Raw genomic sequence first — 57,671 nt, forward strand, 5'->3', positions numbered from 1 at the left:
ATGGAAGTCATGATGAAAGAGATGGAACAGCTCGCTGACTAGCGGGTCTCCTCATAGGAGATGTTTACGACTTCTTCTGTCTGATTCACAAATTCAATATGAACGAGTAACGCCCACCTGCGATTGCTTTCTTGAAGCAAGAGCTTAAACGTCTCTTCTGACGTGGTGGGTGTTTTTTGTTTTCGTCCGACGTGCAGGTAGTCCACAATTTGAGCGTTTGGATATCGCTTCATCGTTTCCTGCATCGCGAGCCTGCCCCATTTTGCATAGGGAGGCTGGGCATAGGTAGGAAACGTCTGAAATAGAAGCAGGAAAAGTATGGGAAAGAGAAGGGGCATCATGTTCCGATAGCGAAATAGGCGACGAGCGGTTTGCATTTGCTTATCCCTCTCCTTTTCGAAATGATTTGCCATGTATTTTGAAGACTTTTTGGAATATCATTCGTAGAAAATAATGACAATGAAGTGAGGGAGGTTTTCGATGCATTATTTGCTGATTCCCTTATTTGGCGTTCCTGTTTTGGTGGGGGTTCTTGCGGCAATATTCCAAAAGCCTCCTTTCTGGAAAAAATGGGGGCCCACGATTGCTTCAGCCATATTGATTTATGGAGGTTGCTTCGCTGCGAATGTACATTGGCAAATGAAGTATGGCATTCCGGTGTTACCTACGGCGGCCGACTTGGAGCTATTTTTATACTTTTGTATCTTGTTGGTGTTTGTTTGTATCCTCATGTATATTGGCTTCTTGATCACGATGAGAAAACAGTTTTGGAAAATGAACCTCGTTTTTCTATGCACAGCCATTGGCATGTTTAGCTTTTTTGCTGCTGCCTTTTTAGGCATGGGACCCTTTTTGAAAAAAGCGGAGTACGTCACCGTCGTACAAAAAGCAAAAGACAAGTGGAAAGCGGCGAAGATGGACAATGAGAAGCCCATTGATCTCGCCATCGTATACAGCAGACAAGATTGTACCAAAAATTGTGCAGGGTATCCGTATACAAGTCTAATCCTGGTACGGAATCAGTCGGATCAGCCGGTGGAGATTGATTTGAAACTGCGATTGCAAAACAAAAGTGGCGCCGTAGTAAAAGAAATCGAAGCCGTACCACTAAAGCTCTCTTCAGGAGAAATTACGGAGGTATGGACGGGCGATTCCTATGCAAAGGACGACTTCTGGGCGAGAGCCAGTGTCGTTACCGATGAAAGAGTTGCTGATTTGGAGTATCAGTATTCAATTATTGACCAAAGATGAATGTGTGGAATAGACAAGACTGTGTGAAACGAACGTCATACGTTGTGATATAATAAGAATGGCATGCTTGGTTCGGATTCCCATAATCATGCACGACGATGTTAGGAGGAAAGAGTTTGAGCGACGTTAAGATTTTCGCGATGGGCGGCCTCGGCGAGATCGGAAAAAATATGTACTGCGTCGAGTATGAGGACGAAATCATCATCATTGACTGCGGGGTGAAATTCCCTGAGAATGAAATGTTTGGTATTGACCTGGTTATCCCGGATGTTTCCTATTTAGTGGATAACCAGCACAAGATTAAAGCACTTTTGTTAACGCACGGACATGAGGATCACATTGGTGCGATTCCTTATATTTTACGGCAAATCAAGGTGCCGATTTACGGTGGTCGTCTGACCCTGGGCTTGGTCAAGGCGAAGCTGGAAGAGCACCGTTTGCAAAATGAAGTGAAGCTGATTCCGATTTCGGAAGATACGGAAATTCCTTTTGCGAAGCTGAAGGCGACATTCTTCCGGACGAACCACAGTATCCCTGATTCTTTGGGAATTGTGCTCCATACACCAGAGGGAATGGTCATTCACACAGGTGACTTCAAGTTTGACATGACACCAGTCGGACAAACAACAGAGTACGGAAAAATTGCACGCATTGGTGCGAGCGGTGACGTTTTGGCGCTTTTGTCTGATAGTACGAACAGTGAGCGTCCTGGATTTACGATGTCAGAGAGAGCGGTAGGGGAAGGGATTCTCGATGTGGTACGCAAAGCGCGTGGTCGCATCATTCTGGCTACCTTCGCTTCCAACGTACATCGCCTCCAACAGGTGGTAGATGCTGCGGAGCAGTGCAATCGCAAAGTGGCGGTTATTGGCCGCAGTATGGAAAAGGTTTTCTTGATTGGACAAGAACTGGGCTATATCCAGATGCCAGAGGGCATGCTGATTGATATTAAGCACATCGACAACTACGCAGACAACCAAGTGCTGATTATTTGCACAGGTAGCCAAGGTGAGCCGATGGCAGCGTTGACCCGGATTGCAGCTGGTTCGCATCGTACCGTTTCCATTTATCCGGAAGATACGGTGATCATTTCTGCATCTCCGATCCCAGGAAATACGATCAACGTAAGCCGCACGATAGACAAGCTGTTCCGTGCAGGTGCCAACGTAGTATTGAGTCACGAATTTGATATTCACGCATCGGGTCATGGAAGCAGCGAAGAGTTGAAGCTCATGCTCAACTTCATTCGTCCGAAATATTTCATCCCGATCCACGGGGAATACCGGATGCTCAAGACTCACTCCAAGCTGGCCCAACAGGTTGGGATCGAGGAGAGCAACATCTTTATTATGGACAATGGCGAAGTACTGAATTGCAACCGCGAAAAAGCGTGGCTCAGTAAAGTACAAGCAGGGATTGTCCTCATTGATGGCAGTGGTATCGGCGACGTCGGCAATATCGTCCTGCGCGATCGCAAGCATTTGGCTGAGGATGGCTTGATGGTCGTGGTTGTTAGCCTCGATATGAAGAACTTCAAAATTTTGACGGGCCCAGATATCGTGAGCCGTGGCTTCGTATACGTACGCGGTTCGGAATCCTTGATTCAGGAAGCGACACAGCTCGTTCGTGGTCGTCTGCAGGAAGCATTGGATAAGAAAATCAAAGAATGGTCTGAGCTGAAGTCACAGATTAATGAAGTGATCAAGCCGTTCATTTACGAAAAGACAGGCCGTAATCCAATGATTCTTACCATTTTGATGGAAGTGTAGCTCCTGCTTTCTCGGGTAGGTGTGATCGGGTTATAATAATAAGTAAGTTGAACTTCGTGATATAAAGGAGAGGTTGCCCAATGATGTCTTATGAAGCATATATGAGCCAAGTAATTCAACCGATGCGCGATGAGTTGACTCGCAACGGTTTCCAAGAGCTTCGCTCTGCTGAAGAAGTAGAACAAGCATTGCCAAATGCAAAAGGCCTGACACTGGTAGTCGTGAACTCTGTTTGTGGCTGCGCGGCAGGACTCGCTCGTCCAGCAGTTGTACATTCCTTGAATCACGCTACAAAGCCGGATAACATCTTCACTGTATTCGCAGGTCAAGACAAGGAAGCGACTGCAAAAGCACGTGAGTATTTCGAAGGCTATGCACCGTCTTCCCCATCCTTCGCGATCATGAAAGACGGCAAAATCATGACCATGGTTGAGCGTCATCAGATCGAGAACAACGAGCTGGCAACAATCGCTGGACTGTTGACCAACGCTTACGACACTTACAAATAAAAAAGCACGAAGCATCACCAGGCGCTCGGCAACGGGCGTCTTTTTTGTGCGCTGGGATTGATTTCCTTTTGTTATTATACTAAAATGTTTAATAAGTATAATAACGGAGGGGAAGAGAGAATGAGCAAGCTGGTAGTGATTACAGGCGTGACACGTGGTTTAGGCAGGGAAATGGTCGAGCGTTTTCACGAAGCAGGCTGGACGGTTGCAGGCTGCGGTCGTTCGGAAAAAGAGGTGCAAGGACTGCGTCAGCAATTCGGAGAACAGCATCATTTTTCTGTCGTCGACGTTTCGATAATGGAGCAGGTGGAAAAGTGGGCAGAGGAAATCAAAGCCGATGTGGGCGTTCCCGATTTGTTGATTAACAATGCCTCCATTATAAACCGGAATAGCCCTGTCATTGGGCTTGCGGCAAGTGAGTTTTCGAGAGTGATGGACATCAATGTAAATGGTGTTTTCTATGTCATTCGTGCCTTTTTACCGTTTATGGTTCAGCGCGCAAATGGCGGAGTCGTCGTAAATATCAGCTCGTACTGGGGAAGACACGGGGAAGCGTTTTTATCGCCGTACTGCGCATCGAAGTTCGCCATCGAAGGATTGACGCAATCATTGGCAGCTGAATTACCTGAGGGAATGGCAGCAGTGGCGCTTGATCCAGGAGGCAGTATCGATACCTCCATGCTCCAATCATGCTCGCCAGAAGAGGTGGACACTGCACCGAATCCGACAGAGTGGAGCCGTGTAGCGGTACCGTACATTATCGGACTTGGTCCGCAAGATAACGGAAAGTCACTCACTTGCCCACCAGTGAGAAACAACTGAATATCGTTGCCATTGTTTTACCACGCTGCTGAGAATCCCTCGGCAGCTTTTTTGGTATGAAAAAATCTCCCGTCGATGGGAGACTTAATTCATGGAGACTCATTCAATGTAGGCTTTCCAGCTTGAATTAAAACCTTATTTTTCCCTAACAACATAGCCAGTATCAAGATGAATAACCCCGTTACAACCAGAAGCCACTCAATCTTAACAACATCTGCGATCGGTCCAAAAATAAGCATACCTATTGGCATCATCGAAGTAGAAATCATGCCGAACACACCAAATATTCTTCCCAAATAGTTTTCATCCACTTTTTCTTGAACCAAGACCATTGTCGGGGTATTGAAAATGGGCATGGCTACGCCAAATAGAGCCATGAAGACTAGATAAATCCAAAAGTTCGGAATGATACCAAGGGCTAATGTGCAGGCGCCCATGATAAAGCTCGCGAATGTCATGGTGTGCACTCTGTTTGTAAAGCCTCCCCAAGAGGCAATAATTCCGCCGCCAGCCATCATCCCAACTGAAAAAGCAATTTCGATTGCCGTTAACCGCCAAACCTCGTCGCCGAAACTCCGTGTAACCTGCAGTGGGGTCAAAAATGCAGCCGGGGCCATCAAGATAAAGAAGAAGGCGAAGAATAAAAAGAACTTCTTCAGAAAATCATTGTTTTTAATGTAGACTAATCCTTCTTTAAAATCGCTGAAGTAGCTCGTTTTTTGTATTCCGGAAGCTTTTGCGTGTAAAGGAATCTTGAGAAAGACGAGCAGTGTACCAATAGCAAGCATTGCAGTTATGACATCAATAAAGAAGATCATTTCAATGGTGGACATAGTGAGTAAGGCAGCACTCACCATCGGGGATACGAACATAATAACAGCCTGTAAGCTTCCGTTTATGCCATTTATTCTGGTCAGTTGGTCGCTTGGTACGATTTGCGGCAAAATAGCTCCAACAGCAGGGGTTTGAATACCGGCTCCGACTGCACGGATAGCAGCCATGAGAAAGAGTAGCCAGGTCGCATTGTATCCCATTAAAAAGACGACTGCGAGTATAAGCGTTGCAAAGGCGATCATAGCATCTGCATAGATGATCAACAGTTTGCGATTGTAGCGGTCTGCCCAAACTCCGGCAACGGGGGATAAAAGAAAAGTAGGGATGAAACCGCAAATGATATATAACGTCATCATGATACCGGATTGCGTATTCAGCGTTATATACCACATCATCGCATATTGAACGAAAGATGATCCAAAAAGTGAAATCGCCTGACTGCTTAGAAAGAGAATAATGTTCTTTTTCCAATGTGGATTTGGCGCTACATGATCATTCGCTTCCATCACGTATGTTTGCCCTCTCTTTCTCTCGTTCTCGAAAGACATTCCTATAGTAGCATAGGACGTCTGCAGTGATTTCTTCTGGATTGCTATTTAGGCTACCCGACTGCCGCAAATAACTCTTAGGTAATACAAACCTCCACTGCCTCCTTCGACTTTTTACACTTACATAAAGTTTTTCAAAAAAGTTGCGATCTTTTTCCACCATTTCCCGTCGTACAAAAGTGTACAAGCAAAAAGGCGATAGCTGCGCAGCGTACCTTTTTGAACCTGTAGCCCTCGATACAGGTTTTGGATATGGGGAGGAAGACAGATGCAGGACGACAGGCTGATCATTGAGGAGGTCCTCCAAGGGAACAAGGAGGCGTATTCTCAGATCATACAAAAATATAACAAAAGGGTCAGATTGCTCATTCGCAAGATGATCGGGCAGCCGCATCTTGAGCAGGACATGGCTCAGGAGATCTTTATCAAGGTGTATTACCATTTGGGTGACTACAGCAAAAGTTACGAATTTGGTGCCTGGCTCTACAGGATCGCCACCAATTATTGCTTTGATGAACTGCGTAATCGGAAACGATCGATTCCGGTTGCAGAAGTAGAGATTGAACTGGCTACCAGTCATACACCCGAACTCGAATACCTTGCGAAAGAGCAGAAAGTCTTTTTACAAAATCGAATGATGACCCTGGAATCAAAATACCGCGTCGTCCTGGAACTGCGTTACCTCCAATTTTTGAGCTATGAAGAAATTAGCGAGGAGCTGGATGTTCCCATTAGTACGGTGCGAACACGTCTTTCCAGAGGCAGGGCCAAGCTCAAAAATGCTATTACGAATTCGGGGAAAGGAGGGGACCTCTACCTATGACATGCTTGGATAAATTCATGCTGAACGCGTATCTGGAAGACAAACTTTCTTTGCGAGTGAAACAAGAAATACAACGGCATCTGGATACATGCGGTTCGTGTCAGAGCAAGTTTGAACAATATTTGGATGAGTTGGATACATCCGACGATGCTGCGGACGATGTATGGCAGACGGAGGCAACCATCCAAAATGTCATGGACAAGCTCCCCGCCTACCCGATGAACGTACTTAAACTCAAGCCCATACAAAAACAACCAGTTCAAATGAATTGGAAAAAACGGAGTGTAGATGTAATGAAGAAAACAACGATTGCAGTTGCAGGATTAGCTATGGTTGTCACATTCGGAACAGCAGTTTCTCCTACTTTTGCGAACTATATGAATGGAATTTATGCGTCGATCAATCCGAGCGAAATAACGGTAACAAAAGGGCCTTACAACGCGAAACAAGTAGTCAACCTGTTTGATAAAAAGCAGACAGACATTGGCGTGAAGAAAGCGGCAGAAAACGGCTTTGTACAGCCGCTTGACATGAAGGTGACAGACCAAGGTCTGACTATGGAAATCAATGCGGTTGTAGCCGATCCGTTGCGAATCATGGTTCTGGGCTCGGTGAAGGACTCGTCAGGCAAAAAGATTCCTTCGTTCTGGAAGGATCAGTTCACGTTCATTTCAAGCGACAATGTGAATGAATTCAGGGAAGTTCGACTGAAAGATAAAAATGGAAAGGTTATCACGAGATTAGATGACAAAACAAGGGAAACAGTGCCATGGCTGCCGCTACCGAACGGTGAAAACTTCGCCTACGGAGGAAGCATGGATGCATACTTTGACGAAGCGAATCCAATACCGGACGAGCTCATACTGGAAATGCGCGTGAAGCGTCTGACAGATACGAAAGGCACGTGGAGTTTGGATATCCCGATTGATATGCGACCAGGAAAAGCAGCCATGAAAACAGTAGCGGTGAACAAGCAGCTGGACACCCCAACCGGGACGACAGTAGAACTGAAGAAAGCGCGCTTCACCTCCACTGGTACGGAATTAGAGTTCTCAACAAGCAAGCCGGATGAGAAACTAGCTGGTATTCGTTACGAACTGTTAGATGAAACAGGTACGGTAATGGGCAAATGGGATGATCTGACTAGCCCCGATGATATGGACCACAATCTCGTTCTCATCGGACAGAGCAGCGGCGCGGGGCTTGACTTTGAAACAAAAAAACCAGACACGAGTTGGTTTCATACTTACATGCCGTTAGATCCTGCAAAGAACCTGACACTGAAGCTCGATGCAGTCTACACAGTAGAAAAGTCTACGTTCCAGGCAAAGCTGCCACTGGCTGAGATGGAAAAGAAACCGATTACCGTCAAAAGCGACGGAAATGAGTTTGCTTTCAAATCTGTGAAGAAGGAAACCGACGACGAGGGTAACCTGTCTTACCTGATTGAAGTAGAGGGCAAGCTTGCCAATGATATGCTCGGAATTCCAGACTATTGGGATGTGTCCACTGATAAGGATAAGGGTGATGATGTGGAAAGGGGCGTATTCACTTTCGACCAGAAGGTTAAAGAGGGCAGCACACTCAAATTCACAGGCGAGCTAAAGGTTTGGAGTGAAAGTCCAAATGTGAAGGAAATGACCGTTAGTTTCGACTCGATGTCCAAAGAGCATAAGGTTAATTGGGAAGTTCCCATTATTAAGGAAAAGAAATAGTCCCATTAAAAAGCCGCTCGGTCCTGTAAAAGGATCGAGCGGCTTCTTTGCAGATGAAATCAGTATTTAGCTTCAACCTCAGTTCGGTTTTCTCGATGAAAATAAGCATGTAACAGACAGAGCAGGACCGAACCCGCAGAGACAAGCGTTGCCAAGAACAGGGTTGGATTAATTCCACCTTGGTCGTACATGAACCCCATAGCCAAAGGCCCCAGCAGTCTCCCGCCAGTTGTAATCGCCCCTACGACTCCCAAATAAAACGGTGCATTCTCCCCAGTTTTTTCCGATATAAAAGTAGGAATAGTGGGCGAGATGAGCATTTCTCCAAATGTAGTGATAACCATTCCGACAACAAATGCGTAATAACTACCGTGGTAGGCGAGCATACACCCAAAACCGACAGCATACGCGATAGCACTAACGACGAGTTGAGCAGACAAGCTCTGATTCACGAGCCGCTTGATCCAGGACGTGATGGGTTGCCCAGCAAAAATGATGATACCGTTGATGGTCCACAGCCAGCTATATGAAGACAGAGGCATCCCCTGCTCGGTAATATAAGGGGCGACGCCTGTGTTCCATACCGTATTGGAAAAGAAAATGAGTGCTGCGCCTAATGCCATAAACAAGTACAATTGGTAGCGCAATAACAGGGTAAAGTTGTTTTTCTCGCGGTGTTTTTGCTTTTCTTCCTGTTGCTCTCCGACCAGCTCTTGATGAGAAATATTCTTCATAAAAAGGAAGAAGAACAGGGCAAACAATAAGGTGCTCGTACTGTTGAACCAAAAAGTAAGCTGGAAGGATAAAGTGGCAATGACTCCAGCCAACGCGGTACCGATTGCCATCCCTAGATTGTTTCCGACATAGACGATGTTAAACAATTCTCGACGCTGTTCTTTCCAGCGAAAACCGATAAATGCCTGAATGGCAGGAAACGACAGGTTGAACGTAAATCCAAGCCCCATCATGAGTATCAGGTAGACAGGCCAGCTCTGAACGAAAGGAATGGAAAATTGAATAAGTCCTTGAATAATCAATGCGCCCACAATAAGACGCTTGGCACCTAGTCGATGAAACAACGATCCGCCGATAAATTGGCCAAAGATTCCGGCCAGAGATTGGATCATCAAGACGAATCCAGCTTCTGTCATCGAGCGTTGCAAAATGGTATGTACGTATAAGGTAGTAAGTGGCCACATGAAGGCGCTCCCGGAGGAGTTAATGAAGCTGGCGATGAGGAAGAAAATGGCCTCACGTGGATAGCGATTGAGGAAAGCTGATGGTGATATCACGCGAATACACCCCTTACCATTAAGGATAAGAATAGTATAGCGAACATTCTAAACTTTGTAAATTAAAATGTATGTAATGTCACAGGTACCCAAATAAAGGCTGCTCCACTTTTGTCGAATTCGAGTATACTAGACAAAGTGGAGAGATGACATTAACTGAGGATATAGAGAATAAAGGTGGACTTTATGAAAATATGGAAACGAGTGTTGCTTCTTCTGCTTGTCGTGATGGCTACGACAGCTGGATACTACGGATACTCTTTTTATCAATTTGCTCAAAATATTCAAGAGCCTAACATCGCACCGCCTAGTGGTGGGAATCCCACCAAAGCAGCAGAAATACCAGAGTGGGATGGCAAGGAACGTGTTAATATCCTGCTGATGGGAGTAGACCGCAGAGGAATGAAAAATAACGGGCTTCCTCGTTCTGACTCCATGATGCTGGTCAGCATCGATCCTACGGGGAAACGTTATGACATGTTTTCAATCCTGCGTGATACGTATGTAGATATTCCCGGAAGAGGTAGCTCGCGGATCAACTCTGCGATTGTAGAGGGTGGACCTGAGCTGGCAATGGAAACGGTTAGTCAGTTCACTGGAATTCCAGTAGATCGTTATGTGATTACTGACTTTGAAGGCTTTAAGGCTCTGATTGATGCAGTGGGCGGAGTCGAGATCGATGTAGAAAAAAACATGTATTATCATGACCCGACAGACAAAGGTGCGTACGATATTAATCTGAAAAAGGGTCTGCAAAAGCTGGATGGAGACAAAGCCTTGCAATATGTTCGTTTCCGTCATGATGCGACCTCCGATTATACACGGACAGAGCGTCAGCGGAAATTAATGACGGCAGTCGTCGATCAGATGAAGAATGGTACGACGCTGATGCAGCTTCCTACGATTTTGAAGGAAGTAACACCATATGTGCAAACCAATATTAGCTCAATGGACATGCTAAAGCTGTCTTCACTCGGATTAAAATTGAATACGTTAGAGCCAGGCAATTATCAATTACCACCAATGGGGATGTTCCGTGAATCGCATAAAGCAGGCTCCGTTCTGGTTCCGGATGTCGATCAGGTTCAGACGTTTGTCCAAGAAAAAATCGCACCTCCTACAGAAGCAACAGATCAACCTGTGGGAGAAAAGAAAAGCAGCACGCAAAACTAAGCGTGCTGTTTTTTTGTGTTTTTTAGGAAAGACTAACCATGATTTTCTACGTGCTGAGGTGACAGTGTCGATGGATCGGGAGAGTGCACGCAATTGGTTTACACATACAAGCGACTTGGTCACTGAACATATCGATGAGCCTGAAGACCGCGTGCGACTTTTCTATTTATCGACCATGGCGGATGCCAAGGTTGTTTACAGTGAGCTCATCCCGAAGCTACGTGAGATTTGTTTGGAAGAAAGCGGAGTGGAGGAAATTGCTCGGCACCTAGGAGCGTCTAGCAGTAACCGGGTTTTTGATGAAGGGGAAGCCATTGAACGTTTACTAAGCGGTCATATTGTCATTCAAGTGGAGGACTCGTCCTATGGCTTGTCGTTCCCTAGTGATGGCACGGTTGGCAGAAGCATTCAAGCGCCCGAAATCGAAACCGTTGTACTAGGCCCACAGATCGCCTTTGTAGAAGAACTGAACGTGAACATCTGCATCATTCGCAAATATATGTCTACCCCAAGGTTGTTCCATGAACGATTGAGCGTGGGAAAAAGCATACCGATGAATGTATCGATACTGTATTTGAGCGGGACGGCTGATGAGGAAAATGTGAATACGGTGCGTCAACGGATTGATGATCTGGAATTGGACACCAGTCTGGATTCTACCATACTGGCTCAGCATATCGCAGACAATGAGAAATCATTATTTCCTACTCTTCAGCAAACAGAGCGTCCAGACCGTGTCATACACGGTTTGCGCCAAGGACAGATTGCCATACTCGTGGAGGGGAGCCCGTTCGCTTTGCTCGGGCCAACCACCCTCTTGCAATTTTTTCAGTCGCCAGATGACTATTACTTGCGTTGGAGTCTCGCTACCTTCAACAGGCTCATGCGCATCTTTGCCATGATTTTGTCCCTGATGCTGACACCGATTTATGTGGCAGCTCTGACCTATCATTACGAGATGATTCCGGCTGATCTGTTGCTTTCGCTCGCGCAATCGCGCTCTCGGGTACCTTTTCCACCACTGTGGGAGGCCATTTTGATGGAGTTGATCATTGAGCTTTTGCGGGAAGCGGGAGCGAGGCTGCCGACCAAGGTCGGTCAGACGATTGGTATCGTGGGCGGTATTGTTATCGGACAAGCTATCGTACAGGCCGGATTCACCAGCAATATTTTGATTATTATCGTTGCCCTCGGAGCTTTGTCATCTTTTATCGCGCCTAGCTATATGATCGGTTCTACAATCCGGGTGGTTCGTTTTCCGATGATTTTACTGGCGGGGGTGCTGGGTGCATTAGGGATTGTGGTTGGATTTAGCTTTCTAGCTAGCCATTTGCTACGTCAGACTAGCTTGGGGCGTCCGTATATGTACCCGATTTACCCCGTGCGATTTACTGATTGGAAGGATGGCTTTATTCGTGCTCCCTTATCCTCCCTTTCGGAACGCCTCAAGTTTTTTAATCCAAAACGAATATTACGTTTTGACAGAGACAAAGCCAAAGAGAAGAAAGACATTGACGAGTAAGCGAGGCGGCTATGAAGATCAATTTGAATGTAACGAAGAGCAATACGATATCAGCATTTCTTGCCGGGCTTCTGGTGCATGGCACTCAAGTTGGGATGGGTGTCCTGGGCTTTCAACGAATCATTGCCAAGGAAGCAGGGCATGATGCCTGGATTTCGGTCATACTTGCTGGCTTGATTACTCATGTAACGGTCTGGATCATTATCAAGACCTTACAAAAATACCCTTCAGCCGATCTGTACGGGATTCAAGAAGATGTGTTTGGAAGGTGGCTTGGAACAGGCATTAGCCTCCTTTATTTGACTTATTTTTTTATATCGGCGGGAGTTATTCTGCGCAACTACATCGAAGTGGTCCAAACATGGGTGTTTCCGAATTTGCCTACGTGGATTTTGTCTGGAATCATCTTGTTTCTCGTGTATTACACCATTGTGGGGGGGATTAGAGTAGTAGCCGGATATACGTTTTTTTCGATTGCGGTAACGATCTGGCTTTTATGTGATCTTTATTTTCCGCTGCAATACGCGCATTGGGAGTATTTGTTTCCGATCATGGACAGCAGTTTGGAGAACCTTTTCAAAGGAATGCTGGCCATGTCTTTGACCAGTGTTGGCTTTGAGGTGATCTACGTGGTTTACCCCTTTGTAGAAAATAAAGATAGGGTCAACAAAAGTACCCAGTGGGCGGTGCTGGTGACGTATCTGGCGTATTTGCTTATCATGCTCGTGTCCCTGGTCTTCTTTAGTCAGGGTCAGCTTATGCGGACGATCTGGGCGACACTCAATCTGCACAAGATGGTGTACCTCCCCGTTCTGGAAAGGTTCGAGCTGGTTGTCATTTCTTTGTGGCTCATCGTCATCTTGCCCAATATTATGTTGTATTTGTGGTGCTCTGCACGTGGACTCAAACGCCTCTTCGGATTCAACTTGCGAACATCGTTGAATTGGATTATGCCCCTGATCTATATTACTTCATTGACGGTGTTTACAAGGTTGGAGATGAATATGATCAATGATTGGTATGGGAAAACGAGTATGTATGTTGCATTCCTGTACCCCTATTTTTTGTACATCATGGTTCTGCTAAAGCAGCGAACGCAACCGGCGAAATCGACGAGCAAAGGGGAAAGTGCCTGATGCGACATGATCGAAAATACGCGATGCCCTTGTTGAAGCGGTTTTTGGCGCTGTGGTGTTCGGGCATCTTGATTGTAACAGGCTGCTCGGATCGGCAAATTTTCGATGAAACAGGACTTGCAACGGCTGTCGGCTATGATCTGTTAAAAGATGGCAAAATTCGCGGGACGTCTGTCATGCCTTCCATTAATCCAGAGGCAAGGCATAAGATACAGATCTTATCAGCCACAGGGGAAACCAGCAAAGGAATCCGGGATAAGATGAATTTGCAATCAGACAAAAGAGTATTGGGTGGGCAAATTCGTGTTGCCCTCTACAGTGAAAACTTTTCAAAGCAGGGACTTGGCAGCATCATTGACACGTTGTATCGGGATTCGTCCCTTTCTAGCAGGATTTATCTTTGTGTGTTTGCAGGCGAAACATATGATATGCTGACGTATCCTTATTCAGAACAAGGGAATATTGGAATCTACCTGTATCGTTTGATTGAGCAAAATATCCGTGGGGAAAAAATTCCTTCTTCGACCATGCATGAGTTTTTCCGGGCTTACTATGAAAAAGGGATCGACCCGGTCATGCCGTACATAGAAAGAAAGGGAGATGAACTGAAAATCAAAGGCATCGCCTTATTCAAAGGTGATCGTTATGTGTCATGGGTTACACCCAAGGAAGCCTTTCTACTCAAACTTATCCACGGAAAGTTCCGCATCGGCAGCTATGATACTTCTGTTCCTACTGCTATTTTTGGGGAGTCACCCAAAAACCACAACAGCAAAAAAGTCCAGGTGCAGCTCGTTTTCGATACAATTTCCAGCCATGCGAAAATCAAATTAAGCCAAATATCCCCACCAATCTTCGATATTCATGTCAAGTTGCATGCCCGAATTTTGGAGTTAACCATCCCGCTAAAGCTAGAAAATGCCAAGTTGCTGAAAATCATGGAACATGCACTGGAGAAAGAGCTTGAAAAAGAATTGCATAAACTCATAAGCAAACTGAAGAGCCTCGATGTTGACCCAATTGGCTTCGGCTCGATCTATCGTTCAGAGAAAAGAGGAATGGCCAACATGACGCAGGCTGAATGGCGAAAGATGTTTCAGGATGCAACGTTTCGCTTCCACGTAAAGTCAAAAATCATCCGCAACGGCGTCATGGATTAAAAAACTTTTCCTTCTATTACTATTGACGTGATATTTCCGAAAAGGATATAATCCGTTTTGTATCATCATGAAATAGAAAAGACGAACATAATATACGTAGATATCTTTCTTATCAAGAGAGGCGGAGGGACAGGCCCTATGAAGCCCGGCAGCCGGTTCATTTTCGGATGAACGTCGCGGTGCCAATTCCTACAAGATTGTTTGGATCTTGTATAGATGAGAAGGGTGGATGCGAACGTATAACATTGCGTTGCAGCCCCTTTTTCGTTTATGAAAAAAGGGGTTTTCTGATTTTATTTAGATTGTGGTCGGGAGGTGGATGCGTTGATCCAACTGCGTCATTTGCATAAAAGCTATCAAGTACAAGGGAAAACCATCCCAGCGTTAACGGGGATCGACCTTTCCATAGAGCAAGGAGAAATATACGGGATTATCGGACACTCTGGTGCAGGGAAAAGTACGTTGATCCGATGCATCAATTTGCTGGAGCGTCCAACTTCAGGGGAAGTTATTGTGGACGGCGTCGATTTGACAAAGCTGGATGAAGGGAAGCTGCAAGAAAAGCGCCGCTCAATCGGCATGATTTTTCAGCACTTCAACTTGCTGTCTTCTTCGACAGTCGGCGAAAATGTCGCTTTTCCGCTCAAGCTGGCAAAGCGTCCGAAGGCAGAGATTGATAAGAAAGTGAACGAGCTGCTAAAGCTGGTTGGCTTGGAGGCACATAAGGACAAATATCCGTCCCAACTGTCTGGCGGACAGAAGCAGCGTGTAGGGATTGCTCGGGCGCTCGCGAATGATCCAAAAGTGCTGCTCTGTGACGAAGCTACATCGGCTCTCGATCCGCAGACGACGAACTCCATTCTGGCACTCCTCTTGGACATCAACCGTAAGCTGGGCTTGACCATTGTGTTGATTACCCACGAGATGCACGTCATTCGCTCCATTTGTGATCGTGTTGGCGTCATTGATGGAGGAAAGATCGTCGAGTCGGGTAACGTACTGGATGTATTCCTTCGTCCGCAGCATCTAACGACACAAGAATTCGTGGAACAAGTAGCGGATTCTACAGAGCTGCGTGAAGCAGTCGCGCACGAAAAGGCCTCGGGGAACCGCACGATTGCTCGTGTCACCTTCCTCGGAGAAAAAACGTATCAGCCGATCCTGTTCCAGACAATGCAAGAGACTGGTACGGTATTCAGCATTTTGCAGGGAACAATCTCCCGCATGAAGGATACGCCGTATGGTCAGTTGGTGATCGAGCTGGAAGGCGATGTCGCACAGAATCAAAAGACCATTGAGACGCTGCGCCAACGTGGCTTGGAAGTAGAGGTGATATAAATGGACTGGACATTCGAAAATGTGGATTGGGCTGAAATCGGCGTAGGTACGATGGATACGCTCACGATGCTCGGCTTTTCCACCCTGTTTACCGTCCTGATTGGTTTGCCGCTGGGAATCATTCTATTTTTGACCTCACGCGGACAGCTTCTGCAAAACCGCACTTTTTATTCGATCGCATCATTCGTTGTCAACGTATTGCGTTCGGTACCGTTTATCATTTTGATGATTTTGCTGATTCCTGTGACGAAAATGATCGTAGGAACCTCACTCGGCGTACTGGGTGCTATTCCGCCACTCGTATTTGGTGCCGCTCCGTTTTTCGCACGGTTGGTGGAAACCTCTCTGCGTGAGATTGATAAAGGCGTGATTGAGGCCGCACAATCCATGGGGGCTTCCAATTGGCAGATCGTCTGGAATGTCCTTTTGCCAGAATCTAGATCAGGCCTGATCGCGGGTATTACGATCACGACGGTTACGTTGGTATCCTACACTGCAATGTCTGGGGTAATTGGCGGTGGTGGTCTGGGTGACTTGGCGATCCGATACGGTTATCAACGTTTCCAAACCGATGTCATGATTGTGACTGTTGTTATTTTGCTGGTGATGGTACAGATCTTACAATCGCTGGGGGACCGTCTGGTTCTCAAGTTCAGCCGTAAGTAGGATTTTTCCATAAAAGTTATCAAAGAATAAGACAAATACATGCAAGGGGGAAATCATTCATGAAAAAGCTAGTCGTATCTGTACTTTCTACTGTGTTGGCATTTTCTTTGGCAGCTTGCGGAGGCAAAACCGAAACTGCACCTGCTCCAGCTGAAGGTGGCGCACAAGGCGGACAACAGGAAGTAACATTGAAGGTAGGCGCTTCTCCCGTTCCACATGCAGCTATCTTGAAATTCGTTCAACCAAAACTGAAAGAACAAGGCGTGAACCTGGAAATCAAAGAGTTCACCGATTACGTACAACCTAACGTTCAAGTGAACGAGAAACAACTCGACGCAAACTTCTTCCAGCACAAGCCTTACCTGGAAGACTTCAATAAAGGACAAAACATGAACCTGGTGCCAGTAGTGGCTGTACACATCGAGCCATTCGGCGCTTACAGCAAAAAAGTGAAATCAGTGGATGAATTAGCTGATGGCGCAACTATCGCGCTGCCAAACGATCCAACAAACAGTGGTCGCGCACTCGCACTCTTGGAGAAAAACGGCGTGATCAAGCTGAAAGAAGGCGCTGGCATCAGCGGTACAGTGAAAGACGTTGTTGAGAACAAGAAAAACCTGAAGTTCAAAGAAGTAGAAGCAGCGATGTTGCCACGCGTTCTGGAAGAAGTAGATCTGGCGTTGATCAACACCAACTATGCGCTGGAAGCAAAACTTGTTCCAACCAAAGACGCTCTGTTTATTGAAGATAAAGATACTCCATACGCAAACTTCTTGGTAGCTCGTCCTGACAACAAGGATTCCGAAGCAATGCAAAAGCTGGCAAAAGAACTGAACTCACCTGAAGTGAAAAAGTTCATTGAAGATGAATACAAAGGCGCGATTATTCCAGCGTTCTAAATCAACAAATAATTGATCGATCAACGAAACCCAACTGGCCGAAAAGCTGGTTGGGTTTTACTTTTATTTATAATGTAGTGAATTTTCATAAAATTAAATTAAATCTATACGAACCCCGTTTTCAACCCAATTCCCGTCGAGTATATTGTGTTTGAAATGAGAAAATATAGATAAGGGGGAATTTTCTGATGAAAAGAAATCTCAAGTTGTTTCTTGGCGCGATGCTGGTCGCCGGAAGCGTGTTAGCTGGATGCTCCACGAGTACGCAGCCATCAACGACAACCCCTCCAAGTGAGGGAACCGCGGCGCCAGCTGAAAAGTCTGCAAATGCAAAGCCGCAATTATTTCGGGCGAACATTATGAGTGAGCCTGCGACAGCGGACCCTGGTCTTGCGAAGGATGCCACTGCGGGAGCGATCGTTCGTGCTACGTTTGATGGCTTGACTCGCTTTGATGCAAACGCAAAGCCAGTGAATTCAGTAGCATCCGATGTGAAAATCTCGGATGACAAACTGGTGTATACGTTCACGCTCCGCGACTCCAAATGGAGCAATGGTGATCCAGTCACTGCCCATGACTTCGTGTATGCATGGAAGCGTGCACTCGGCAAGACTTTTGGGGCTGAGTATGCTTATCAGCTGTACTACATTAAAAATGCGCAGCTGATTCACAAAGGCCAGGCGAAGCCCGACGAACTCGGTGCGAAGGCAATCGATGACAAAACACTGGAAGTCACACTTGAGAATCCAACGCCTTACTTCCTGGAGCTGACGGCTTTCTACACGTACTACCCGGTTAACCAAAAAGTAGTGGAGGCCAATCCAAAATGGGCAAACGAAGCGGCGACGCACGTAAGCAACGGTCCATTTAAGATGAAAGCGTGGGAGCACAAGAGCAAGATCGTGCTTGAAAAGAACGAGCAATACTGGGATAAAGACGTAGTGAAGCTCGATCGCATCGAGATCGCGATGATCGAGGACGATAATACAGCCCTGTCCATGTTCGAAAACGGTGAGCTGGATTGGGCAGGTCAGCCACTCGGTGGACTTCCCACCGATGCGATCCCGACACTGAGAGACGCGGGCAAACTCGTTGTTCATCCAAAAGCGACGATGTACTGGTACAAGTTGAATACGACAAAAGGGCCGCTCAGCAATGTGAAAATTCGTAAAGCCTTGGCATACTCGGTTGACCGTAAAACCATCGTGGATAACATCACACAAGTGGGCCAAGTGCCAACGATGGGGATGTTGCCGCAATCCATGATTATCAAAAAAGAAGGCTACTTCAAAGATAATGATGTAGAAACGGCCAAAAAGCTGTTGGAAGAAGGTATGAAGGAGCTTAACGTGACAACGCTGCCTCCGATCACCTTGACGTACAACCCAAGCGACAGACATAAGAAAATTGCCGAGGCGCTTCAGGACCAATGGAAACAAAAACTTGGCATTGAAGTAAAGCTCATGGTGAAGGAGGCCACTGTTCACATACAGGATATGCATCAACTTAATTACGAAATAGGCCGTATCGGCTGGAATGCAGACTTTAATGATCCAATGAATTACCTGGAAATGTTCCGGGATGGTAATACAGGCAACAACGACACAGGCTGGGAAGACCCACGCTACCAAGAGCTGCTGAAACGGGCATCAGTAGAAATTGATCCAGAGAAGCGCAAGCAGCTGTTTGGAGAGGCTGAGCAAATCTTCATGGATGCCATGCCTTTGATCCCCATGTTCACGGATGTCGATGTCTGGGTACAAAGCGACAAGGTGAAAGGCGTTCAAGTGGACGGACTCGGATTTATTGACCTGAAGTGGGCAGAAATGACGGAGTAACAAAAAAACAAAAATCCCGAGGCCAACGAAATTGCTGGTTTCGGGATTCTTTTCTATTAGTAGCCAAGATCAAGTGTCTTGCCTGTCTCCGCATACGTCTTGATCGATGAGAGCATCATTGGCCAATTGTTGCTGGCACTTTCGTGGGAGGGGTGGTTTTCTGTCCATTGATCCTGAATCAAAGTCAGCTTGGTGCAGCCGCCAACCGGTTCTAAGGTAATGGTGACACGAGACTGTAATTCCGCATGATTCTTGTAATAGGCAGGACCAGGATGTTCAGTGAAACTGAAAATATGATGAGGTTCGAGCTGCAAGATCTTCCCGTATACATGAACCGTGTCGTCACCGTCTTTCCCCGGACCAACGTAAGCCATCTCATCGCCTACTTGAAAAGTCGACTGAATCGTACAGCCAAAGAAGGTGCTCTTTACGCCTTCATCGGAAGTAAGGACATGCCAGACTTGCTCTGGCGTAGCACCAATGTAGAAATCGAAGCGAAGATCCATCGTTTTACCCCCTGATTTTTTCATTTGGGAATTGTAATCAAGTCTCCCAACTACTACTCTTACTATAAGAAGAATTCGGTAGTGTGTATTGTAAAAACACGACAGGAGGCGCACCTTGGAAAATCAGACTGCCAAGCTCCCAAAGGGTGTACTGCATGCCATGATTGGGCAGAAGAAATTTTCGCTGGACAGATACGAGCCATCTGCCGAAATTAGCTACTTCGTGCAGCACTACTGGATCGTCAGGTGGGATTTGCGTACACAACTTCCTTACTCGCAAACCGTACTGGCTCATCCTAATGTGAATCTCGTGTTTGAAAAAGGAGCAACTGGCATTTTTGGTGTAGCCCGCACGACTTCCTCGCATCTTTTAGCGGGACAAGGCCAAGTGTTTGGAGTGAAATTCAGGCCAGGAGGTTTTTATCCGTTTCTGAATGCCCCGGTATCAAAGTTGAGTGGTACTTCTTCGAGTCTGGAAGCCTTATTTGGTGTTGGTGTTTCAACCGAGCAGCTTGAGAAAGAAGTGCTAAGCCTGCCAGATGATGAGCAAATGATAAAAAGGGTAGAAGCCTTTCTATTCGAATATTTGCCGGAGCCTGACCCGAATGTAGCGCGCATCAGTGAAATTGTCAGGATGATCCAGGCAGATCGATCCGTACTCAAGGTCGAGGATGCGGTACAGTTGACCGGAATGAACATGCGGACGATGCAGCGTTTGTTTGATCGTTATGTAGGTGTCAGTCCGAAGTCGGTCATCCAACGATACAGACTGCATGAGGCAGCAGAGCAGATTGACCAGGGAACAGTCCAAGATTGGCTGGACCTGTCTACCTCTCTTGGCTACTACGATCACTCTCACTTCATTCGAGATTTTCGAGAAATCGTTGGTGTAGCGCCGAACGAGTATCGACGAGCCCAAATTTAATCATAGTGAACCCCTTCGCCTTCTGGTCGGAGGGGTTGTTTCATTCCTGCATAAATTTTTATATACGAGGCATACTTCATCATGATGAAAATACCAAATTTATTTCCTTTAATAGAATTTGATGTTTGAATAAAACATAATTAATTTTACTTAAAATGTCTTCAATATTACTAAAAATGCAGTATATTTGTGGAGTAGCTTTCAATGAAGTTTTACCGATAGAAAAATAGGGGGTCAACACCGTGAAAAAAAGCGTTTTTGCAGCAATGAGTTCTATCCTGGTTCTGAGTGCGGCGCTGGCAGGTTGTGGCGGCGGCGGTGAGAAAGCAGGCGAGCAAGGCAATGCTTCTAAGGAGCAAACAAGCGGTCCTAAAGAATTGAGAATGAACATGATGTCCGAGCCACCAACTGCTGACCCTGCATTGGCTGAGGATTCTACTTCCAGTGCGGTTCTGCGTGCAACATTTGATGGTCTCACTCGTATTGGCGAAGATGGCAAACCACATCCATCTGTAGCAGAAAAAATTGACGTATCCGAAGATGGTCTTACTTATACATTCACCCTGCGTGACAGCAAATGGAGCAATGGGGAGCCAGTTACTGCAAAGGATTTCGAATTCGCTTGGAAGCGAGCGCTCAATCCGAAAACAGCATCTAACTACTCCTACCAATTGTATTACCTGAAAAATGCAGAAGAATACAACAAGGGTAAAGCAAAAGCTGAAGATGTTGGCGTAAAAGCAAAAGACGATAAAACACTCGTCGTGACTTTGAAAAACCCAACACCATTCTTCTTGGAGCTGACTGCGTTCTATACGTACTACCCAGTTAACCAAAAAGTAGTGGAAAGCAGCGATAAATGGGCGGGCGAAGCAGCTACACACGTAGGTAACGGTCCATTCAAAATGGAAAAATGGGAACATAAGAGCAAATTGGTTCTCGTGAAGAGCGATACCTACTGGGATAAAGACGTTGTAAAACTCGACAAGCTCAACTTCTCCATGGTTGAAGATGCAAATACAGAGCTGTCCATGTTCGACAATGACGATTTGGATTGGTCCGGAGCACCTTTGAGCTCACTTCCTACCGATGCGATTCCTGCATTGAAAGAATCCGGCCAAATGCAAACACGCCCGATCGCAGGTACGTACCTGTACAAATTCAATACGGAAGTTCCGCCGTTCAACAACGCGAAAATCCGTAAGGCGTTTGCTTATGCAATCGATCGTAAATCTATCATCGACAACATCACGCAAGCAAACCAAGAACCAGCAATGGGTCTGATCCCGCCAACAATGGCAGTGGCAACAAGCCCGTACTTCAAAGACGGCGATGCAGAAGTAGCGAAAAAATTGCTGGAAGAAGGTATGAAGGAAGAAGGCATTACCAAAATGCCGACCCTTACTCTTTCCTTCAACACGTCTGAAGGTCACAAGAAAATTGCCGAAGCGATCCAAGACCAATGGAAGAAAGCACTCGGCGTAGACATTAAGCTGGAGAACAAAGAATGGAAAGTATTCTTGGAAGATGTAAACCAAGGTAAATTCCAAATCGCACGTTCCAGCTGGACTGGTGACTACAACGATCCATACACGTTCTTGGACCTGTTCAAGGACAAAGATGGCGGAAACAACGACACGAAATGGGAAAATCCGAAGTACAAAGAGCTGCTGAACCAGTCTGCTTTGGAAAAAGACCCAGAAAAACGCAAACAAATCCTGGCACAAGCAGAAGCCATTTTCATGGACGAAATGCCAGCAATGCCAATCTACTACTACACTCATTCTTATGTGAAAAAAGACAAAGTAAAAGGTGTAGTACTCGACGGTCTCGGTTTCGTAGACTGGAAATGGGCAGACATTCAATAAGAAAAAGCGCATAACAAGTTGTAACAAGAGAAGAGTGCTACGGCACTCTTCTTTTTTTATAAACCATTTATAAGAGAGAACAATTGAGCAGAGAATTGATGATGATGTTAGGAATTATAAAATTATAAATTAAATTACTATTGCGATTTTACTGACTGTGGATAAAATTGGGTGAGTGAAAAAATAGATCGATAAATGATGGTTGAATCCTCAACTCTAAAAAAGCTTGATATTATGCGGTTTTTCGTAGGGATATCGAGATAGGGATGTTCTGGAAAATTTATTTATCGATCAATATATTTTATAATTCATTAATTCTCTTTATAAATAAATAAAAATTTATTAAATCATTCTAAAACATATTTAAAAAATATATAAAACCATGTATATTGATAAAAGATTTAGAAAAGGGGGATTACTTGTATGAAAAAGAATGTTTTCGTGGCAATGAGTTCTATCCTCGTTCTTGGTGCGGCACTCGCAGGATGCGGTGGCGGAAACCAGGCGGCACCAGCAGATAGCAATGCATCGGCAGGAAAGACAGAAAATTCTGCACCAGCAACTGGCCCTAAATTACTGAAACTGAACCTGCACTCCGAGCCACCAACAGCTGACCCAGGTATCGCGGAAGATACAACTTCCAGCACAATCATCACAGCTACCTTCGAAGGTCTGACTCGCGTTGGTAAAGACGGTAAATATGCTCCAGCAGCAGCAGAGAGCTATACTGTTTCTGAGGATGGTAAAAAATATACATTCAAAATCCGTGATAATAAATGGAGCAATGGCGATCCTGTATCCGCAAAAGATTTCGAATATGCGTGGAAACGCGCTCTTAATCCAAAAACAGCTTCCAACTATGCATACCAATTGTACTATGTGAAGGGCGCAGAAGCCTACAACAAAGGCAAGGGTAAAGTAGAAGACGTTGGCGTAAAAGCAGTTGACGATAAAACACTCGAAGTAGAATTGGCGAACCCAACTCCATTCTTCCTGGAGCTGGTTGCATTCAAAACATACTTCCCAGTTAATCCAAAAGTAGTAGATGGCAACGATAAATGGGCTACCGATGCGAAAACAGTTATTGGTAACGGTCCATTCAAAATGGATTCTTGGGAGCACAAGAGCAAGCTCGTAGTTTCCAAAAACGACAACTACTGGGATAAAGACAATGTAAAATTGGACAAAATCGAATTCTCCATGGTAGAGGATGAGAATACTGAGCTGTCCATGTACGAAAACGGTGAACTGCACTGGGCAGGTGCTCCAACATCTGCGTTGCCAACAGACGCGATCCCGGCTTTGAAAGAATCCGGCAAAATGACAACTCAACCAATCGCGGGTACTTACTTCTACCGTTTCAACACAGAAAAACCACCGTTTAACAACGTAAAAATCCGTAAAGCGTTTGCTTATGCGATCGATCGTCAAAGCCTGATCGACAACATCCTGCAAGCTGGTCAATTGCCTGCAACAGGCTATGTACCACCAAGCATGGCACTGAACAAAGACGGTTTCTACAAGGATAATGACATCGAGACAGCTAAGAAATTGCTCGAAGAAGGATTGAAAGAAGAGGGTCTCAGCAAATTCCCGGCACTTACTCTTTCCTTCAACACTTCCGAAGGTCACAAAAAGATTGCTGAAGCAATCCAAGACCAATGGAAGAAAAACCTCGGCGTAGACGTGAAGCTCGAGAACAAAGAGTGGAAGGTATACCTGGATGACGTACACCAAGGTAAATACCAAGTGGCTCGTGCAGGCTGGTTGGGTGACTTCAACGATCCAATCAACTTCCTGGAAATGTTCAAGGAAAAAGACGGCGGAAACAACGATACTCGTTGGGAAAATCCGAAGTACAAAGAACTCCTGAACCAATCCGCTCTGGAGCTAGACCCAGAAAAACGTAAAGCAATCCTGGCACAAGCGGAGCAAATCCTGATGGATGAAATGCCAATTATGCCAATCTACTACTACACACAATCTTGGGTGAAAGACGACAAGGTTCAAGACGTAATCATCGATGGTCTGGGTGCTGTAGACTACAAATACGCAGATATCGCAGAAAAGAAATAATAGCTATGCATGTAAAAGAAGAGCGGTGTTATACTCACCTCTCTTCTTTTTTTGTCTATATAATATCCAAATTTTTACACTTTTCATGTATACTAATTTTTGGAAGATTTTCATTAAGGAAATAGGGGTGTGTATGATGAAAAAGAGTGTTTTTCTGGCTTTGAGTTCAGTCCTCGTTTTCGGTGGAATGATGACAGGGTACGAAGGCGCTATCCAAGCAGCTGAACCTAAAGTTTTAAGAATGAATTTGCAAGGGGAGCCGCCTACAGCAGACCCAGGAATTGCGGAGGATACTACCTCTAGTACGATCATCACAGCTACATTCGAAGGTCTGACACGTCTCGGAACAGATGGAAAGCTGCACCCAGCCGCTGCTGAGAGCTTTACCGTTTCTGAGGATGGGAAGACTTATACATTCAAGATTCGTGAAGCAAAATGGAGCAACGGCGATCCAGTAACGGCATATGACTTCGAATATGCTTGGAAACGTGCTCTCGATCCAAAGACAGATTCCAGCTATGCATATCAACTGTACTATTTGAAAGGTGCAGAAGACTTCAACAAAAGGATTGGCAAGGCGGGAGACGTTGGCGTAAAGGCGATTGACGATAAGACGCTAAAAGTGGAACTGACAAACCCGACACCATTTTTCCCGGAGCTGGTTGCTTTTAAAACATACTTCCCAGTGAACAAGAAGGTAGTCGAAGGCAACAAAAAATGGGCTGACGAGGCAAAGACGGTTGTTGGCAACGGACCATTCAAAATGGAAACATGGGAACACAAGAGCAAGCTGACTGTTGTAAAGAACGAGAAGTACTGGGATAAAGCTAACGTAAAATTGGATAAGATCGAATTCACCATGATAGAGGATGAGAATACGGAATTATCCATGTTTGATAACGACGAACTGGATTGGGCTGGTGCTCCAAACTCCTCGCTGCCAACCGACGAAATTCCGGTTTTGAGGGAAGCTGGCATCTTGAAGACACAGCCAATCGCCGGTGCCTATTTTTATCGTTTCAATACAGAGCAAGCACCGTTTACCAACGCAAAAATTCGTAAGGCGTTCGCGTATGCAATTAAACGTGAAAGCATCACCACCGATATCCTGAAAGCTGGTCAAGTACCGGCAACAGGCTATGTACCTCCGAGCATGGCGTTGAACAAAGACGGTTACTTCAAAGATAATGACCTTAAAGTTGCAAAGAAATTACTGGTAGAAGGTATGAAGGAAGAGGGTATCTCCAAACTCCCGCCAATCACACTCATCTACAACACATCCGAAGGTCATAAAAAGATCGCAAAAGAAATACAGGCTCAATGGAAGAAAAACCTCGGTGTAGATATAAAGCTCGAAAATAAAGAATGGAAGGTATACTTAGAAGACGTTCACCAAGGTAAGTATCAAATCGCTCGTGGAGGCTGGTTGGGTGACTTCAATGATCCCATCAACTTCTTGGATATGTTCCAAGAAAAAAACGGCGGAAACAACGATACACGTTGGGAAAATCCAAAGTACAAGGAGCTCCTGAACCAATCTGCTCTGGAGCAAGACCTGGAGAAGCGCAAAGCAATTCTACTGCAGGCGGAGCAAATCCTGATGGACGAAATGCCAATCATGCCAATCTACTTCTATGCGAACTCTTGGGTGCAGAACGAAAATCTGAAAGATGTCGTGATGGATGGACTTGGGGATATTGACTTCAAATATGCGGATATCACCAAAAAATAAGAATGCAGGAGGAGAGGGCTATTTTCGTGTCCCTCTTCTTTTTTTTAGTCTCATGGACAAATGACCAATCCATTACGCCCTTGGCTACATAGAGTAAAAAGGAACTAACTGCAACCAGGGGGGATATTGATGGATATTGGTTCTTTGCTCAACATTGTCAAATCAATTCCTAAGGAAAAGCTGAGGACAGATGCGGGAATCAAGGAAGTCATTCGTGAAATGGCCAGAAAGTCAGGGAAAAAATTGACCGAGCAAGAGGTAAACAGTTATGCTGCGCAGTTTCGTCAGATGCAGAAAACAGAAAATGTCGGAAGCCTGTTGAATAAGCTTTCGAAAAAAGGTGTCACTGCAAAGGATTTGGAAAATATAAAAAAACGTTTTAGATAAGGGGGGAGAGTGAGGAGGGAGGTGGGATTATCGTTGAAAAAATGAAAGCGAAAAAGAAGCAGGCTGTCCCCAGGGGCAATTTGCAAGAATCAATCAACAAACTAGCGGATGCACAGCATGCAAATAATGCCCAAATGATGAGAGAAATGAGTCAGGTGAGACAGGAGCTACAGGATATGAAGAATACACTGGGGCGTCTCAAACAAGCACCTCCAAGAAGTACAGGAGAACGGCGAGGTCTGCTGTTTGGAGGACGACGGAATGCCGCTCAAGTGGAAGCAGTACCCCAACCACAAAAGCCTGCTATTTCTATCGAAGACTTACTACCGCTTTTACCGTATCTAGGCGACGCTATTCCCCAATTGAAAAACCCCAAGGTAGCCGACTCCATTAAGGTGCTGTCGAATCCAGCTGTGATTTCGCTGATCCAGCAATTTCTTGCTAACGGGGGCTTGAACATGATAAAAAAACCAGTTCAAGAAGTAAGTAGGCAAGAGAGAAGGGGATTTTTTCGATAACAAATGATTAGTTGCAAAGACTGTCTCGCGGGGCTTGCGGAGGCGGTCTTTTCATTTTGGTACCAAAAGACTATAAACTTTACAGATCATCGAGCGTCTAATAGAATGGTGAACGTTGCACATTGGCTGACGCCACATAACGAAGAAAACAGACATCACGGAGGAGGTCAGGATGAAGAGACGATTTTACCCTCTGCTTTTTGCATTGCTGGTCCTACTGCTAATCCCCGGTTGGGCGGTTGCAGCAAGCAGTGCTTCAGAGGAAGCTGTCAATCTCATGATTGGTGGACAAGCAGTGAATGCTGAAGTGCCGCCAGTCATCAAGAATGGACGCACGTTGGTTCCCGTCCGTGTCATCGCCGAAGGGCTAGGTGCAAAAGTGGATTGGAATGAAGCTACTCGAACAGCTGTCATTTCCAAAGGCACGCAGCAGCTCTCCCTTACACTTGACTCCAGTACGGCAATGTTGAACGGTAAACAAGTGAAGCTCGATACGCCGCCTGTTATTTCACAAAAGCGTATGTTGCTGCCACTGCGTTTTGTCGGGGAGTCACTTGGTGTTACAGTCGGGTGGGACAACAGCACACGAACTGTCATTGCAAACGAAACACCACAGGTAAAGCTGAATGGCAAGGCACCAACCCAGCCGATCAAGCTGTATCAAGTGGAAGACACGATGTACGCGTCCGCACAGGCTGTAGCTGAGCAAGTGGGACAAAAAGGCTTTGCGTGGAAACGACCTGAGCGCGGGATGACGATTGATGATCAGTTGGTCCTCCCATTACGTCAATTGGAGGACGAGCTTGGCGGGTCATTTGCGTGGGACAAGAAAAATAATCAGGTTGAGATCGATCGCCTCAATGTTTTGAAAGATGTATCTAAGGATGGCGACCGTGTTCGTATTGAAACGACCATACCTGTAATTCCTCAGTCCTTTGTGATGACAGGTCCTCACCGGATCGTCTTGGATCTCCCACAAACAGCATTGGATGATGATTTAGTCGAAGATCTAAAACGTCAAGACGAGAAAAATGATAGTGTAGGCGAATCCGAGGAAATAGCCTCCGCTGATGATGAAGACCAAGACAGAGATTCAGATTCTGATGAACAGAATCAGGCAGAACAAGCGAAAGAAGAACCTCTCATCGCTGACCTGCGTTACAGCCAATACAGTGCATCTCCTGACACGGTCCGCGTTGTTATTGAGCTGAACCAAAAGAGCACGTATGAGCTGGCTTACACGAAAGACGGTATCGAAGTAAAATTGACGCCAAAACCGAAGAAAACAGGCTACCTGATCGTTGTTGATGCCGGTCATGGAGGAAAAGACCCAGGCACGAAGGGCTCCGCTGGCAACAATGAAAAAGATTACAACCTGGCTGTCTCCAATAAGATTGTGGCTTTGCTGAAGCAATATCCAGAGTTTCAAGTCGTTCCCGTACGCACGACAGATGTGTTTTATGAACTGTCAGAGCGTGTCGCTTTTGCCAATGAGTTAGAAGCCGACATGTTCTTGTCTATTCATGCCAACGCATTCCCGAAACCGACGGCTGCAGGAACAGAAACTTTCTATTATAATGAAAACAGTAAAGACTTTGCCCAAGTGGTACATAAACATTTGCGTGGGGCAACGCAGTTCCCGGATCGAGGCGTCAAACAGAGTGGCTTTTATGTGATCAAAAACACGAAAATGCCTGCTGTGTTGACCGAGACAGGCTTCCTCTCCAATCCACAGGAGAACGCGCAGCTGACGAATCCGGCATTCCAAGATAAAATCGCGAAAGCCATTGTTGCGGCTATTCGTGAATACTACGAGTCTTATCAGTAAGGGGGCTTTTCACGATGAAAAAAAGTCGAGTGATCTGGATGGCAGCGTTAGTGATGCTGCTTTTGGCCGGATGTGGGCAAAACGCGACAGAAACACCACAGCCAACCACACCAGTAGAACAGCCATCTGGTTCAAACACTGATCCATCGACAACAGAGCCGACTCTGAAAAAGCAAATGGTCACCGTTTACTATTCGGATAATAATGTGATGGAGCTGCAAAAAGAAGAGCAAGAGATCACGTTTGCAGAAGATATCGAGAAGTACAAAAAGACACTTGCCCTGTTGGAGACACCTGTAAAGCCAGACGTGCACACTCCACTGTGGAAAGACTTCAAGTACCATTCGATCACAATTAATAAAGGAACCCTGACGATTGATGCGGATAGCAAGAATCAGTTCAATATGGGTTCAAGTGGCGAGACGATGGCTTTGGATGCGTTGAAGAATACATTCTTTCAGTTCTCGGAAGTAAAGGAAATTGTCTTCTTAGAGGATGGCAAGAAAGTAGAAACGCTGATGGGGCACGTAGATCTCTCTGAGCCACTGAAACGAGACAATTAATTCATCACCATAAAGGCGGCACATCCTGTTAATCGGGAAGTGCCGTTTTTTTCTCGTATCGTGGCTGGCGTGGGGAGAAGAATATTTCCAGTCTAGGCTCCAGGCTCCGTCCTGCTGGGGGCTGAGCTGTCCGCTCCGAAGCGATTAGCGGGGAAACGCAAAAGTGGTAGCCGCTACGTAGCGCGAGCACGTTGCGTTTCTTTTGCCCGCTAATCGCTTCTCCGCTCGGTTGGACTCCACAAGTCGCTACGCCTGGAAATATTCTTCTCTGTTGTGACTGATGACATCCTTACATTCTTTTAAGGCTTTTATAAACCGAATAGCACGGAAAGCTCGTAGAGGAAACAGGAGAAATAAGCGAAGATCTTTGGTACACCGACCGAGGCGTAATGAAAAAAAGCGAAACAAGCTTTTAGCGTCCACCTCTGAGACACCTCTTGAATGGACCACTTTGGACGCGGGTTTCGCTTTATTTCATGGAGACGGGCAGTGAATCCCTCAGCGGGTGGGACAAGAAGCTGAGCGTTTTCTCCTGTTTCCTCCTCTCCCCAACAGCCGGACAGCCGGACATCATTTTTTATGTTGGTGTTTCTTCCCGATCCGTGAAAAGAAACTTGATGGCATACACCCCAAACAAGCCTACCATCGTATACACGATTCGACTGACGATAGACTCCGCTCCACCAAACACGCTTGCGACTAAATCAAATTGAAATAACCCGATTAATCCCCAGTTCAGGGCACCAATGATCACAAAAAGCAAGGCCAGCCGTTCCACATGGACACCCCCACCAAAAGAATAGGGACAGTATTCCCATGCTTGCGCCGTTTTACAACAGGAACCTCTGCATCTTTAAGAAAGCTTTACATTCACAACATAATACGACAACATTCCCGCTGTATAGTTTGTACTTGTAAGAGAGAAAAAAACAAACCGAACCTTTTAAGGAGGATTTTCATCCAATGAAAAAACTCAGCAAAATGTTTATTGCGCTGACATGTGTAGGGGCATTACTCGCGGGGTGTGGAAGCGGCAACACTGCACAGACTCCAGCACCAGCGCAACAACCAGCTAAAGAGCAAAGCAACTCTGGTTCGACACCAAAAACTTCCGGTGAACCTGTAACAGCAGTGGGTTCTACCGCTTTACAGCCTCTGGTCGAGCAAGCGGCCAAAGACTTTATGGCAAAAAATGCAGGCGCACAAATCCAAGTACAAGGCGGAGGAAGCGGCACGGGCTTGAGCCAAGTAGCAAGCGGTGCAGCAACGATCGGTAACTCCGATATTTTCGCAGAAGAGAAAAAAGGCATTCCAGCAAACGAACTGGTAGACCATAAAGTAGCGGTTGTCGGTATGGCAGCAGCGGTAAGCCCGCAAGTAAAAGTAGACAACTTAACTAAGCAACAATTGATCGACATCTTCACTGGTAAAATCACCAACTGGAAAGACGTTGGCGGTGAAGACATGAAGATCACGCTGGTTAACCGTCCGAAATCTTCCGGAACTCGCGCGACATTCAGCAAATTCGCGTTGGATGGTAAAGAAGAAGCAGAAGGTATCACAGAGGATTCCTCCGGTACTGTTCGCAAAATCATTGCTGAAACACCAGGTGCAATTGGTTACTTGGCACTGTCCTACTTCAACGACTCTGTAAAAGCTCTGAAATTGGATGGTGTGGAAGCAAACGCAGAAAACATTACATCGAACAAATATCCAGTATGGGCGTACGAGCATATGTACACCAAAGGTGAAGCAGCTGGCGATGCAAAAGCGTTCCTGGACTTCATCCTGACTGACGAAGTACAAAAGAAAACTGTAACAGAATTGGGCTTCCTGCCAATCACAGATATGAAAGTGGAACGTGATGCAGAAGGCAAAGTAACACAAAAATAAGCGTTATCGTCAACAGCAAAATAGAGGGGTAGGGGGGCCTTCCCCTCATTTTGCTTGCGTACAGTCGTTTTCTTTCCAGGAGGGAGAACATGAGCCATCGTACTGAAGGGGTAAATAAAGAGCGTAAATCGATGATTGCGCAAAAAATGCTGACAACGAACAAGCGTCAAAAGACAGAGAATATTACCGGCAAAACCATCGCGATGATTTGTGCGGGTTTGCTCGTTATTGTTGTTTTATCGATCACCTATTTTATTGCTTCAAAAGGGCTGTCGACGTTCTTCATCGATGGGGTAAGCTTCAAAGAATTTTTAACGCATGACAAATGGGACCCAGAAGGTGAACCATCCGCGTATGGTGTGTTGCCCTTTATCCTCGGTTCGTTTTTCGTAACGGCACTGGCTGCTTTGATTGCCGCGCCACTTGGAATCGGCGCCGCTATTTTTATGACAGAGATCTTTCCTGGCTTCGGGAAAAAAGTATTGAAGCCGGTTATCGAGCTGTTGGTTGGTATTCCATCAGTCGTTTACGGTTATGTTGGACTAACTTTGCTTGTTCCATTTATTCGCGAACAATTTGATGTTCTTGGCTTCAGCTTATTGGCAGGGGGACTTGTTCTTGCCCTGATGATTTTGCCTACCATTACGAGTGTGGCAGCAGATGCAATTGAGGCTGTTCCGCAAGATTTGCGCAACGCTTCACTCGCGCTGGGTGCTACTCGCTGGCAAACCATTTGGAATGTCGTGTTGCATTCCGCGCTTCCTGGCTGTTTAACGGCCATTGTTTTGGGGATGTCTCGCGCTTTTGGAGAAGCTTTGGCTGTGCAAATGGTTATCGGTAACACAACGAAGCTGCCAGGCGGTTTGTTCGAACCGATCAGTACGCTCACTAGCGGTATTACATTGAACATGGGGAATACGATTCAAGGAACTCCGTATAACAATGCTCTCTGGTCAATGGCTTTGCTGCTCTTGGCGATGTCTTTCATCTTTATCGTGATTTTGCGCCTGTTGGGCAGAAAGAGGTTGGCAAAATAGATGAAAGCGAGACTGATGGACCGCGCTGCTACTGTTGTTTTGACACTGATTGCCGTACTGATTATTGGTACCTTGGTGGGACTATTGGGCTTCATTCTCTCTCAAGGTTGGCATAAGCTGAATCTCGACTTTTTGACCTCTCCGCCGGATATCGTCAATGCGGGTGGCGGGATTGGACCGCAGCTTTTCAACTCGTTGTACTTGCTGGTCCTGACCATGCTGATCGCGTTGCCGCTCGGAATCGGAGCAGGCATTTATATGGCCGAATATGCGCCGGATAACAAGATTACACAGTTTATCCGCATGAGTATAGAAGTATTGTCTTCCCTTCCGTCTATCGTAGTTGGTTTGTTTGGATTACTCGTGTTCGTAAATATGACAGGCTGGGGCTATACCCTGTTTGGTGGAGCACTTGCGCTGACAGTATTTAACCTGCCACTCTTGGTTCGCGTAACAGAGGATGCACTGCGCAACGTACCTCGCAGTCAAAAGGAAGCGAGTCTCGCGCTTGGTATTACCAAATGGCGTACCATCGTGTCTGTCATCCTTCCAGCAGCGCTCCCAGGGATCATTACGGGTGCCATTCTGGCATCAGGCCGTGTATTTGGGGAAGCGGCTGCCTTGCTGTTTACGGCAGGGATGTCTTCACCGAATCTGGATTTCACCGACTTCTCATTGAATAGTACGACCTCACCGTTGAACCCGTTCCGTCCTGCCGAGACATTGGCCGTGCATATTTGGAAGGTAAACAGCGAGGGGCTGACACCGGATGCGCGTGATGTCGCAGATGGCGCGGCTGCTGTTCTGATTATTGCCGTCTTGCTCTTTAACCTTTCCGCTCGTTGGTTCGGGAATTGGGTTTACAAAAAGATGACGTCAGGATCAAACTAAGAAGAGGTAGGTGGCAGCCATGTCCGTACTGACCATGCAAGAAACGATCATTCAGACGAATAACGTGAATGTATACTACGGAGAGAAGCAAGCCGTAAAAAATATATCAATGGATATTGAACGCAACTCCGTGACGGCCTTTATCGGTCCGTCCGGATGTGGGAAATCGACGCTTCTACGGAGCTTGAACCGGATGAATGATCTGGTTCCTTCTTGTCGTGTAGAGGGCTCCATTATTGTAGATGGTATCGACATTAACAGCTCGCAAGTAAACATCGAGAGTCTGCGCCAAGTGGTAGGAATGGTGTTCCAACGAGCGAATCCATTTTTCAAATCGATCTATGAAAACATCGCATTTGCACCTCGTTTCCACGGGATGACAAATAGACGTGATTTGGATGAATTGGTTGAGTCGAGCTTGCGAAAAGCAGCGCTTTGGGATGAGGTAAAGGATCGTCTTCGCGATTCAGCGCTCTCCCTTTCTGGTGGACAGCAGCAAAGGCTTTGTATCGCGCGTGCAATCGCGATGCAACCAACCATTTTGCTGTTGGACGAACCGGCTTCCGCTCTCGATCCGATCTCTACCATGAAAATCGAAGAGCTGGTCATGCAGCTAAAAGATGAGTATACGATCGTGATCGTTACCCATAACCTCCATCAGGCAGCGCGAATTTCGGAGAAAACCGCCTTCTTCCTGATGGGTGAGCTGATCGAGATGGAGGAGACGGGGAAAATCTTCACATCACCTGAGAACGAAAAAACCGAAGCGTATATTAGCGGACGTTTTGGTTGATAGAAAAATAATAGCCCTCCCGAGCACATGTGCTTGCAGGAGGGCTTTTTCTTATCATGATGAATGTCGGTGGAGAGAGGGACTGTCTTCCGCTCTGAAAAATTTGATCGCTTGCTCCAGATCCTCAACGATATCTGACAAACGCAGGGAGTCATCGAGAAATTGCTCCGATAAGGATAGACTTTCTTGATTGGCGGCTACGGCTTGCTGTGTGCCTGATACGACTTGCTGTGCAGACGCAGACAGATTGTCTACCCGCTGTGAAATGGCTTGGCTCTGTGTCGAGATTGTACCTGTGAGCGTTCTGATCGATTCAAATTGCGCAGTCAACGCTTCACTGAGCTGGATCGTGTTGTGAAAGATAGAAGCGGCCTGGTGCAAGGTTTGAATGCCATTTACAGTAGCGTGATCGGTCGTTTGCAAGCAGGCGGCTACATGCTCCATTCGTTCTTCCCCTGATTCAATTACCTTTTGAATGCGGGCCGATGCTTCTTCGGTCTGGTCGGACAGCAAGCGAATCTCGTCTGCTACGACGCTGAAGCCGATTCCGGCTTGTCCAGCCCTGGAAGCTTCGATTCGAGCATTGAAGGACAAAAGCTTGGTTCGCTTGGAGATGGCGGAAATCAGACCGAGCATTTCGTTGATGTCGCTCATGCTTTCTCTCATGGAGGACATGGCATGCATAGAAGCTTTCATATCCTCTGAGATACTGTGCATATTTTCTTTTAGCAAATCAATGGAGGTTGCTGCTTTCGCATTTTGCTGACGTGATTCCTGGCTCTGTACGATTGCTTTTTCCATGGAGTCTGTGATTCGAGACATTTCTTGCGTGATGCCGGCCATCGTGGCGTGGATATCATCGATCTGCTCCTGCTGGTTGTCCATTTCTTGGGCAAGTCGCTCTGTTACGGATACGACTTCTGACTGCATGGCGTGAGAATGGCGAGAGCCTTTTCCCACATGATCGGCTACTTGTTTGACGTCTGAGATGACATACTGGATTTTACCGATGATCGTCCGGATTTGTTCACTCATTCGATTGAAGCTGTCGGCCAACTGGCGAATTTCATCATTGCTTTGTACGTGCATGGTTTGCAGGAGATCGCCCTCGCTAAAGGCGGACATTTTTTGTTGTGCTTCTTTAATCGGCTTGATGATTCGACGTACGTACACATACAGCATGAGTGCGAGTGCAGCGAGTCCGACGAGTGAGACGGCCAAAATGGTTAGCTGAAGGCGACGGACCTCTTGTTTTACCTCGGATACCGACTGTGCGACGATCACTCCCCATTTTAGGGAGGGGTCAAATTGATAGGCGGCAAAAGAGTCCACTCCATTAATCCTGCTCGGTTCGTAGCCAGATTGACCAGCGATGACGTTTTGCACGATCGCAAGCTCTGAGAGAAGAGGGCGCTGCAACGCGTAGGACTGATCGGGATGAGCGACCAGCTTGCCTTGTTGATCAACAATCATGGCATATCCAGTTTCCCCTAGTTTAATCTGCCCGATGGATTCGCTCAGCTTCGGGACAGAGACAAATGCCACGACGACGCCTACGGGCTCCTCGTCTTCATTGCGCAAAGGGAGTGAGACGGCGATCTTGGGAAACTCCGTCTCTGAAAACTGGAAGACATCTGAGACAAAAATCCCCTGCTGTGGTAGATTCAATGCGCCCTCATACCAGTCCATTTTTCGCGGATCGTAGGAACTGTCGAGGGGTGATCCTGGAAAGGTTAAATACCGTCCGTCTGTGGTGACGATCTGTAACTCAGAAATCGTAGGATTGCTGGCAGACATATCTGTAAAAATGCCAAAGATCTGACTGTTGGTAACCGTGCTGTTTTTATAAGTGGAAGCAAATGATTGCAAGGCGGTTACGATGTCATAGACCCTGCTATGTACTTTCTGTAGAGCTGCACCTGATGCCTCGTGTAATTGCTGCTTTGTTTTTTCATTAAGCGTGGCTTCGGATTGATAGCTGATGAAGAAAGCGGCGATTGCCATCATGCAGACTACCATCCCCATAATGCCTGCGAACAGCCTGGTGAAAATTGAACGGTAATGAAACGACGAGTGACCCCATAGTTTTCTTATGTCTGGCATTCATTGTTCTCCCCTTATTCGTCAAAACGTTCAGCTTCATTGTAGGGGGTACTTAGGGGGGCGTATATGCTTTACCAGCAAGATTTACCATAACTTAATGTAAAATGACCTATGTAAAAAGTCCCAAAACAAAAACTTTATCGAAACTTAATAAACATCACACGGAACCCTAACATTGGTGCGCTATAGTGGGGAAGTAAAAGGACGTAACAATCACGAAGGAGCGAAGACCGTATGAGCGTTATTTCGGTGAGAGAGTTGAATCTCTTCTACGGTAATAAGCAAGCTCTCTATCATATAAATCTGGATGTAGAGCCTGATTCCATTACAGCATTAATTGGTCCGTCCGGCTGCGGTAAGTCTACATTTTTACGGACGTTGAATCGAATGAACGATTCAGTACCGAACACCAAAATTACGGGAACGGTAAAAGTGTTCGATGAGGATATTTATAGCTCTCGCGTAGAGGTTGAGCGACTTCGCAAAAATATCGGCATGGTGTTTCAGCATCCGAATCCTTTTCCGAAGAGCATCTATGACAACATCACGTACGGGCCGAGACTCCATGGCATGAACGATCGTAACAAGCTGGACGAGTTGGTAGAGACAAGCCTCAAGGCAGCAGCCCTTTGGGATGAAGTGAAGGATGTACTGAAAAAGCCAGCAACAGGGCTTTCGGGTGGGCAGCAGCAACGCCTCTGTATCGCACGGGCACTCGCTGTTCAGCCACAGATCATTTTGATGGATGAGCCAACCTCTGCCCTTGACCCGATTTCTACTGCGAAAATCGAAGAGCTGTTGGAAGAACTGAAGAGCCGTTATACGATTGTAATCGTGACGCACAACATGCAGCAGGCAGCACGTATTTCCGATAAGACTGCGTTTTTCTTGAATGGAGAGCTAGTCGAGTTTGACAGTACCCCGACGATCTTCCAAAATCCTCGTGACAAAAGAACAGAGGATTACATTACCGGACGTTTCGGATAATTCAATAGGCTTGATGGTAGGAGAGCGGACTTTTCGAGGTCCGCTCTTTTTAATTTTAAAATGTTTATAACTGTAGCCCAAATCTCTTTAACTCAATGAAAATACCTTCTAATCGTTTCCCTTTCTCCGTTAACGTATATTCCACACGCGGAGGGACTTCTGGAAACACCTTCCTTTCCAATATGCCGTGCTCCTCCAATTCTTTAAGTCTGAGCGACAGTGTTTTCGGACTAATCCCATCCATGGATTTCAGCAGGTCGCTGAAACGCAGCGTTCCTTCGATAAGCAGGTCCCGAATAATTAAAAAGGTCCATTTAGTCCCTATAACGTCAAGTGTTTTGGCAATGGGGCAAGGTTGGCCCGGGGTTCCTTTGTTCAGTTCGATTGGCTCAAGAACATTCATCGGAATATCCTCCAAAAATTTTTTGTGATTCTTTGGCCCAGTATAGCGCAATACTATCTTTTCGGAAACTATATGAATTAAATATCACTACTTCCATAAATGAAGTTAGTGTATTTACAATATCAATGTGAACCGATACTTCCACTCTAAATAAGGAGTTGATCCGAACAACATGATTCCACGCACCAAAAAAATGAGTTCGATAGCTGGTATTGCTGTCATCTTCGGGACGATGCTGTTCGCAACAGCATGCGCGAATGATTCGAAAACGTCAGCTTATGAGAATCAAACTGCTGAGTTGTCCGTCAAGACAGACGTTCAACTATTGAAGGATCTTCCTCAACCCGTTTCAATGATGATTGATTCCTCATTGAACGCAACAGAAGCTACCGAAATGGTACAGGCCGCTCAACGTTTCTACGGATTCTGGAACACGGGGAACGAGGATCTCATTGCACAAACCGTTTCTCCAAGTTTCATGGATAACACGTTGCCGAAAGGAAGACCTCAAGGTCCCGATGGCCTGTTATTGGCTTCTCGCAACTTCCGTAAAGCAGTTCCCGACTTGCAATGCAAAATTGAGGATTTATTGGTAGTAGGGGACAAGGTGACAGCTCGTCTTTCCTTTACGGGTACGAGCAAAGGCGAGTTTATGGGAAAACCTTTGACCGGGAAACCCATTCAATTTATGGCGATCGATGTTTTGCGGATCAAGGATGGGAAGCTTGTGGAAGACTGGCATCTGGAAGACAATTTAACCTTTATGCAACAAATTGGCGTCGTAAAGGAGATGTAAAAAATGAAAAAAATCCTAATCATCAATGGTCACCAAAAATATGGTTCATCAGAGGGGAAACTGAACCAAACGTTGATGGATCATATGGTGAGTCTGCTCGAGAAAGAGAACCATGTGCGAACTACTATTATTGAAAATGGATACAAAATCGAAGAAGAGCACGAGAAATTTCTTTGGGCAGACATGGTCATTTATCAAACCCCCATCTACTGGTTCAGTGTCCCTGGGTTACTGAAAACATATATGGATGAAGTATTTGCGTACGGATTGTTTTTCAAGGGTGCGAATCAATACGGAAGAGGCGGTTTATTAACCGACAAAAAATATATGTTCTCGACGACTTGGAATGCTCCAGAAAAAGCATTTAACGATCCAACCCAATTTTTTAAAGGGGAAAGCTTGGAAGATGCAATCAGCCATTTGCACCGCGTACAGGAATTTTTGGGCATGCAACCTGTAAAGAGCTTTGCTTGCTATGACGTCATCAAAAACCCGCAGATCGATCGATTTGTATCCGAACTCGAGGCGCATCTCAAACAAGTATTGAGTTTCTAAATGAAAATCTCAAAGGAAAGGGGAGAGATCCTATCATGTTGCACAATCAAAAGATAGTCATCATCGGCGGAAGCTCTGGAATTGGTTTGGAGACAGCCAAACAGGCAATAGCACTAGGAGCTGAAGTGATCATTGCCAGCCGTTCCGAGGATAAATTGCAGAAGGCAAAAGAGAGTCTGGGTTCCAAAGCCTCGGCGTATACACTGGATACCACCGATGAGCAGCAAGTTCAGGCCTTTTTTGAAAAAGTAGGCACGTTTGATCATCTGGTCGTCAGTGCGGCTGAAACATCTGGCGGTTCATTCCTTCAAACGGATACAGCCCAAGCGCGGAAGTTGTTTGATAACAAATTCTGGGGCCAATACTACGCGGCGAAGTACGGAGCGCCAAAGATTTCAACAAACGGTTCCATCACCTTATTCTCCGGAGTCGTCGCCTACAAAGCGATGATTGGTTCGTCTGCGCTTGGTGCAGTCAATGCGGCGGTTTCGAATCTGGGGCAAACCCTCGCCTTGGAACTGGCACCAATCCGTGTAAATATCGTTTCACCTGGCATTATTGATACGCCATCACGCAGTAAAATGCCGGAAGACGTGCGCAATAATTTCTATGCAACATTGGCAGACAAGCTCCCTGTGAAACGAGTTGGACAAGCGCAAGACGTCGCACAAAGCGTACTATACCTGCTCAAAAATAGTTTTGTAACCGGCACTGTTCTGCATGTAGAAGGTGGCCACATTTTACTTTAAAGGATTCCATTACCGGACGTTTCGGATCATTTTAATTTGTAGTATGGTAGGAGAGCGGACTTTTCGAGGTCCGTTCTTTTTGGTTTTTGGAAAGGAGATACATGCAGTGGTTTGGATTTCATTTTTTCTTTTTCTGATCACGTTGACATTGGTCATCTGGCAACCGCGGGGGCTGTCGATTGGCTATCCGGCTGTCGGAGGAGCACTGTTGGCTTTGGCGATCGGGGTAGTCACAATAGCGGATGTCGCAGAGGTCACCTCGATTGTCTGGAATGCAACGCTCGCCTTAATCGGAATTATCATCATTTCACTTGTATTGGACGAAATCGGTTTTTTTGAATGGGCTGCGCTCCATATGGCTCGTTTTGCCAAAGGAAATGGGCGGCTTATGTTCGTTTATGTCATCCTGCTTGGTTCACTCGTATCTGCCTTGTTTACGAATGATGGGGCAGCCTTGATCCTGACACCGATTGTGTTGGCACAGGTGCGGGCACTAAAGCTGGATGGGAAAACGGTTTTGGCATTTGTCATGGCGAGCGGATTCATTGCTGATACGAGTTCTTTGCCCTTTGTGATTAGCAATCTGGTGAATATTGTTTCAGCTGACTATTTTGATATTGGCTTTGCTGCGTATGCGGCCAAAATGATCATTCCGACTTTGTTTTCGATTGGTGGAAGTCTGCTGGTTTTGTACCTTTATTTTCGCAAAAGCATCCCGGCGCAGATTGATCTTTCCCATCTGAAAAATCCGGAGGAAGCGATTCGCGACCACAGAATGTTTCGCTTGGCGTGGCCGATTCTTGCAGTCTTGTTGATTGGTTTTTTTATAAGCGAGTCCATCCATACGCCCGTTTCTATCATTATTGCGGGGGCAGCCATCATTTTTTGCCTAGCTGCAAGAAAAAGTGAAGCGATCGCCATGCGGCGGATTATGAAAGAAGCGCCGTGGGTAGTCGTTATTTTTTCGATTGGCATGTATGTCGTGGTGTGGGGGCTGCACAACGCGAGATTGACTGACTTAGTCAAGGACACCTTGGATTGGTTCATGGCGCATGGTTTATTGGCAACGACCTTGGGGACGGGCTTTCTCGCTGCTGTTCTTTCCTCTGTCATGAACAACCTTCCGACAGTGATGTTCAACGCACTCGCGATTGCCGGGACACAGGCAGACGGATTGTTGCGGGAAGCCATGATCTACGCGAATGTGATCGGGAGCGATTTGGGGCCGAAAATGACCCCGATTGGATCACTGGCGACCTTACTCTGGTTGCATGTTTTGGGACGTAAAGACGTGACAATTACGTGGGGACAGTACTTTCGGACGGGGGTTATTTTGACCGTACCGACATTGACGGTAACCTTGCTTGGATTGTATCTGACATTGGTTTATTTTTCATAGGGAATGAAAAGCCTGCTGGTTAATAGTCAGCAGGTTTTTTCTATTCATCACGCTGCTCGCAGTGAAATAGGCAGAATAGGACCTGGCACAGACGGAAAAAATAGGCGCAACGTACGTAAAAAGGAGGATGTTTCCATGTGGCATGGCTGGCCGATCGAACGCGTACTGATACTTTTTGCTGGATTGGCGTTTGCCCTGATTGCGGTTCAGGTCACGCTTTTTCACTCCAGACAAAACTTCCGACATTGGGCAATGTGGATTCCCGTGCTTGAGCTCCCTGTATTTGCGGTTACTGCTATTGTTTTATCGTTTGTGAATGCGGGTTGGCTGCGTTGGGTGTTTGCTTTGATGATGGTGGTCGGCATGGCTGGTGGTTTGTACGGGGCCTATTTGCATACGGTAGGGGTTGGGCAGCGTGTGGGAGGTTATTCGCAAGGTCAAAATTTTCTCGTGGGTCCTCCTGTGATTCTTCCATTACTGATCACCGCAATGTCAGCATTAGGGCTTCTTGCGCTGTTTTGGTAAAAATCGTTTTCGAAGGGGTGAGAGGACATGGAGAAGCCTGGACGTTACCCATCCTATGATGTTTGGGACCAGCATACAGAGTGGGATGCTCACACAAGGAAAGTAGTAGGGGCCAGACGAATGCCCGCGATTGCCAATCAATTTTTTACGAAGCCTGAATCCTTGCTCTTACAAACAGTTGTAGGCGTATTGGTCCATGATCACCGTTTGGAGGTGCTGACCTTTGTGGTCGAGCATCTGGATAATACGACGGCTAGTAATATTGGCGAGTCGCAACGAAAGGTCGGAGTTCCACCCCAAAAAGAGCTCTATCGCTCGGGCTTGAAAGGGATTGATGCGGAGAGTCATGCTGCTTATGGAACAGATTTTGTTGCGTTGAAGCTAGACCAGCAGGAAGCCGTTCTTCAGCACGTCGCGAATGGGGGTATCCAAAACCAGGAGGCGTGGACAGACATGGCTCCCGCAGATTTTTTCAAGCGGTTGCTGCATGACACAGTTAGTGCGTACTATTCACATCCGTTGGTTTGGTCGGACATCGGCTACGGCGGACCCGCTTATCCGCGCGGCTATGTACGGGTGGAAAAAGGATTGACGGACCCATGGGAGGCAAAAGCAAATGACGAGTCATGACCATCGTACGATTACTCATCGCCCCACTCCTGTGGATCAAAGAAAATACGCCGATGACGCAGATGTATGCATCGTAGGTGCTGGAGCGGCAGGAGGCGTACTGGCTTATGAGCTGGCAAAGGCCGGGTTGCGTGTAGTCGTACTGGAAGCAGGGCCGTTTTGGGACCCTCAACATGATTTTGCCAGTGATGAGCTGTCGATGCGGAGATTGGCCTGGCAGGAAACAAGGCTGGTAGCAGGCAATGATCCACTGCGTTTGGGACATAACAACTCAGGACGGGGAATTGGGGGAGGCACCGTGCATTTTACGGGGGTGTTCCTGCGTTTCCACGAGAGTGATTTTAAGACGAAGACCGTAGACGGCGTAGGGGAAGACTGGCCGATTACGTATCAGGACCTTGCTCCATATTACGACAAGATTGAACGGGAGATTGCGGTCTCAGGTCCCAATCATTTTCCGTGGGGTTCCTTTCAAGGCCCGTATCCGTACCCCGTTCGGGAGCCAATCAGTGCCAATGCCCAACTGTTCCGGGAAGGGTGCGAGAAGCTGGGGATCGAGAGTGTGGTCGCCCCTCTGGCGATTTTATCGGCCCCCTTTGATGGACGTCCTCCCTGTATTAATCGTGGCTTTTGCAATCAAGGGTGCATGCCGAATGCCAAATACAGCGGGCTGATTCATCATATCCCCAAAGCGATAGCGGAGGGGGCAGAGGTGCTGTCCGACTGCATGGTGACGGAAATTTTGATGGCTGGAGACCGGGTCAGTGGCGTGTTGTTCAACCATAATGGTTTGACGCACAGGCAAATGGCTCGTGTGGTCATTTTGGCCGGGTTTGTGGTGGAGACTCCCAGATTGCTACTCAGTTCGGCGAATGCTCAGTTTCCGCAAGGGTTGGCGAATTCGAGTGGATGGGTAGGAAAAGCTATTATGCCTCACTCCAGTCATGATGTATACGGACGACTCCCGGAGGAAGTGCGATTGTATAAAGGGACACCTGTCCTTGCTCTGACCCAGCATTTTTATGAGACGGAACGGGAACGAGGATTTGCCCGCGGATATACATTGAGTGCACACGGGGCACGTCCAGTCGGGATGGCGGCTGCTATTGCTGCCGAGAGGGAAGACGGCTCGTATTTATGGGGAAAACAGCTTCGAGAAACCATGCTGGATTACAATATGTATGCGCGGATCACCTTGGTCGGGGAAGTGTTGCCTCATCCCGATAACAGAGTGACGCTCTCTGGGGAAAAAGATGAATACGGAATGCCGATCCCTACGGTAACGTTTAGTTATCAGGAGAACGACAAACAACTGTACAAGCATGCTATTGGGCAAATGAACAGGATTATAGGGGCGATGGGTGGGCAGCCAGAGCATGTGGTATCGGATACCGCTCATCTCATGGGGGGATGCCGAATGGGGAATGACAGGGAAACCTCTGTTGTGAATGAATATGGGCAGTCACATGACATACCCAATCTTTTCATAACGGGTGCTTCTACGTTCGTTACCTCGAGTGGCAGCAACCCGACAAATACAGTCATGGCGCTGGCTGCGCGCACTGCAGACAAGATCATTGAGGCGATGAAAAAGCAAGAGGTATAAGCAGGGTTCACATAACTTTTGCGTTCCTATCTTCCCCATCATATAAGCCATATAGTATACTGATAAACAGATATGTAAGGCAAAGGTGGGTATCCTTATGGAAATGGATTTGATGCAGGTTCTGTTTTTGTCAGAGACTTATAAGCTACTTGGTGACAAGACGCGCTTGACGATCATGGCTCTCCTGCAAGTACAGTCCTTATGTGTCCGTGATCTCGTGGAAATTTTGCAAACTTCCCAGCCTTCTGTTTCTCAGCACTTGGCTAAGCTCAAAACTCATGGTTTGGTCAAAGAGCGTCGGAAGGGACCGTGGGTATATTACTCCGTTAATACAGAATGCGGTCCTGAAGTTAAGCAAATTTTGTCTAACTTGCCGGATATGTCGCCAATCGTCAAACAAAAATCAGTTGCAAGTGAACCTTCATTTGGCTGATCAGTCGTAAAAAGCGTTGGATCAATTGAGATCCAACGCTTTTTTTAGTTCTTCCTTGTCAAATCCATGGATGACCATTTGCTCGCCGTTTTCCTTTTCAATGTAGGTTACAGGTGTCATGCTGGCGCCTAATTGAATAGCTTCCTGGAAATAAGCCTCGTTTTTTCGGATGTCTCTGTCTTCGAAAGCAATGTTGTTTGAAGTCAGCCACATTTTTTCTTCCTGACAAGGACCGCAAGTGACTTGGGTATAGATAATAACCTTGTGAGCCATACAGAATTGCTCCTTTCAAAAGCAGAGTAGAAGCCTTGCTCTTTCCAATATGAATGATCGTTCGCGACAAAGCAAGTCAACAACAGCACAATTTGGGAAAATAAGGATGGATACGCACATAGGGGGCTGTACAAATTATATTCAGTGACGTCGAGGAGGTGAAAGTAACGATGCCTAAACAAAACAAACAAGCGGGTATGGGCAAAGCGAACCAAGCTAGCCAAGCAGCAAACACTGCGACTGAATTCGCAAGTGAAACAAACGCAGCAGAGGTTCGTGGTCAGAACCAACAATCCGCACAACGCGCTGCTTCCCAAGGCGCTGCGACTGAGTTCGCAAGTGAGACAAATGTTGCGGAGGTTCGCCGTCAAAACCAACAATCGGCTGCACAACAATCTTCTGGCCAAGCTACTGAGTAGGAGCCAGCGGAAAAAGGCCCTCGCAATTTGCGGGGGTTTTCCTATTTTTTCGGAAAGTCTATGCGTGGAATGTGGTTTCTATCCTTGCACTTGCAAAAGCGTGGAAGTGGATGATACTGTGATTCGTAAATCCGCCCACTAGGAGGCAATTGCTCATGATCATTGGAACAGGCGTAGACATAGTGGAAATAGAGCGCATCGCTACTTTGATAAAAAGACAAGAGAGTGCAATCAAACGCTTTTTGACCACAGATGAACAACAGCTCTTGCATGGAAAGACAGAGACGAGACAGGCGGAAATGGTTGCAGGCAGATTTGCTGCCAAGGAAGCGGGAGCAAAAGCTCTTGGCACAGGCATTGGAGCCGTACTCAGCTTTTTGGATATGGAAATCCTCCCGAATGATTCGGGCAAGCCGATCATGACCATAAAGCACGAGGTGTACAGCAAACTCGATCTGGACCCCGCTCTCGTCCATATTCATGTGAGCATTTCGCATAGCCAAACGCATGCGATTGCGCAAGTCATTGTAGAACAACGATAGATGTTTTGAACAACCTCGATAAACTTGTCTGCATATTGGGACGAGGATGGACATACATTTATATCGCGTAGATCAGGAGGGACTACCTGCTCTTACACAGGAAGGCTAAGTCTGTAGCCGATCCAAGCGATATATCGCCAACTTCGTATCCATTTGCAACCATTGACACGATGTGCGCTGCATGGGCGAGAGACTGACAGATTTCCCAGGAAATAGACAGGGATGCCCTTCTTTGTCGAAAATATTGACAAGGAGGAGTTCATTGAATGAAACGGGTAGCTTTACCACTGGTGTTATTGTTGGTTTTCACCCTGTTCCTTGGCGGTTGTTTCGGTCAGAAAACACCAGAAGATGTGGTGAGCGACCTGAACGGTACGCTGGGAAAAATGTCTGGGTACAAGTCTCAGGCTGTTTTGACCATGCAGACAGGCTCTACCCCCATGGAGTACGATGTTCAGGTCTGGTATGAAAAGCCAACCAACTATCGGGTAGCTCTCACCTCGAAGCAGCGTGGCATTACACAAATCATCTTGCGAAACAATGAAGGAGTCTTTGTACTGACCCCGCATCTGAACAAGAGCTTCCGCTTCCAAAGTGGCTGGCCTGAGAACAACGGACCGTTGTATCTATACGAAACACTGGCCAAGAGCATTATCGATGACACTGAGCGCCAAATGAAGATGGAAGAAAAACAGTATGTATTCGAAGTGAAAGCGAACTACAGCGGTAATCGTTCTTTGACCAAGCAAAAAATTTGGCTGACAGAAGATTTCAAACCGACGCACGCCGAAATTATGGATGCTAGCATGAATCCGCTCGTACGGATTGATTTCACTGATTTTTCGTTCAACCCTATGTTTGACAAAGATGCCTTTGACAAAGAGCGCAACATGACAACGAGCTCGTTGACAACGATCCCAACAATGGCGAAAACAAATGGACAGGTCATGAAACAGCCGAACAGCCAATTCGGTGTCATCGTCCCTACGTATATGCCAGAAGGGGTTAAGCAAGGAGATATTGAGCCAGTTACCCGTGATGGGGAGAGGAAAGTCATCTTGACCTACAAAGGGGCCTACAATTACAAGGTAATCGAAGGACGCCCGACAGCAGCATCTGTGTCGTATGAGCAAGGTATGCCTGTGAACCTCGGCTTTACGGTGGGTGTGCTTGCGCAGACAGGTGAAAATCAGCGACTGCTGACGTGGGAGCTCGACGGCATCGAGTATACAATCGCGGGGGATCTTCCTGAGGAAGAAATGGTGAATGTCGCACAGTCGACATATGGTCTCAGCGCAAAATAAAAGTGTGGGAGAGGGGACGGTGAATGCCGTCCTCTTTTGTTTTTGCTTTGGAAAGTGGCTGTAGCGGAGGGGAAGAAGCGCATTTCCAGTCTACGCTTCGGCCTACGCCCTGCAAGGAGTTAGACTGTCCGCTCCGGATTGAATGTCGGGAGCGCTTCAAACGTAGAAGTTTCGATGAAGTAGTTCATAAGTAAAGCTGAAATTCCCCGACATTCAATCCTACGCTCAGGTGGGCTCCAGAGGCGCTTGGACTGGAAATGCACTTCTTCCCAAGTGACTTTGTCCCACTATTTGAGAAAAATACCTCCCTGTTGATACTCAAAGGATGATCTTCCTAAGTTTTAAAGAGAGCGATGAATCCAAAAAGCTGGCGAAAAGAAAAAGCACAGGGCTCGCAGACCTTGACAACGCCTACCCAGTCGGAACTCCAAAAAGGGGACCCGCTTGTCGAACACTTCTTCCTTGAGAAACGTCCGCCCGTAGGGTGGCTTTGGCTCGACGGTCCTCTTTTTGCAGTGGAGACGGACAGTCAATCCCCCACGCTGGCGTGTCAGAGTCGAAGAGAACTGTGCTTTTTCTTTTCCTCCACCATGTTGACTCAAACCAAAATGCCTTTCATAGTTTTTTACGATTTTCCCTCAAGTTTTCCTTTTTTCTCAAACGGGAATCTAAAAATACCCATGTACACTTGGTCTTGTACCAAAGAGGCAGCACACTTCACGAGAAAAGACGAAAGGGTTGAGTGTATATGTTTAGCAAAACGAAAATGGGAATGTTGATGGGAACAATGGCAGTGGTTCTGAGTCTGGGTAGCATAGGCGGAGCAATGGCAGCCGATTCAGCAAAACCAGCTTCATTGAATAAACCGGCAGAAGTAAAATTCAAAACAGGCAAGATGGGCCACCACGGTGGAGTGGGCTTCAAAGAAAACTTCAAAGAAAATACAGAGCTGCTCTCGCTGTTGAAGCTGGATGCTGACAAGCTGAAAGAAGAGCTTGCGGCAGGGAAAACACTCGCAGCGATTGCACAAGCCCAAGGAGTCGACACTGCCGATGTCGTAGCACTTCTGGTTGAACAGCAAGAGGCCAAACTGAAGGAAGCAGTAGCAGCAGGCAAGCTGAAGCAGGAGCAGGCAGATAAGCTGTCTGAAAATCTGAGCGATCGCGTAAAAGAACAGGTAGAAAACACGAAACCGGATAAAGGCTTCGGCAAAGGTGGCTCAGGCAAAGGTGGCTTCATCGGTGGCTTCGAGAAAAACGAAGAACTGCTGTCCCTTTTGAAACTGGATGCAGCTAAATTCCAAGAACAACTGAAAGCGGACAAATCGCTGGCTGCTATCGCAGAGGCTCAAGGCGTATCTGTGGATGATCTGGTGGATTTGTTGGTAAAACAACAGGAAACCAAGCTGAAAGAGGCGGTAGCGGCAGGCAAGCTCACGCAGGAGCAAGCTGACAAGATGAATGAAAATGCGAGCCAGCGAGTAAAAGAAATGGTGCAAAATACGCATCAAGGACGTGGACCAGGTAAAGGAATGGGCTTCGAGAAAAATAATGAAGAACTGCTGTCCCTCCTCAAGTTGGATGCAGACAAACTGAAGGAAGAGCAAAAAGCAGGGAAATCGCTGGCTACCATCGCAGAAGCGCAAGGTGTATCCGTGGATGATCTGGTAGCGCTTTTGGTCAAACAACAAAAGGCCAATCTGAAAGAGGCGGTAACCGCCGGGAAGCTGACACAGGAACAAGCTGACAAAATGAATGAGAATGCCAGTGAGCGGGTAAAAGAAATGGTGCAAAACACGCATCAAGGACGTGGACCGGGTAAAGGAATGGGCTTCGAGAAAAATAATGAAGAACTGCTGTCCCTCCTCAAGCTGGATGCAGACAAACTGAAGGAAGAGCAAAAAGCAGAGAAATCGTTGGCAACCATCGCTAAGGAGCAGGGCGTAGAAGTGGATGACGTCATCGAGCTCTTGGTAGGTCAGCGCGAAGCCAAGCTAAAAGAAGAAGTAAAGGCAGGCAAGCTCACACAGGAGCAGGCAGACAAACGCAGCGAGGAATTGACAGCGATGGTGCAAAAGATGGTGGATGGCAGCTTTGAAAAAGTCGTTTTCCCAAGACATGAAAAAGAGGGAAAAGACCAGGAGAAAACAATGTAGAAAAGTCAGCAGGTGGGAGCTAATCCCATCTGCTTTTCTATTTTCTCGGGATTGGTCGATGAGGGTCGATTTGTACATAAAAACCAACGTGCGAATGAGGTGAAAGGACAATCCGCGAATTGACACACAGCGGGAAAACACGATACATTCAGAGTAACTTATTGAATGAGGTGGCATGCTTTACATGAAGAAACCGTCTAACGAAGTTTTGTACGAGGAAGCATCGACCTACAAAGACATGCTCCTGCGAAAAAGCTGGAAAATGCGCATTAACGAGACTGTCATGTTTGTACTGGGGATGATGATTCTCGCTCAATTTTTCCCGACCAATGACACGAGATTCAAGGTGCTTGTTTTCGCCATTGCCATTGCTGTTGTTGGATTGTCTCCGTTTCTGTACAAATCGGTATTTCGTCCGGTGTACAAGCTGACCAAGACCCACCTGATTATTTCCATGTCAGGACAGGAAAAGAGCTACCCGCTGTCTGAAGTCGAGCAAATTTATGAAGGCCGTCATTTTTATCGTGTAGGCGGCAAAAAGGAATCACTGATGGTTTCCAGGCAATTTCTCAGTCATTTAAATGAACGCTTGTTTTACTATAAAAAAGGGAACAAGAGGAGATAGGAATGAAATCGTTTTGTCGTGACACTTGGGTAGAGGTTGATTTGGATGCCATCCGGGCGAACCTCGAGACATTCAAACGCCATTTGCCAGAAAAAACGGGTATTATGGCTGTTGTGAAAGCAGACGGGTATGGTCATGGCGCTGTCCATGTTGGAAAAGAAGCGTTGGCGAGCGGTGCAGATTCACTTGCAGTCGCATTGCTCGATGAAGCGCTTATTTTGCGGAGGGCAGGGATCACAGCGCCGATTTTAGTGTTGGGATACACACCTGTCGAATCCATTGTCACTGCAAGCGAGCTGGAAGTGGAGTTAACCGCTTACAGCGTCGAATGGATCACGGAAGCGAACGACATTCTTCAGAAAAATGATCACAAGCCTATCGGGATTCATGTAAAGACCGATACGGGCATGGGACGTTTGGGCGTTCGGACAAAGGAAGATTTACTTGCGGTTGTAGATGCCCTTGAAGAATGCTCTAAGCTGAAGTGGACAGGTATTTTTACGCATTTTGCCTGCGCGGATGAACCAGATACAACCCATGTGCGACGACAACACGACTTGTTTCAATCCTTTTTGCAAGCGCTGCGTGAAGCAAATAAAACATTGCCGTCCGTCCATTGCTGCAATACGGCGGCGGCAATCGCATTTCCCGATTGGGGGTATGATACGATTCGTTTAGGCATAGGTTTATACGGATTGTATCCTTCTTTGTACATGAAAGAACGTGCGGATGTCATTCTTGCCCCTGCCCTGGCGCTCAAGACCAGAATTGCCCACGTAAAGAAGGCAGATGAGCCATTCACGGTCAGCTATGGTGCTACGTATGCAGCAAAGCCTGACGAATGGATTGCAACGCTGCCGATCGGATACGCAGATGGCTATTCTCGCCTTTTGTCCAATCGTGGTGAGGTGTTGTACAATGGATCGCGCTACCCGATTGCAGGCAGAGTTTGTATGGACCAAATCATGGTCAGCCTGAATTCGACAGAAGCAGCGGTCAATGACGAGGTCGTCTTGTATGGCAAGCAGGGGGACGAGGAAATCTCCTTGGATGAAATTGCCGATTTGCTGGGAACAATTAATTACGAGGTTCCTTGTATGCTGAATTACCGAATTCCGCGCCTCTATTTGCGCGACCAGAAAGTAACGGACGTATTTCACCCATTGACAATGAAGCACTCGTCCCGTGAAAATGTAAATAACTAGCAAGGGAAATCAGCAGGAATTTTCCCGTGGAACACGAATACTAGTTAAGCGAAAAAGCTGGCTTTTTTGGGTAAACGAAGTCTTCACCTGCACCTTTGGATTGTTTACACTCACGTTTTCTCACCGAAAAAGCGCACAGTAGGTATATTTTTGCAATGGATTCGACATAATGGTATTGTTCATATTGGCTGTTCTTTCTAGAACTAGCATAGCGGATGGAAGTTACGGTCATGGTTGGAGGTGGATTTGTCTTGTCGAAGTCAAACACGAAACGCATCATGATCAGCTTGCCACAACACTTGCTTCAGGAAGTGGATGGCGTTATTCAAAAGGAAAAATCCAATCGCAGCGAGTTTATTCGTCAAGCGATGCATTTGTATTTGAAAGAGCGAAAAAAGCGCACAATCCGTGAGACCATGCAAAAAGGGTACATGGAGATGGCGAAGATCAATCTGAATATGGCATCGGAGGCTTTTGGCGCTGAACAAGAGGCTGACCATACTCTTGTCCGCTTAGTTAGCGGGGTGTGACTGGTGATTGTCAAACGTGGCGATGTATTTTTCGCGGACCTGTCCCCGGTCGTTGGCTCTGAGCAAGGAGGCGTACGGCCTGTTTTAGTCATTCAAAACGACATTGGAAATCGATTTAGTCCGACGGTCATCGTCGCAGCCATTACAGCGCAGATTCAAAAGGCGAAGCTGCCTACGCATGTGGAAATTGACGCAAAAACTTATGGATTTGATCGTGACTCCGTCATTCTGTTGGAACAAATACGAACCATTGACAAACAACGTCTAACTGATAAAATAACGCATCTCGATGACGAGATGATGGATCGGGTTAATGAATCCTTGCAAATCAGTTTAGGACTCATTGATTTTTAACGTGTGAAAAAAGATCAGACTATTGGATAGGAAAAGCCACTTGAGTGAAGCAAGTGGTTTTTTGCTGTCAGATTTGCAGGGATTTTATAGGTGAACAGCGAACTGTTCGAAAAGAGAATATAAGACAAAATGTGACACAATATGATTTATTTTTCGAGGTAGAGAAAAAACTCATTTCTACCTACCAAGCGAGGCGGAAGGGGTTTTTTTGGTTGTGGCAGACTATTCTCCTGAGACAATCAATATAGAACAAGAATCAGACATCGTGACGGCGCGGCAAGTGGGGCGAAATATGTCGAAGTTGTTTGGCTTTGGCACGATCACGCAGTCCCGCATCGCCACGTCAATCTCTGAGTTGGCTCGCAATATTTATTTGTATGCGGGTACGGGGACGATCACTATTTCGCCGATTGAGCGAGAAGGAGTGATCGGCTTGCAAATAACAGCGAATGACAGCGGGCCAGGGATTCCTGATATTCGCCAGGCGTTAGATGATGGCTATTCGACTTCGGGTGCCCTCGGGGCTGGATTACCGGGTGTCAGGCGCATGATGGATGAATTTGAGATCCACAGTACCCTGGGAGAAGGGACTCGTGTCGTTGTTGTGAAGTGGAGCGATCAAGCAAAGGAGGAATGAGATAAATGGTAACCCGGAGCTTCCAGGAAGAGTATGTAAAAATTCTTCGGGATTACCTGAGTGCTCAAGGGGAGGACCAGCTTTACGGAGCCCAGCAGTTGGGCAAATGGATGCTTTCTCAAGATATTTCGCCAGAAGAAATAATTGATTTGCATGCGCGAGCACTTGAGCAGCTCGGGGAAGTGCCAGAGTTTGTGCGCTCCTCCTTCTCCATTTTGACAGAGATCATGATTGAATATGGGAACGAGCATCGCTCCGTAAACAGCTGGCGCAATAGGCATCAGCAGATGGAATCAGAAATAGCGGTGGCGAAAGCGATGCAGCAATCACTTTTGCCAAGTGAGGTTCCAGTCTATCCAGAACTGGAGATTGGCGTAGTGAGTATTGCTGCGAAACAAATCTCGGGCGACTATTACGACTTCATTGAGCAAAGTGAAGGGCGTTTTGGCCTCGCCATAGCAGACATTACCGGAAAAGGAATGCCTGCTGCAATGTGTATGTCGATGGTGAAATATGCGATAGACAGCCTTGGACAAATGGAGCTGGGTCCCGATGAAATGCTGCACCATTTAAACCGGATCGTGGAAAGAAATATTGATCCGAGCATGTTTGTGACGATGCTGTTTGGCAGCTACGACTCGAAGAAACACTGTTTCCGCTACGCGACGGCAGGACACGAGCCAGGATTTTTGTACAGGTCGGCCGAAGGGAAGTTCTACGATCTCGAAGGTCGAGGGAATGTACTCGGGTTACACCCAAACAGTGCATACGAGGTTCAGGAGATTCATTTAGAGATAAATGATGTTCTGATTCTTCTGACGGATGGTGTAACAGAATGCAAAAATAACCGATACTATTTGCAAAGGGAAGAGCTTGTACACCATTTGCAAAAAGAGGTGGGCGAATCTGCCCAAAAGATGGCAAACGGCCTGTACAATAGACTGCTTCTGCTCTCCCGATTTGACCTGCTGGATGATTACACCATGATTGTACTTCGAAGAACCTAAGCAACGTACGGGGGGTAGACGCAGATGGACCTGCTAATTAAGACAACGAGCCTTGAAACTGAGCACCGAGTGGTCCTTGGTGGAGATATTGATGCTTTTACAGCGCCGAAAGTAAAGGAAACACTCATGTCACTCGTCTCCAAGCCGGATATCAATCACATTACGGTTGATTTGGAAGCCGTAGAATACATGGACAGTACCGGAATCGGAATTTTCATCGGGATTATGAAAGAGTGCATCCAACGAAATTGTACATTTGAGGTGCACAAATTGTCTCCGCGTGTGGAAAGGCTATTTCGCATCACTGGCTTATACGATCATATTGCCATCCGCAAAGGAGAGAGCGAGTAATGGGTCCAAATAGACCTCAGGCAGACGTGATTCAATTGACTTTGCCAAGCAAGGCGGAGTATTTGGGAGTAGCGCGTCTGACTGTATCCGGTATAGCCAACCGTATGGGCTTTTCTTATGAAGAGATTGAGGATATCAAGCTTGCCGTCGGAGAAGCATGCACGAATGTAGTAAGACATGCATACAAGGAAACAGAGAATCCAGGCTCTATTCATATCCAATGCCACGTTTATGAAGATCGGTTTGTGATCGAGGTAAGCGATCAGGGGGTAGGATTTTCAAATGAGCTCATTGCTGAGCAACTGACGCCGATTTATGCAGGGAAAAGCCTAGAGGATTTGGATGAGGGCGGCCTCGGGCTCTATCTCATTCACACGCTTATGGATGAGGTGGAGACTCGCTCTGAATCAGGGGTGGTAGTCTCCATGACCAAGTATGTTCGGCAGGATGGGGTGGCTGGCAATGACTGGACAATCTCGGAAGCAGAAATATAGTCCAGAGGAGTTAAAGGAGCTCATCCACCTGTATGGTGAAACAAAAGATCCTGCGATACAGGAACAACTGGTGAGGGCCTATACTCCTCTTGTGGAATCGTTAGCGAAGAAGTTTGTTCGCGGACAAGTCATGTATGAAGACCTCGTGCAAGTCGGATTAATCGGCCTGCTTGCTTCCTTTCGTCGGTTCGACCCTAGTTTTGAGCGGACATTTGAGAGCTTTGCGATCCCGACCATTGTGGGAGAGATAAAGCGCTATATTCGGGACAAGACATGGAGTGTCTATGTTCCGCGCAGAGTAAAGGAACTGAGCCCGAAGATCAAACGGGTGGTCGACGAGCTCACGATCAAGCTGCAGCGTTCTCCCCAAATTGCGGACATTGCCAACAGCCTCGGCGTTACAGAGGAAGCGATTCTGGAAACCTTGGAGATGGGCCGCAGCTACCATTCTCTCTCTATGGACAGCGAGCTCGAAGCGGATCTGGACGGCAACACGATTTCTTTACTCGACCTAGTGGGGACGACGGAAGAAGGGTACGGAGCAGTCGAGCAGAATCTGATGCTGGAGCGGGCCCTGCAAATTTTGGATCACCGTGAAAAAGAAATCATTCAATTAACTTTTTATCAAAATTTGAGTCAGAAGCAAGCTGGGGACATCATGGGGATGTCGCAGATGCATATTTCCCGCCTTCAGCGCAGGGCGTTGGGCAAGCTGAGAGAAGCATTGAAAGTGGAACAGCTGGAAATCGTGACGTAGAGGGGCCAAGTGGCTCCTCTTTTTTCTTCCCTTTTTCCAGTCCTTGTTAGCAAATGTGATACAATAAACGACGAAGAATGAGCGCAGGAGGACAGGTATGGAGCTTACGTTGATGATCCAGACAATCGCCCAAGATACGGGTGTCAAACCTCACCAGGTGGAGCGCACAGTTGCTCTTCTGGATGAAGGAAACACGGTTCCTTTTATTGCCCGCTACCGCAAAGAAATGACGGGGCAGCTAGATGAAACGCAAATTCGAGCGATTGAGGAACGCGTTCGCTATTTACGCAACCTGTCAGTGCGGAAGGAAGAAGTCGTTCGGCTCATCGATGAGCAAGGCAAGCTGACGGACGAGCTCCGCGCAGCTATTGAGCGTGCGACAAAGCTGCAAGAGGTAGAAGACCTGTACCGTCCTTACCGCCAAAAACGCCGCACGCGTGCAACCATGGCCAAGGAGAAGGGACTAGAGCCACTTGCCAACTACCTCATGAGTTTACCGAAAACTGGGAATCCGGAAGAAGAAGCAAAAGCATATATCAACCCGGAAAAAGGCGTAGAGACGACTGAGCAAGCTCTGCAAGGAGCAATGGACATCGTGGCGGAACTTCTGTCTGATGACCCAGAAATTCGCCAGTGGGTTCGTCAACGCTCCGTGCAAAAAGGATTGCTTTTGACTGAGCAGAAAGCCGAAGAAGCAGACGAGAAAAATGTATACCAAATGTATTACGCATATAGTGAGCCTCTGAAAAAGGTCGTTCCACATCGGGTGCTGGCCATCAATCGGGGAGAAAACGAAGGCATTTTGAAGGTTTCCATTGAAGCGCCTGTCGCAGAGATTTTGGCTTGGATGCAAAAACGCACCCTTCCTCGTGATACAGTTGCCCGCGATCTGCTGACATTGACAGTCGAGGACGCGTATAAACGTCTGATTGCTCCTTCTATTGAACGAGAGGTGCGCGCGGAGCTGACAGAGGCAGCCGAGGAACGTGCTATTCACATCTTTGCAGAAAACCTGCGCAATTTGCTGCTTCAACCGCCTGTAAAAGGCAAAGTCGTCCTTGGGGTCGATCCGGCGTTTCGGACAGGCTGTAAGCTCGCCGTTGTAGACGAAACTGGCAAACTGCTGGAGGTTGCCGTCGTTTATCCGACCCCTCCGGCGAATAAAGTGGCAGAAGCTACACTGAAAGTGAAACAGTTGATCGAAACCTATGGGGTTACGGTTGTGGCGATTGGGAACGGTACTGCTTCGCGCGAGACAGAACAGTTCATTGCCACGCTGCTGAAAGAGCTGAAGCGAGAGGTAATGTACATCATCGTGAACGAGGCAGGTGCATCCGTGTATTCTGCTTCCCCCCTGGCCAAGGAAGAATTCCCGGACTTGGATGTAGCAGAGCGAAGTGCGGCTTCGATCGCGCGTCGTTTGCAGGACCCGCTTGCTGAGTTGGTCAAAATCGATCCGAAGTCCGTCGGGGTTGGTCAGTACCAGCACGATGTTTCCCAATCGCGGCTGGCAGACAGCCTACAGTTTGTGGTTGAGTCTGCGGTAAACCATGTCGGAGTAGATGTGAATACCGCTTCTCCTTCTCTATTGCAGTATGTATCAGGGATCAGCCGTCAAGTAGCGGGGAATATCGTGAAAAAACGGGACGAGATCGGGAAGTTCACGGAGCGCTCCCAGTTGAAGGCTGTTCCGCGCTTGGGTGCTAAAACGTACGAGCAGTGCATCGGGTTTCTCCGTGTGATGGAGGGAGCGAATCCGCTGGACAAAACACCGATCCACCCGGAATCGTACGATGCGACCCACCAGCTATTGTCGATGCTGGGCATTAGCGCTCAAGAGATCGGCAGTGAGAACTGCAAGGAACGCGTACAGTCTTTGGATGTAAAAGAGACCGCTGTGAAGCTTGGGATTGGCGAGCCAACGCTGCAAGACATTGTGGACAGCCTCTTGCGTCCTGGTCGCGACCCGCGTGACGAGCTGCCAAAACCACTCTTGCGAAGTGATGTCCTCCAGCTGTCTGATCTAAGTGTGGGCATGAAGCTGCAAGGTACTGTGCGCAACGTGGTCGACTTCGGAGCGTTTGTGGATATCGGTCTGAAAAACGACGGACTCGTGCACATTTCCCGTTTGAAGAAGGGCTTTGTGAAACATCCGCTTGAAGTGGTGACGGTTGGCGATATCGTAGATGTATGGGTAGTAGAAATTGACGAGAAACGTCAGCGTGTAGGGATGACCATGATCGCACCAACGGAAGGATAAAGTTCTCGCCACTTTCTCGGTGCTGAAAAGACGACTTTTTGAACATGAACTAAAAGGCGGCCTCCTGTCAGTCAGGGCGGCCGCCATTTTTTTCTAAATATAAGAACCAGCAACTGTTGAGCACACGAATTTGGCGAACGTCCTTCCCATTAAAGGCACGTTGCAACTGCCTGCGCATCCATTGTGGCATGAAAGTACCCCCTGGAGATATTCGTCTATAGGCAATGTATGCGCCGAGACGAGCAGGAGGTGCCTAGAAT

General features: G+C 46.8%; 59 protein-coding genes and 1 riboswitch (1 of these 60 cut by a window edge). Of the genes, 50 read left to right on the forward strand and 9 right to left on the reverse strand.

The window, feature by feature from the left end; translation table 11 throughout:
- A protein-coding gene (locus tag HPY27_RS25210; protein WP_238144610.1) for an SCO family protein crosses the window boundary here: on the forward strand, positions 1–42 show its 3' portion. 585 nt of this gene lie to the left of the window's left edge; 42 of the gene's 627 nt are visible here — the last part of the coding sequence; its start codon lies off the left edge, out of view; it ends in the stop codon at positions 40–42.
- Here the strand turns inward: HPY27_RS25210 and HPY27_RS25215 are convergent.
- Positions 39–377 (reverse strand): YqzG/YhdC family protein, encoded by a 339-nt coding sequence (locus HPY27_RS25215; RefSeq protein ID WP_174226265.1) that lies wholly within the window; start codon positions 375–377, stop codon positions 39–41. The genes HPY27_RS25210 and HPY27_RS25215 overlap by 4 nt on opposite strands.
- A 103-nt stretch (positions 378–480) precedes the next feature.
- Here HPY27_RS25215 and HPY27_RS25220 point away from each other — a divergent pair, with 103 nt between their 5' ends.
- The 4 genes from HPY27_RS25220 (at position 481) to HPY27_RS25235 (ending at position 4,351) form a co-directional block, all read left to right on the forward strand.
- Positions 481–1,251 (forward strand): hypothetical protein, encoded by a 771-nt coding sequence (locus HPY27_RS25220; protein ID WP_174226266.1) that lies wholly within the window; start codon positions 481–483, stop codon positions 1,249–1,251.
- 98 nt (positions 1,252–1,349) lie between these two features.
- The gene (gene rnjA, locus HPY27_RS25225) at positions 1,350–3,020 is read left to right on the forward strand and encodes a ribonuclease J1 (protein WP_017247251.1); all 1,671 of its coding nucleotides are present in this window, start codon (positions 1,350–1,352) and stop codon (positions 3,018–3,020) included.
- Between the two features lie 80 nt (positions 3,021–3,100).
- Complete coding sequence (locus tag HPY27_RS25230; RefSeq protein WP_017247252.1) at positions 3,101–3,529, forward strand: BrxA/BrxB family bacilliredoxin; 429 nt, start codon at positions 3,101–3,103, stop codon at positions 3,527–3,529.
- Positions 3,530–3,649: 120 nt separating this feature from the next.
- Positions 3,650–4,351, forward strand: coding sequence for an SDR family oxidoreductase (locus tag HPY27_RS25235; RefSeq protein WP_174226267.1), 702 nt, complete (start codon positions 3,650–3,652; stop codon positions 4,349–4,351).
- Positions 4,352–4,440: 89 nt separating this feature from the next.
- Here HPY27_RS25235 and HPY27_RS25240 read toward each other — a convergent pair whose 3' ends face one another.
- Positions 4,441–5,691: an MFS transporter gene (locus tag HPY27_RS25240; protein WP_026042953.1), complete on the reverse strand. Its 1,251-nt coding sequence runs from the start codon at positions 5,689–5,691 to the stop codon at positions 4,441–4,443.
- A gap of 310 nt (positions 5,692–6,001) precedes the next feature.
- Between HPY27_RS25240 and HPY27_RS25245 the strand changes: the two genes are divergently transcribed.
- On the forward strand, positions 6,002–6,556 hold the full coding sequence (locus HPY27_RS25245; protein ID WP_017247255.1) for an RNA polymerase sigma factor: 555 nt from the start codon (positions 6,002–6,004) through the stop codon (positions 6,554–6,556).
- Entirely contained in the window at positions 6,553–8,271 is a 1,719-nt protein-coding gene (locus HPY27_RS25250) for a DUF4179 domain-containing protein (protein ID WP_174226268.1), read from the forward strand. Before HPY27_RS25245 ends, HPY27_RS25250 begins: the two co-directional genes overlap by 4 nt.
- A gap of 59 nt (positions 8,272–8,330) precedes the next feature.
- Here the strand turns inward: HPY27_RS25250 and HPY27_RS25255 are convergent, their stop codons facing one another.
- Complete coding sequence (locus HPY27_RS25255) at positions 8,331–9,563, reverse strand: MFS transporter (RefSeq protein ID WP_174226269.1); 1,233 nt, start codon at positions 9,561–9,563, stop codon at positions 8,331–8,333.
- A gap of 186 nt (positions 9,564–9,749) precedes the next feature.
- Here HPY27_RS25255 and HPY27_RS25260 point away from each other — a divergent pair, with 186 nt between their 5' ends.
- The 8 genes from HPY27_RS25260 to HPY27_RS25295 all read left to right on the forward strand — a co-directional run bounded on the left by HPY27_RS25260 (position 9,750) and on the right by HPY27_RS25295 (position 19,295).
- Positions 9,750–10,736 (forward strand): LCP family protein, encoded by a 987-nt coding sequence (locus tag HPY27_RS25260; protein ID WP_017247258.1) that lies wholly within the window; start codon positions 9,750–9,752, stop codon positions 10,734–10,736.
- 70 nt (positions 10,737–10,806) lie between these two features.
- Positions 10,807–12,258, forward strand: coding sequence for a spore germination protein (locus HPY27_RS25265; RefSeq protein ID WP_174226270.1), 1,452 nt, complete (start codon positions 10,807–10,809; stop codon positions 12,256–12,258).
- A gap of 11 nt (positions 12,259–12,269) precedes the next feature.
- Positions 12,270–13,394, forward strand: coding sequence for a GerAB/ArcD/ProY family transporter (locus HPY27_RS25270; protein ID WP_174226271.1), 1,125 nt, complete (start codon positions 12,270–12,272; stop codon positions 13,392–13,394).
- A complete protein-coding gene (locus HPY27_RS25275) occupies positions 13,394–14,554 on the forward strand; it encodes a Ger(x)C family spore germination protein (RefSeq protein ID WP_174226272.1) in 1,161 nt (386 codons plus the stop codon). The genes HPY27_RS25270 and HPY27_RS25275 overlap by 1 nt, the downstream gene beginning before the upstream one ends.
- 106 nt (positions 14,555–14,660) lie before the next feature.
- Positions 14,661–14,777, forward strand: a riboswitch (SAM riboswitch).
- Between the two features lie 101 nt (positions 14,778–14,878).
- Positions 14,879–15,892, forward strand: a complete 1,014-nt coding sequence (locus tag HPY27_RS25280) for a methionine ABC transporter ATP-binding protein (RefSeq protein ID WP_017247262.1) — start codon at positions 14,879–14,881, stop codon at positions 15,890–15,892.
- A complete protein-coding gene (locus tag HPY27_RS25285; protein WP_017247263.1) occupies positions 15,893–16,558 on the forward strand; it encodes a methionine ABC transporter permease in 666 nt (221 codons plus the stop codon). It begins immediately after the preceding gene.
- A 59-nt stretch (positions 16,559–16,617) separates the two neighbouring features.
- A complete protein-coding gene (locus tag HPY27_RS25290) occupies positions 16,618–17,457 on the forward strand; it encodes a MetQ/NlpA family ABC transporter substrate-binding protein (RefSeq protein ID WP_017247264.1) in 840 nt (279 codons plus the stop codon).
- Positions 17,458–17,645: 188 nt separating this feature from the next.
- The gene (locus tag HPY27_RS25295) at positions 17,646–19,295 is read left to right on the forward strand and encodes a peptide ABC transporter substrate-binding protein (RefSeq protein WP_174226273.1); all 1,650 of its coding nucleotides are present in this window, start codon (positions 17,646–17,648) and stop codon (positions 19,293–19,295) included.
- A 56-nt stretch (positions 19,296–19,351) separates the two neighbouring features.
- Here HPY27_RS25295 and HPY27_RS25300 read toward each other — a convergent pair whose 3' ends face one another.
- The gene (locus HPY27_RS25300; RefSeq protein ID WP_174226274.1) at positions 19,352–19,801 is read right to left on the reverse strand and encodes an SRPBCC family protein; all 450 of its coding nucleotides are present in this window, start codon (positions 19,799–19,801) and stop codon (positions 19,352–19,354) included.
- Between the two features lie 115 nt (positions 19,802–19,916).
- Here HPY27_RS25300 and HPY27_RS25305 point away from each other — a divergent pair, with 115 nt between their 5' ends.
- From HPY27_RS25305 to HPY27_RS25340, 8 genes are all read left to right on the forward strand, one after another.
- Positions 19,917–20,726: a helix-turn-helix domain-containing protein gene (locus HPY27_RS25305; protein WP_174226275.1), complete on the forward strand. Its 810-nt coding sequence runs from the start codon at positions 19,917–19,919 to the stop codon at positions 20,724–20,726.
- 242 nt (positions 20,727–20,968) lie between these two features.
- Entirely contained in the window at positions 20,969–22,594 is a 1,626-nt protein-coding gene (locus HPY27_RS25310) for a peptide ABC transporter substrate-binding protein (protein ID WP_017247268.1), read from the forward strand.
- 423 nt (positions 22,595–23,017) lie between these two features.
- Positions 23,018–24,670 (forward strand): peptide ABC transporter substrate-binding protein, encoded by a 1,653-nt coding sequence (locus HPY27_RS25315; RefSeq protein WP_017247269.1) that lies wholly within the window; start codon positions 23,018–23,020, stop codon positions 24,668–24,670.
- Positions 24,671–24,806: 136 nt separating this feature from the next.
- Entirely contained in the window at positions 24,807–26,402 is a 1,596-nt protein-coding gene (locus HPY27_RS25320; RefSeq protein ID WP_174226276.1) for a peptide ABC transporter substrate-binding protein, read from the forward strand.
- 129 nt (positions 26,403–26,531) lie between these two features.
- The gene (locus tag HPY27_RS25325) at positions 26,532–26,789 is read left to right on the forward strand and encodes a hypothetical protein (RefSeq protein ID WP_007721136.1); all 258 of its coding nucleotides are present in this window, start codon (positions 26,532–26,534) and stop codon (positions 26,787–26,789) included.
- A 41-nt stretch (positions 26,790–26,830) separates the two neighbouring features.
- Positions 26,831–27,307 (forward strand): hypothetical protein, encoded by a 477-nt coding sequence (locus tag HPY27_RS25330; RefSeq protein WP_017247271.1) that lies wholly within the window; start codon positions 26,831–26,833, stop codon positions 27,305–27,307.
- A gap of 172 nt (positions 27,308–27,479) precedes the next feature.
- The gene (locus HPY27_RS25335; RefSeq protein ID WP_174226277.1) at positions 27,480–29,135 is read left to right on the forward strand and encodes an N-acetylmuramoyl-L-alanine amidase family protein; all 1,656 of its coding nucleotides are present in this window, start codon (positions 27,480–27,482) and stop codon (positions 29,133–29,135) included.
- Between the two features lie 14 nt (positions 29,136–29,149).
- Positions 29,150–29,698: a GerMN domain-containing protein gene (locus HPY27_RS25340; RefSeq protein ID WP_173624089.1), complete on the forward strand. Its 549-nt coding sequence runs from the start codon at positions 29,150–29,152 to the stop codon at positions 29,696–29,698.
- 577 nt (positions 29,699–30,275) lie between these two features.
- On the opposite strand, the gene HPY27_RS25345 is transcribed toward HPY27_RS25340, so the two are convergent.
- Positions 30,276–30,476, reverse strand: a complete 201-nt coding sequence (locus tag HPY27_RS25345; RefSeq protein WP_174226278.1) for a DUF378 domain-containing protein — start codon at positions 30,474–30,476, stop codon at positions 30,276–30,278.
- A 185-nt stretch (positions 30,477–30,661) separates the two neighbouring features.
- Here HPY27_RS25345 and HPY27_RS25350 point away from each other — a divergent pair, with 185 nt between their 5' ends.
- The 4 genes from HPY27_RS25350 to pstB (HPY27_RS25365) all read left to right on the forward strand — a co-directional run bounded on the left by HPY27_RS25350 (position 30,662) and on the right by pstB (HPY27_RS25365) (position 34,312).
- On the forward strand, positions 30,662–31,591 hold the full coding sequence (locus HPY27_RS25350) for a phosphate ABC transporter substrate-binding protein PstS family protein (protein ID WP_017247275.1): 930 nt from the start codon (positions 30,662–30,664) through the stop codon (positions 31,589–31,591).
- Between the two features lie 89 nt (positions 31,592–31,680).
- Positions 31,681–32,628, forward strand: a complete 948-nt coding sequence (gene pstC, locus HPY27_RS25355) for a phosphate ABC transporter permease subunit PstC (RefSeq protein ID WP_174226279.1) — start codon at positions 31,681–31,683, stop codon at positions 32,626–32,628.
- A complete protein-coding gene (gene pstA, locus HPY27_RS25360; protein ID WP_017247277.1) occupies positions 32,629–33,519 on the forward strand; it encodes a phosphate ABC transporter permease PstA in 891 nt (296 codons plus the stop codon). It begins immediately after the preceding gene.
- 19 nt (positions 33,520–33,538) lie between these two features.
- The gene (pstB, locus tag HPY27_RS25365; RefSeq protein ID WP_174226280.1) at positions 33,539–34,312 is read left to right on the forward strand and encodes a phosphate ABC transporter ATP-binding protein PstB; all 774 of its coding nucleotides are present in this window, start codon (positions 33,539–33,541) and stop codon (positions 34,310–34,312) included.
- Positions 34,313–34,366: 54 nt separating this feature from the next.
- Here the strand turns inward: pstB (HPY27_RS25365) and HPY27_RS25370 are convergent, their stop codons facing one another.
- A complete protein-coding gene (locus HPY27_RS25370) occupies positions 34,367–36,415 on the reverse strand; it encodes a methyl-accepting chemotaxis protein (RefSeq protein WP_017247279.1) in 2,049 nt (682 codons plus the stop codon).
- 234 nt (positions 36,416–36,649) lie between these two features.
- On the opposite strand from HPY27_RS25370, the gene pstB (HPY27_RS25375) reads away from it, so the two are divergent.
- Entirely contained in the window at positions 36,650–37,402 is a 753-nt protein-coding gene (gene pstB / locus HPY27_RS25375; RefSeq protein WP_017247280.1) for a phosphate ABC transporter ATP-binding protein PstB, read from the forward strand.
- Positions 37,403–37,466: 64 nt separating this feature from the next.
- Here the strand turns inward: pstB (HPY27_RS25375) and HPY27_RS25380 are convergent, their stop codons facing one another.
- On the reverse strand, positions 37,467–37,805 hold the full coding sequence (locus HPY27_RS25380; protein ID WP_017247281.1) for a winged helix-turn-helix transcriptional regulator: 339 nt from the start codon (positions 37,803–37,805) through the stop codon (positions 37,467–37,469).
- 172 nt (positions 37,806–37,977) lie between these two features.
- On the opposite strand from HPY27_RS25380, the gene HPY27_RS25385 reads away from it, so the two are divergent.
- From HPY27_RS25385 to HPY27_RS25420, 8 genes are all read left to right on the forward strand, one after another.
- On the forward strand, positions 37,978–38,601 hold the full coding sequence (locus tag HPY27_RS25385) for an ester cyclase (protein ID WP_174226281.1): 624 nt from the start codon (positions 37,978–37,980) through the stop codon (positions 38,599–38,601).
- A 3-nt stretch (positions 38,602–38,604) separates the two neighbouring features.
- A complete protein-coding gene (locus HPY27_RS25390) occupies positions 38,605–39,156 on the forward strand; it encodes an NAD(P)H-dependent oxidoreductase (protein ID WP_017247283.1) in 552 nt (183 codons plus the stop codon).
- Between the two features lie 35 nt (positions 39,157–39,191).
- The gene (locus HPY27_RS25395) at positions 39,192–39,905 is read left to right on the forward strand and encodes an SDR family oxidoreductase (protein ID WP_174226282.1); all 714 of its coding nucleotides are present in this window, start codon (positions 39,192–39,194) and stop codon (positions 39,903–39,905) included.
- A 106-nt stretch (positions 39,906–40,011) separates the two neighbouring features.
- On the forward strand, positions 40,012–41,304 hold the full coding sequence (locus HPY27_RS25400; RefSeq protein WP_174226283.1) for an arsenic transporter: 1,293 nt from the start codon (positions 40,012–40,014) through the stop codon (positions 41,302–41,304).
- Between the two features lie 135 nt (positions 41,305–41,439).
- On the forward strand, positions 41,440–41,829 hold the full coding sequence (locus HPY27_RS25405; protein ID WP_106835605.1) for a hypothetical protein: 390 nt from the start codon (positions 41,440–41,442) through the stop codon (positions 41,827–41,829).
- Positions 41,830–41,856: 27 nt separating this feature from the next.
- Complete coding sequence (locus tag HPY27_RS25410) at positions 41,857–42,459, forward strand: gluconate 2-dehydrogenase subunit 3 family protein (protein ID WP_017247287.1); 603 nt, start codon at positions 41,857–41,859, stop codon at positions 42,457–42,459.
- Positions 42,446–44,065 carry a GMC family oxidoreductase gene (locus tag HPY27_RS25415; protein WP_174226284.1) on the forward strand — a complete coding sequence of 540 codons (1,620 nt, stop codon included), beginning with the start codon at positions 42,446–42,448 and terminating at the stop codon, positions 44,063–44,065. Before HPY27_RS25410 ends, HPY27_RS25415 begins: the two co-directional genes overlap by 14 nt.
- Before the next feature lie 97 nt (positions 44,066–44,162).
- Complete coding sequence (locus HPY27_RS25420) at positions 44,163–44,498, forward strand: ArsR/SmtB family transcription factor (protein WP_048036218.1); 336 nt, start codon at positions 44,163–44,165, stop codon at positions 44,496–44,498.
- Between the two features lie 21 nt (positions 44,499–44,519).
- On the opposite strand, the gene HPY27_RS25425 is transcribed toward HPY27_RS25420, so the two are convergent.
- Positions 44,520–44,771, reverse strand: a complete 252-nt coding sequence (locus HPY27_RS25425; RefSeq protein WP_017247290.1) for a glutaredoxin family protein — start codon at positions 44,769–44,771, stop codon at positions 44,520–44,522.
- Between the two features lie 170 nt (positions 44,772–44,941).
- On the opposite strand from HPY27_RS25425, the gene HPY27_RS25430 reads away from it, so the two are divergent.
- The 14 genes from HPY27_RS25430 to HPY27_RS25495 all read left to right on the forward strand — a co-directional run bounded on the left by HPY27_RS25430 (position 44,942) and on the right by HPY27_RS25495 (position 57,411).
- Positions 44,942–45,190: a gamma-type small acid-soluble spore protein gene (locus HPY27_RS25430; RefSeq protein WP_017247291.1), complete on the forward strand. Its 249-nt coding sequence runs from the start codon at positions 44,942–44,944 to the stop codon at positions 45,188–45,190.
- Positions 45,191–45,345: 155 nt separating this feature from the next.
- A complete protein-coding gene (gene acpS / locus HPY27_RS25435; protein ID WP_100169643.1) occupies positions 45,346–45,732 on the forward strand; it encodes a holo-ACP synthase in 387 nt (128 codons plus the stop codon).
- Positions 45,733–45,998: 266 nt separating this feature from the next.
- On the forward strand, positions 45,999–47,036 hold the full coding sequence (locus HPY27_RS25440; protein WP_100169644.1) for an outer membrane lipoprotein-sorting protein: 1,038 nt from the start codon (positions 45,999–46,001) through the stop codon (positions 47,034–47,036).
- Positions 47,037–47,784: 748 nt separating this feature from the next.
- Positions 47,785–49,191 carry a coiled-coil domain-containing protein gene (locus HPY27_RS25445; protein WP_174226285.1) on the forward strand — a complete coding sequence of 469 codons (1,407 nt, stop codon included), beginning with the start codon at positions 47,785–47,787 and terminating at the stop codon, positions 49,189–49,191.
- 184 nt (positions 49,192–49,375) lie between these two features.
- Positions 49,376–49,816, forward strand: a complete 441-nt coding sequence (locus HPY27_RS25450; protein WP_017247295.1) for a hypothetical protein — start codon at positions 49,376–49,378, stop codon at positions 49,814–49,816.
- A 2-nt stretch (positions 49,817–49,818) separates the two neighbouring features.
- Positions 49,819–51,021 carry an alanine racemase gene (gene alr / locus HPY27_RS25455; RefSeq protein WP_100169645.1) on the forward strand — a complete coding sequence of 401 codons (1,203 nt, stop codon included), beginning with the start codon at positions 49,819–49,821 and terminating at the stop codon, positions 51,019–51,021.
- Between the two features lie 230 nt (positions 51,022–51,251).
- Complete coding sequence (locus HPY27_RS25460; RefSeq protein WP_016740787.1) at positions 51,252–51,551, forward strand: CopG family ribbon-helix-helix protein; 300 nt, start codon at positions 51,252–51,254, stop codon at positions 51,549–51,551.
- A 3-nt stretch (positions 51,552–51,554) separates the two neighbouring features.
- Positions 51,555–51,905, forward strand: coding sequence for a type II toxin-antitoxin system PemK/MazF family toxin (locus HPY27_RS25465; RefSeq protein ID WP_005830205.1), 351 nt, complete (start codon positions 51,555–51,557; stop codon positions 51,903–51,905).
- Positions 51,906–52,113: 208 nt separating this feature from the next.
- A complete protein-coding gene (locus HPY27_RS25470; protein WP_007721070.1) occupies positions 52,114–52,542 on the forward strand; it encodes an anti-sigma regulatory factor in 429 nt (142 codons plus the stop codon).
- 5 nt (positions 52,543–52,547) lie between these two features.
- A complete protein-coding gene (locus HPY27_RS25475) occupies positions 52,548–53,549 on the forward strand; it encodes a PP2C family protein-serine/threonine phosphatase (RefSeq protein ID WP_017246613.1) in 1,002 nt (333 codons plus the stop codon).
- A 24-nt stretch (positions 53,550–53,573) separates the two neighbouring features.
- Positions 53,574–53,900 (forward strand): anti-sigma factor antagonist, encoded by a 327-nt coding sequence (locus tag HPY27_RS25480; RefSeq protein WP_017246612.1) that lies wholly within the window; start codon positions 53,574–53,576, stop codon positions 53,898–53,900.
- Positions 53,900–54,394, forward strand: a complete 495-nt coding sequence (gene rsbW, locus HPY27_RS25485; RefSeq protein WP_017246611.1) for an anti-sigma B factor RsbW — start codon at positions 53,900–53,902, stop codon at positions 54,392–54,394. The genes HPY27_RS25480 and rsbW overlap by 1 nt, the downstream gene beginning before the upstream one ends.
- Entirely contained in the window at positions 54,363–55,151 is a 789-nt protein-coding gene (gene sigB, locus HPY27_RS25490) for an RNA polymerase sigma factor SigB (protein WP_017246610.1), read from the forward strand. The genes rsbW and sigB overlap by 32 nt, the downstream gene beginning before the upstream one ends.
- A 97-nt stretch (positions 55,152–55,248) precedes the next feature.
- Positions 55,249–57,411 carry a Tex family protein gene (locus HPY27_RS25495; RefSeq protein ID WP_174226286.1) on the forward strand — a complete coding sequence of 721 codons (2,163 nt, stop codon included), beginning with the start codon at positions 55,249–55,251 and terminating at the stop codon, positions 57,409–57,411.
- Positions 57,412–57,478: 67 nt separating this feature from the next.
- Here the strand turns inward: HPY27_RS25495 and cmpA are convergent, their stop codons facing one another.
- A complete protein-coding gene (gene cmpA / locus HPY27_RS25500; RefSeq protein WP_012684250.1) occupies positions 57,479–57,601 on the reverse strand; it encodes a cortex morphogenetic protein CmpA in 123 nt (40 codons plus the stop codon).
- Between the last annotated feature and the right edge of the window lie 70 nt (positions 57,602–57,671).

The sequence above is a fragment of the Brevibacillus sp. HB1.1 genome, from assembly GCF_013332445.1.
Classification (GTDB): domain Bacteria; phylum Bacillota; class Bacilli; order Brevibacillales; family Brevibacillaceae; genus Brevibacillus; species Brevibacillus porteri.

Excerpts from the sequence above, each read along its gene's own strand:
- acpS (WP_100169643.1), top strand. The coding sequence starts at position 45,346 with ATGATCATTGGAACAGGCGTAGACATAGTGGAAATAGAGCGCATCGCT.
- HPY27_RS25275 (WP_174226272.1), top strand. The coding sequence starts at position 13,394 with ATGCGACATGATCGAAAATACGCGATGCCCTTGTTGAAGCGGTTTTTG.
- HPY27_RS25285 (WP_017247263.1), top strand. The coding sequence starts at position 15,893 with ATGGACTGGACATTCGAAAATGTGGATTGGGCTGAAATCGGCGTAGGT.
- HPY27_RS25350 (WP_017247275.1), top strand. The coding sequence starts at position 30,662 with ATGAAAAAACTCAGCAAAATGTTTATTGCGCTGACATGTGTAGGGGCA.
- HPY27_RS25445 (WP_174226285.1), top strand. The coding sequence starts at position 47,785 with ATGTTTAGCAAAACGAAAATGGGAATGTTGATGGGAACAATGGCAGTG.
- HPY27_RS25325 (WP_007721136.1), top strand. The coding sequence starts at position 26,532 with ATGGATATTGGTTCTTTGCTCAACATTGTCAAATCAATTCCTAAGGAA.
- HPY27_RS25410 (WP_017247287.1), top strand. The coding sequence starts at position 41,857 with ATGGAGAAGCCTGGACGTTACCCATCCTATGATGTTTGGGACCAGCAT.
- sigB (WP_017246610.1), top strand. The coding sequence starts at position 54,363 with ATGACTGGACAATCTCGGAAGCAGAAATATAGTCCAGAGGAGTTAAAG.
- HPY27_RS25460 (WP_016740787.1), top strand. The coding sequence starts at position 51,252 with ATGGTTGGAGGTGGATTTGTCTTGTCGAAGTCAAACACGAAACGCATC.
- HPY27_RS25330 (WP_017247271.1), top strand. The coding sequence starts at position 26,831 with ATGAAAGCGAAAAAGAAGCAGGCTGTCCCCAGGGGCAATTTGCAAGAA.
- HPY27_RS25495 (WP_174226286.1), top strand. The coding sequence starts at position 55,249 with ATGGAGCTTACGTTGATGATCCAGACAATCGCCCAAGATACGGGTGTC.
- HPY27_RS25475 (WP_017246613.1), top strand. The coding sequence starts at position 52,548 with ATGGTAACCCGGAGCTTCCAGGAAGAGTATGTAAAAATTCTTCGGGAT.
- cmpA (WP_012684250.1), bottom strand. The coding sequence starts at position 57,601 with ATGCCACAATGGATGCGCAGGCAGTTGCAACGTGCCTTTAATGGGAAG.
- HPY27_RS25335 (WP_174226277.1), top strand. The coding sequence starts at position 27,480 with ATGAAGAGACGATTTTACCCTCTGCTTTTTGCATTGCTGGTCCTACTG.
- HPY27_RS25385 (WP_174226281.1), top strand. The coding sequence starts at position 37,978 with ATGATTCCACGCACCAAAAAAATGAGTTCGATAGCTGGTATTGCTGTC.
- rnjA (WP_017247251.1), top strand. The coding sequence starts at position 1,350 with ATGTTAGGAGGAAAGAGTTTGAGCGACGTTAAGATTTTCGCGATGGGC.
- HPY27_RS25290 (WP_017247264.1), top strand. The coding sequence starts at position 16,618 with ATGAAAAAGCTAGTCGTATCTGTACTTTCTACTGTGTTGGCATTTTCT.
- HPY27_RS25425 (WP_017247290.1), bottom strand. The coding sequence starts at position 44,771 with ATGGCTCACAAGGTTATTATCTATACCCAAGTCACTTGCGGTCCTTGT.
- HPY27_RS25315 (WP_017247269.1), top strand. The coding sequence starts at position 23,018 with ATGAAAAAGAATGTTTTCGTGGCAATGAGTTCTATCCTCGTTCTTGGT.
- HPY27_RS25230 (WP_017247252.1), top strand. The coding sequence starts at position 3,101 with ATGATGTCTTATGAAGCATATATGAGCCAAGTAATTCAACCGATGCGC.
- HPY27_RS25245 (WP_017247255.1), top strand. The coding sequence starts at position 6,002 with ATGCAGGACGACAGGCTGATCATTGAGGAGGTCCTCCAAGGGAACAAG.
- HPY27_RS25395 (WP_174226282.1), top strand. The coding sequence starts at position 39,192 with ATGTTGCACAATCAAAAGATAGTCATCATCGGCGGAAGCTCTGGAATT.
- HPY27_RS25235 (WP_174226267.1), top strand. The coding sequence starts at position 3,650 with ATGAGCAAGCTGGTAGTGATTACAGGCGTGACACGTGGTTTAGGCAGG.
- HPY27_RS25480 (WP_017246612.1), top strand. The coding sequence starts at position 53,574 with ATGGACCTGCTAATTAAGACAACGAGCCTTGAAACTGAGCACCGAGTG.
- HPY27_RS25270 (WP_174226271.1), top strand. The coding sequence starts at position 12,270 with ATGAAGATCAATTTGAATGTAACGAAGAGCAATACGATATCAGCATTT.
- rsbW (WP_017246611.1), top strand. The coding sequence starts at position 53,900 with ATGGGTCCAAATAGACCTCAGGCAGACGTGATTCAATTGACTTTGCCA.
- pstA (WP_017247277.1), top strand. The coding sequence starts at position 32,629 with ATGAAAGCGAGACTGATGGACCGCGCTGCTACTGTTGTTTTGACACTG.
- HPY27_RS25320 (WP_174226276.1), top strand. The coding sequence starts at position 24,807 with ATGAAAAAGAGTGTTTTTCTGGCTTTGAGTTCAGTCCTCGTTTTCGGT.
- HPY27_RS25415 (WP_174226284.1), top strand. The coding sequence starts at position 42,446 with ATGACGAGTCATGACCATCGTACGATTACTCATCGCCCCACTCCTGTG.
- HPY27_RS25240 (WP_026042953.1), bottom strand. The coding sequence starts at position 5,691 with ATGGAAGCGAATGATCATGTAGCGCCAAATCCACATTGGAAAAAGAAC.
- HPY27_RS25450 (WP_017247295.1), top strand. The coding sequence starts at position 49,376 with ATGAAGAAACCGTCTAACGAAGTTTTGTACGAGGAAGCATCGACCTAC.
- HPY27_RS25380 (WP_017247281.1), bottom strand. The coding sequence starts at position 37,805 with ATGAATGTTCTTGAGCCAATCGAACTGAACAAAGGAACCCCGGGCCAA.
- HPY27_RS25420 (WP_048036218.1), top strand. The coding sequence starts at position 44,163 with ATGGAAATGGATTTGATGCAGGTTCTGTTTTTGTCAGAGACTTATAAG.
- HPY27_RS25220 (WP_174226266.1), top strand. The coding sequence starts at position 481 with ATGCATTATTTGCTGATTCCCTTATTTGGCGTTCCTGTTTTGGTGGGG.
- HPY27_RS25430 (WP_017247291.1), top strand. The coding sequence starts at position 44,942 with ATGCCTAAACAAAACAAACAAGCGGGTATGGGCAAAGCGAACCAAGCT.
- HPY27_RS25295 (WP_174226273.1), top strand. The coding sequence starts at position 17,646 with ATGAAAAGAAATCTCAAGTTGTTTCTTGGCGCGATGCTGGTCGCCGGA.
- HPY27_RS25370 (WP_017247279.1), bottom strand. The coding sequence starts at position 36,415 with ATGCCAGACATAAGAAAACTATGGGGTCACTCGTCGTTTCATTACCGT.
- HPY27_RS25250 (WP_174226268.1), top strand. The coding sequence starts at position 6,553 with ATGACATGCTTGGATAAATTCATGCTGAACGCGTATCTGGAAGACAAA.
- pstB (WP_174226280.1), top strand. The coding sequence starts at position 33,539 with ATGTCCGTACTGACCATGCAAGAAACGATCATTCAGACGAATAACGTG.
- HPY27_RS25260 (WP_017247258.1), top strand. The coding sequence starts at position 9,750 with ATGAAAATATGGAAACGAGTGTTGCTTCTTCTGCTTGTCGTGATGGCT.
- HPY27_RS25215 (WP_174226265.1), bottom strand. The coding sequence starts at position 377 with ATGCAAACCGCTCGTCGCCTATTTCGCTATCGGAACATGATGCCCCTT.
- HPY27_RS25440 (WP_100169644.1), top strand. The coding sequence starts at position 45,999 with ATGAAACGGGTAGCTTTACCACTGGTGTTATTGTTGGTTTTCACCCTG.
- alr (WP_100169645.1), top strand. The coding sequence starts at position 49,819 with ATGAAATCGTTTTGTCGTGACACTTGGGTAGAGGTTGATTTGGATGCC.
- HPY27_RS25340 (WP_173624089.1), top strand. The coding sequence starts at position 29,150 with ATGAAAAAAAGTCGAGTGATCTGGATGGCAGCGTTAGTGATGCTGCTT.
- HPY27_RS25405 (WP_106835605.1), top strand. The coding sequence starts at position 41,440 with ATGTGGCATGGCTGGCCGATCGAACGCGTACTGATACTTTTTGCTGGA.
- HPY27_RS25300 (WP_174226274.1), bottom strand. The coding sequence starts at position 19,801 with ATGGATCTTCGCTTCGATTTCTACATTGGTGCTACGCCAGAGCAAGTC.
- pstB (WP_017247280.1), top strand. The coding sequence starts at position 36,650 with ATGAGCGTTATTTCGGTGAGAGAGTTGAATCTCTTCTACGGTAATAAG.
- HPY27_RS25390 (WP_017247283.1), top strand. The coding sequence starts at position 38,605 with ATGAAAAAAATCCTAATCATCAATGGTCACCAAAAATATGGTTCATCA.
- pstC (WP_174226279.1), top strand. The coding sequence starts at position 31,681 with ATGAGCCATCGTACTGAAGGGGTAAATAAAGAGCGTAAATCGATGATT.
- HPY27_RS25265 (WP_174226270.1), top strand. The coding sequence starts at position 10,807 with ATGGATCGGGAGAGTGCACGCAATTGGTTTACACATACAAGCGACTTG.